The sequence below is a fragment of the Larkinella insperata genome (assembly GCF_026248825.1).
Taxonomy (GTDB): Bacteria; Bacteroidota; Bacteroidia; order Cytophagales; family Spirosomataceae; genus Larkinella; species Larkinella insperata.
On sequence record NZ_CP110973.1, the window covers coordinates 288,015 to 345,685 of the forward strand.

General features: G+C 53.4%; 45 protein-coding genes and 1 tRNA gene (2 of these 46 cut by a window edge). 25 read left to right on the plus strand and 21 right to left on the minus strand.

The window, feature by feature from the left end; translation table 11 throughout:
- The 6 genes from OQ371_RS01040 to OQ371_RS01065 form a co-directional block, all read right to left on the minus strand.
- On the minus strand, window positions 1-1,036 hold the 5' portion of the coding sequence (locus OQ371_RS01040) for an alpha/beta hydrolase family protein (protein ID WP_265991777.1). The gene continues 1,418 nt to the left of window position 1, outside the view; only the first 1,036 of its 2,454 coding nucleotides appear in the window; the start codon lies at window positions 1,034-1,036; its stop codon lies off the left edge, out of view.
- A gap of 50 nt (window positions 1,037-1,086) precedes the next feature.
- Window positions 1,087-2,526 (minus strand): alpha-L-fucosidase, encoded by a 1,440-nt coding sequence (locus OQ371_RS01045; RefSeq protein WP_265991778.1) that lies wholly within the window; start codon window positions 2,524-2,526, stop codon window positions 1,087-1,089.
- Between the two features lie 334 nt (window positions 2,527-2,860).
- Window positions 2,861-4,177 carry a vanadium-dependent haloperoxidase gene (locus OQ371_RS01050; protein WP_265991779.1) on the minus strand — a complete coding sequence of 439 codons (1,317 nt, stop codon included), beginning with the start codon at window positions 4,175-4,177 and terminating at the stop codon, window positions 2,861-2,863.
- Window position 4,178: 1 nt separating this feature from the next.
- Window positions 4,179-7,529 carry a VCBS repeat-containing protein gene (locus tag OQ371_RS01055; RefSeq protein ID WP_265991780.1) on the minus strand — a complete coding sequence of 1,117 codons (3,351 nt, stop codon included), beginning with the start codon at window positions 7,527-7,529 and terminating at the stop codon, window positions 4,179-4,181.
- A gap of 85 nt (window positions 7,530-7,614) precedes the next feature.
- Window positions 7,615-9,216: a SusD/RagB family nutrient-binding outer membrane lipoprotein gene (locus OQ371_RS01060; protein WP_265991781.1), complete on the minus strand. Its 1,602-nt coding sequence runs from the start codon at window positions 9,214-9,216 to the stop codon at window positions 7,615-7,617.
- 7 nt (window positions 9,217-9,223) lie between these two features.
- Window positions 9,224-12,325, minus strand: a complete 3,102-nt coding sequence (locus tag OQ371_RS01065) for a SusC/RagA family TonB-linked outer membrane protein (RefSeq protein WP_265991782.1) — start codon at window positions 12,323-12,325, stop codon at window positions 9,224-9,226.
- A gap of 551 nt (window positions 12,326-12,876) precedes the next feature.
- Here OQ371_RS01065 and OQ371_RS01070 point away from each other — a divergent pair.
- The gene (locus tag OQ371_RS01070) at window positions 12,877-14,445 is read left to right on the plus strand and encodes an FG-GAP repeat domain-containing protein (RefSeq protein ID WP_265991783.1); all 1,569 of its coding nucleotides are present in this window, start codon (window positions 12,877-12,879) and stop codon (window positions 14,443-14,445) included.
- A gap of 84 nt (window positions 14,446-14,529) precedes the next feature.
- Here OQ371_RS01070 and OQ371_RS01075 read toward each other — a convergent pair whose 3' ends face one another.
- From OQ371_RS01075 to OQ371_RS01090, 4 genes are all read right to left on the minus strand, one after another.
- Window positions 14,530-16,128, minus strand: a complete 1,599-nt coding sequence (locus tag OQ371_RS01075) for a SusD/RagB family nutrient-binding outer membrane lipoprotein (RefSeq protein WP_265991784.1) — start codon at window positions 16,126-16,128, stop codon at window positions 14,530-14,532.
- A gap of 20 nt (window positions 16,129-16,148) precedes the next feature.
- Complete coding sequence (locus OQ371_RS01080) at window positions 16,149-19,472, minus strand: SusC/RagA family TonB-linked outer membrane protein (protein ID WP_265991785.1); 3,324 nt, start codon at window positions 19,470-19,472, stop codon at window positions 16,149-16,151.
- A 347-nt stretch (window positions 19,473-19,819) separates the two neighbouring features.
- The gene (locus tag OQ371_RS01085; RefSeq protein WP_265991786.1) at window positions 19,820-20,593 is read right to left on the minus strand and encodes an SDR family NAD(P)-dependent oxidoreductase; all 774 of its coding nucleotides are present in this window, start codon (window positions 20,591-20,593) and stop codon (window positions 19,820-19,822) included.
- Window positions 20,594-20,703: 110 nt separating this feature from the next.
- The gene (locus tag OQ371_RS01090; protein ID WP_265991787.1) at window positions 20,704-22,371 is read right to left on the minus strand and encodes a UxaA family hydrolase; all 1,668 of its coding nucleotides are present in this window, start codon (window positions 22,369-22,371) and stop codon (window positions 20,704-20,706) included.
- A gap of 124 nt (window positions 22,372-22,495) precedes the next feature.
- On the opposite strand from OQ371_RS01090, the gene ade reads away from it, so the two are divergent.
- The 3 genes from ade to OQ371_RS01105 all read left to right on the plus strand — a co-directional run bounded on the left by ade (window position 22,496) and on the right by OQ371_RS01105 (window position 26,263).
- Window positions 22,496-24,139: an adenine deaminase gene (gene ade / locus OQ371_RS01095; RefSeq protein ID WP_265991788.1), complete on the plus strand. Its 1,644-nt coding sequence runs from the start codon at window positions 22,496-22,498 to the stop codon at window positions 24,137-24,139.
- A 159-nt stretch (window positions 24,140-24,298) separates the two neighbouring features.
- On the plus strand, window positions 24,299-24,889 hold the full coding sequence (locus tag OQ371_RS01100) for an RNA polymerase sigma factor (RefSeq protein WP_265991789.1): 591 nt from the start codon (window positions 24,299-24,301) through the stop codon (window positions 24,887-24,889).
- Between the two features lie 102 nt (window positions 24,890-24,991).
- The gene (locus OQ371_RS01105; protein WP_265991790.1) at window positions 24,992-26,263 is read left to right on the plus strand and encodes a replication-associated recombination protein A; all 1,272 of its coding nucleotides are present in this window, start codon (window positions 24,992-24,994) and stop codon (window positions 26,261-26,263) included.
- Here the strand turns inward: OQ371_RS01105 and OQ371_RS01110 are convergent.
- Complete coding sequence (locus tag OQ371_RS01110; protein WP_265991792.1) at window positions 26,257-26,652, minus strand: hypothetical protein; 396 nt, start codon at window positions 26,650-26,652, stop codon at window positions 26,257-26,259. The two genes, OQ371_RS01105 and OQ371_RS01110, sit on opposite strands and share 7 nt — an antisense overlap.
- Before the next feature lie 146 nt (window positions 26,653-26,798).
- Window positions 26,799-28,802, minus strand: coding sequence for a S9 family peptidase (locus tag OQ371_RS01115; RefSeq protein WP_265991793.1), 2,004 nt, complete (start codon window positions 28,800-28,802; stop codon window positions 26,799-26,801).
- Between the two features lie 122 nt (window positions 28,803-28,924).
- Here OQ371_RS01115 and OQ371_RS01120 point away from each other — a divergent pair, with 122 nt between their 5' ends.
- On the plus strand, window positions 28,925-29,746 hold the full coding sequence (locus OQ371_RS01120; RefSeq protein ID WP_374761432.1) for an alpha/beta hydrolase: 822 nt from the start codon (window positions 28,925-28,927) through the stop codon (window positions 29,744-29,746).
- 48 nt (window positions 29,747-29,794) lie between these two features.
- On the opposite strand, the gene OQ371_RS01125 is transcribed toward OQ371_RS01120, so the two are convergent.
- Entirely contained in the window at window positions 29,795-30,568 is a 774-nt protein-coding gene (locus tag OQ371_RS01125; protein ID WP_265991795.1) for a MerR family transcriptional regulator, read from the minus strand.
- Window positions 30,569-30,685: 117 nt separating this feature from the next.
- Here OQ371_RS01125 and OQ371_RS01130 point away from each other — a divergent pair, with 117 nt between their 5' ends.
- A complete protein-coding gene (locus OQ371_RS01130) occupies window positions 30,686-31,159 on the plus strand; it encodes a GNAT family N-acetyltransferase (RefSeq protein ID WP_265991796.1) in 474 nt (157 codons plus the stop codon).
- 6 nt (window positions 31,160-31,165) lie between these two features.
- A complete protein-coding gene (locus OQ371_RS01135; RefSeq protein WP_265991798.1) occupies window positions 31,166-31,486 on the plus strand; it encodes a hypothetical protein in 321 nt (106 codons plus the stop codon).
- 25 nt (window positions 31,487-31,511) lie between these two features.
- On the opposite strand, the gene OQ371_RS01140 is transcribed toward OQ371_RS01135, so the two are convergent.
- Entirely contained in the window at window positions 31,512-31,970 is a 459-nt protein-coding gene (locus OQ371_RS01140; RefSeq protein WP_265991800.1) for a hypothetical protein, read from the minus strand.
- Window positions 31,971-32,041: 71 nt separating this feature from the next.
- On the minus strand, window positions 32,042-33,403 hold the full coding sequence (gene hemN, locus OQ371_RS01145; RefSeq protein ID WP_265991801.1) for an oxygen-independent coproporphyrinogen III oxidase: 1,362 nt from the start codon (window positions 33,401-33,403) through the stop codon (window positions 32,042-32,044).
- Window positions 33,404-33,590: 187 nt separating this feature from the next.
- On the opposite strand from hemN, the gene OQ371_RS01150 reads away from it, so the two are divergent.
- Both OQ371_RS01150 and OQ371_RS01155 read left to right on the plus strand, forming a co-directional pair.
- Window positions 33,591-36,017 carry a heavy metal translocating P-type ATPase gene (locus tag OQ371_RS01150; RefSeq protein ID WP_265991802.1) on the plus strand — a complete coding sequence of 809 codons (2,427 nt, stop codon included), beginning with the start codon at window positions 33,591-33,593 and terminating at the stop codon, window positions 36,015-36,017.
- Window positions 36,014-36,514, plus strand: a complete 501-nt coding sequence (locus OQ371_RS01155; RefSeq protein ID WP_265991804.1) for a hypothetical protein — start codon at window positions 36,014-36,016, stop codon at window positions 36,512-36,514. Before OQ371_RS01150 ends, OQ371_RS01155 begins: the two co-directional genes overlap by 4 nt.
- On the opposite strand, the gene OQ371_RS01160 is transcribed toward OQ371_RS01155, so the two are convergent.
- Window positions 36,511-38,973, minus strand: coding sequence for an outer membrane beta-barrel protein (locus tag OQ371_RS01160; protein ID WP_265991805.1), 2,463 nt, complete (start codon window positions 38,971-38,973; stop codon window positions 36,511-36,513). The genes OQ371_RS01155 and OQ371_RS01160 overlap by 4 nt on opposite strands.
- Before the next feature lie 230 nt (window positions 38,974-39,203).
- Here OQ371_RS01160 and OQ371_RS01165 point away from each other — a divergent pair, with 230 nt between their 5' ends.
- Both OQ371_RS01165 and OQ371_RS01170 read left to right on the plus strand, forming a co-directional pair.
- Entirely contained in the window at window positions 39,204-39,461 is a 258-nt protein-coding gene (locus tag OQ371_RS01165; RefSeq protein ID WP_265991806.1) for an AbrB/MazE/SpoVT family DNA-binding domain-containing protein, read from the plus strand.
- Entirely contained in the window at window positions 39,449-39,778 is a 330-nt protein-coding gene (locus OQ371_RS01170; protein WP_265991808.1) for a type II toxin-antitoxin system PemK/MazF family toxin, read from the plus strand. The genes OQ371_RS01165 and OQ371_RS01170 overlap by 13 nt, the downstream gene beginning before the upstream one ends.
- Before the next feature lie 12 nt (window positions 39,779-39,790).
- Here OQ371_RS01170 and OQ371_RS01175 read toward each other — a convergent pair whose 3' ends face one another.
- Window positions 39,791-40,540: an acyl-CoA desaturase gene (locus OQ371_RS01175; RefSeq protein ID WP_265991810.1), complete on the minus strand. Its 750-nt coding sequence runs from the start codon at window positions 40,538-40,540 to the stop codon at window positions 39,791-39,793.
- Between the two features lie 185 nt (window positions 40,541-40,725).
- On the opposite strand from OQ371_RS01175, the gene ccoS reads away from it, so the two are divergent.
- The 9 genes from ccoS to OQ371_RS01220 all read left to right on the plus strand — a co-directional run bounded on the left by ccoS (window position 40,726) and on the right by OQ371_RS01220 (window position 48,596).
- Entirely contained in the window at window positions 40,726-40,893 is a 168-nt protein-coding gene (gene ccoS, locus OQ371_RS01180) for a cbb3-type cytochrome oxidase assembly protein CcoS (protein ID WP_265991812.1), read from the plus strand.
- 15 nt (window positions 40,894-40,908) lie between these two features.
- Complete coding sequence (gene ccoN / locus OQ371_RS01185; protein WP_265991814.1) at window positions 40,909-43,107, plus strand: cytochrome-c oxidase, cbb3-type subunit I; 2,199 nt, start codon at window positions 40,909-40,911, stop codon at window positions 43,105-43,107.
- Window positions 43,108-43,184: 77 nt separating this feature from the next.
- A complete protein-coding gene (locus OQ371_RS01190) occupies window positions 43,185-43,355 on the plus strand; it encodes a hypothetical protein (protein ID WP_265991816.1) in 171 nt (56 codons plus the stop codon).
- Between the two features lie 12 nt (window positions 43,356-43,367).
- Complete coding sequence (locus OQ371_RS01195) at window positions 43,368-44,210, plus strand: cbb3-type cytochrome c oxidase N-terminal domain-containing protein (protein ID WP_265991818.1); 843 nt, start codon at window positions 43,368-43,370, stop codon at window positions 44,208-44,210.
- A gap of 4 nt (window positions 44,211-44,214) precedes the next feature.
- Entirely contained in the window at window positions 44,215-45,717 is a 1,503-nt protein-coding gene (locus tag OQ371_RS01200) for a 4Fe-4S dicluster domain-containing protein (protein WP_265991820.1), read from the plus strand.
- Between the two features lie 96 nt (window positions 45,718-45,813).
- Window positions 45,814-46,239: a FixH family protein gene (locus OQ371_RS01205; RefSeq protein ID WP_265991822.1), complete on the plus strand. Its 426-nt coding sequence runs from the start codon at window positions 45,814-45,816 to the stop codon at window positions 46,237-46,239.
- Window positions 46,240-46,241: 2 nt separating this feature from the next.
- Window positions 46,242-46,958, plus strand: coding sequence for a sulfite exporter TauE/SafE family protein (locus OQ371_RS01210; protein WP_265991824.1), 717 nt, complete (start codon window positions 46,242-46,244; stop codon window positions 46,956-46,958).
- A 43-nt stretch (window positions 46,959-47,001) separates the two neighbouring features.
- Window positions 47,002-47,454, plus strand: a complete 453-nt coding sequence (locus OQ371_RS01215) for a GNAT family N-acetyltransferase (protein WP_265991826.1) — start codon at window positions 47,002-47,004, stop codon at window positions 47,452-47,454.
- Between the two features lie 242 nt (window positions 47,455-47,696).
- Window positions 47,697-48,596 carry a bestrophin family protein gene (locus OQ371_RS01220; RefSeq protein ID WP_265991827.1) on the plus strand — a complete coding sequence of 300 codons (900 nt, stop codon included), beginning with the start codon at window positions 47,697-47,699 and terminating at the stop codon, window positions 48,594-48,596.
- Window positions 48,597-48,602: 6 nt separating this feature from the next.
- Here OQ371_RS01220 and OQ371_RS01225 read toward each other — a convergent pair whose 3' ends face one another.
- Window positions 48,603-50,555 (minus strand): alpha amylase C-terminal domain-containing protein, encoded by a 1,953-nt coding sequence (locus tag OQ371_RS01225; RefSeq protein WP_265991829.1) that lies wholly within the window; start codon window positions 50,553-50,555, stop codon window positions 48,603-48,605.
- Window positions 50,556-50,759: 204 nt separating this feature from the next.
- Here OQ371_RS01225 and OQ371_RS01230 point away from each other — a divergent pair, with 204 nt between their 5' ends.
- Window positions 50,760-50,900, plus strand: coding sequence for a hypothetical protein (locus OQ371_RS01230; RefSeq protein ID WP_265991831.1), 141 nt, complete (start codon window positions 50,760-50,762; stop codon window positions 50,898-50,900).
- 1,120 nt (window positions 50,901-52,020) lie between these two features.
- Complete coding sequence (locus OQ371_RS01235; protein WP_265991833.1) at window positions 52,021-53,775, plus strand: NHL domain-containing protein; 1,755 nt, start codon at window positions 52,021-52,023, stop codon at window positions 53,773-53,775.
- 133 nt (window positions 53,776-53,908) lie between these two features.
- On the opposite strand, the gene OQ371_RS01240 is transcribed toward OQ371_RS01235, so the two are convergent.
- Complete coding sequence (locus OQ371_RS01240) at window positions 53,909-54,544, minus strand: SGBP N-terminal domain-containing protein (protein ID WP_265991835.1); 636 nt, start codon at window positions 54,542-54,544, stop codon at window positions 53,909-53,911.
- Between the two features lie 547 nt (window positions 54,545-55,091).
- Between OQ371_RS01240 and OQ371_RS01245 the strand changes: the two genes are divergently transcribed.
- Window positions 55,092-55,403, plus strand: a complete 312-nt coding sequence (locus tag OQ371_RS01245) for a hypothetical protein (RefSeq protein WP_265991837.1) — start codon at window positions 55,092-55,094, stop codon at window positions 55,401-55,403.
- Window positions 55,404-55,534: 131 nt separating this feature from the next.
- On the opposite strand, the gene OQ371_RS01250 is transcribed toward OQ371_RS01245, so the two are convergent.
- Both OQ371_RS01250 and OQ371_RS01255 read right to left on the minus strand, forming a co-directional pair.
- Window positions 55,535-55,606 (minus strand) — tRNA-Arg (locus OQ371_RS01250).
- Window positions 55,607-55,745: 139 nt separating this feature from the next.
- Complete coding sequence (locus tag OQ371_RS01255; protein WP_265991839.1) at window positions 55,746-56,420, minus strand: NUDIX hydrolase; 675 nt, start codon at window positions 56,418-56,420, stop codon at window positions 55,746-55,748.
- 236 nt (window positions 56,421-56,656) lie between these two features.
- On the opposite strand from OQ371_RS01255, the gene OQ371_RS01260 reads away from it, so the two are divergent.
- Together OQ371_RS01260 and OQ371_RS01265 are read left to right on the plus strand one after the other, a co-directional pair.
- Entirely contained in the window at window positions 56,657-57,382 is a 726-nt protein-coding gene (locus OQ371_RS01260; RefSeq protein WP_265991841.1) for a proteasome-type protease, read from the plus strand.
- A gap of 37 nt (window positions 57,383-57,419) precedes the next feature.
- A protein-coding gene (locus OQ371_RS01265) for a transglutaminase family protein (RefSeq protein WP_265991843.1) crosses the window boundary here: on the plus strand, window positions 57,420-57,671 show its beginning. Its footprint extends 591 nt past the window's final position; the window shows 252 of its 843 coding nt (coding positions 1-252); the start codon lies at window positions 57,420-57,422; its stop codon lies beyond the right edge, outside the window.

Here is a 57,671-nt window from a genome sequence, read left to right on the forward strand (position 1 = left end):
GGGGCCGCCGGTTGGTGGGCGTCACCACCACCCCCCACTCTTTCGGTTGGTAGGCCCGCGCCTGCCCGATGGCTTCAACCCCGGCGCCGTGTACCGACAGAAACAAGGCGGGGGCCTGCCCGTCCGGTTTGCGCTGCGGAGCCACGCCGAAATACTGCACACTGCCGTCGATGTTGCTGATGAACGTCTGGCTGTAGTGTTCGCCCGGTCCGGCTACGCTCAGGGTCAGCTCTTTTTCGTCAACGGCTTTGCTGCCCTGCAACAAACTAACCAGGACTTTCGCGTCTTTTCCCGAAACGCCCGACGCATCCATCCGAAAACCCACCTTGCGGGTGGTCATGGCCGGAACGGAGGGCAGTTCCGAAACAAGTTCCTTCCCCGCCAGACGGCTTCTCATTTTCAGGCCGGTCAGCGCCTTGTTCGTCGTGTTGACAAGAACCACCGCGCCCCAGATCGGTTCATCCTTTTTTTCCAAAACCACACTGGGCAAGGTGGGATCTTCGGTATTGAGCGCTACGGGCTTTTCCGGGAAAATCAGTTTGGCCGTCAGGCCCTGGTACCGGGAAAATTGTGAGGTTCGGAGGTAAATCTCATTAACGCCCTTTTTTAGTGAGACCGGAATGTACAGATAGCCCAGCGCGTACGGATCACCGGCATGGGGCGCTCCGTTGACGTACGCCATGTTCTGGCCGGTTGCGTGCAGCAAAGCCGTCTGATCGCGGTCGGCGGTATAAGTCAGGTACAAATAACCGTTGTTAAACGACCGGCCCCGAAATTTGCCCTGCTGATCGGGCGTAACGACCTGCCAGCGCAGTGAATCGGTGCTGGTAGTCGTGAGTCCCTGCCCGGCCGTCGGCTTTGGCAAATTGCCCCGGTATAGGTGGTAGGCCAACTGATCGGTATACAGAGCCTCGCGGCCGTACTGGTGGCACGGCCCAACGGCCAGCCCCTGAGTGAAATGATGGACACGCTGCGCCCGAACGTTTAATGCAGTAAGAATAAACGAGAACGCGGTAAGAAGAATACGGATTTTCATCGAAAGATAGATGGAATAATGAGTTGGGTAAAAACGCTTTCAGCCAGCCATTAACCCATTTTAAAAACCCAAACCGGTTGCCCGGCCAATTGCTGCCGAAGTTTTTCCGGGATGCTGATTTCAATACCGTTCCCGGCTTTCTTCCACTTCAGGGGTTGCTTTGCCCCCAAAATCGTTAGCGTAGCTTTGGCCTTGGACGGCGCAAGGGGTAGCGTAACTGTTGCGGGCAGGGCGGTTTCGGTTTCCGTGGGCAGGTAGGAAGCGTACGAAGCTTTTCCGTTGGTCGTAAAGGCCCACTGGTCCTGGCGGTAGGGAGCCAGCGGTTTGGTACCGTAGATCGATTCGCCGTTTATTTGCATCCAGGCGCCGATTTCCTTCAGCCGGGTGTACGCTTCTTCGTGCCATTCGCCGTCGGGACCGGGCGCGATGTTCAGCAGCATGTTACCGTTTTTGGCGACAATATCCACCAGCATCTGCACCAGTTTGCGCGTCGGTTTGAAGTTTTCTTTCGGAATGTATGACCAGCTGTTGCCCATTGTCAGGCAGCTTTCCCACGGAATCGGCATGTAATGATCCGGAATCTGCTGCTCGGGCGTCGCGTAGTTTTCAAATTCACCCGCCACCGTCCGGTCTACCACGAGCAAACCCGGTTGTTTCTGCCGCCCCATTCCGGCAATCCGCGCCATGTCGATGTCCTGGCTGTACGGAATGGTCCGTTGCCAGCTCACCGTCGAGTCAATCGTGCTGGCCGGGCGCACCCAGCCGCCGTCCAGCCACAGGATATCGACCTTGCCGTAGTCAGTCATCAACTCCTGAATCTGGTTGTAGGTGAAGTCCTGATATTTCTTCCAGAGTTCGGGGTATTTTTTCGGATCATAGCTTACGTTACGGTCTTTCGGCGGGAAATACGGCCACCAGTACGAGTCAACGTTCCAGTCGGGTTTTGAAAAATACGTACCGACCATAAAGCCCTGATTCCGGAACGCGCCGAGAATTTCCTTGGTCACGTTGCTGCGCGGGTTGGACGAAAACGGCGATTTACTGCTCGTAATTTTGTAATCGGTCTGCTTTGAATCGAACATACAGAACCCGTCGTGGTGCTTGGTCGTAAAGATCATGTACTTCATCCCGGCGGCTTTGGCGGCTTCGGCCCAGCGTTCGGGGTTAAAGCGCGTCGGGTTGAAGGTGGTCTGCAGGTTTTCGTAGGCTTTTTTGTAGCCGTACCAATCGCTGGCGTACGGTCCGCGACGCACCGTCCAGCCTTCATCTTCCGGGCACAGCGACCAGGATTCGACCACGCCCCACTGGCTGTAGGTACCCCAGTGCATCAACAAACCAAACTTGATATCCTGCCACTGATCGAGCTTTTGCTTCACCAGACTGTCTTTCGGCCACTCGTACTTCGAGTGATTTTGTTCCGAATGTTGCTGCGCAAAAACTGGGGTTGATAGAAGGGCAGCCAGGCCCAGACTAAGTAAGGTAGACTTCATTGTGAAACGGTTGTATCCGTTGGATTTGGATTATGGTTGTACTCAATTAAATGCGATTTTGTCCCAAATTGCCGATTTCGATCAGCGACTCCCCTATTGAATCCTTAACTTCTGGATAAAATACCGGCCAATTCGCCGGCCCTGATCCATGCCATTTTCGATGGAATCCCGGAAGTGAATACCGCCGTAAAGTTGAAGACGGTCTTTTTCCATTAGTCTCATTCAATGGTGACATTTCCTTTCCGTTGCGTCCTTTGCAGGAAGAAAAAACACATTCAGAAACAGCCTATGCTCGGATAATTGCATCCTACTAGCCTCGTCTGGTTTAGAAAAATCATTGATTTGCTTTAACGCCCGCCCGTTTTATTTTGTCAACTACAAATGTCCCGATGGCTTTGCCCTGCTGCTGGCCGCTCTCAATGGCGTCCCGGAAGTGAATGCCCCCGTAGAGCCGGGAAATGGCCGCTTCCTCAGCCGCCTGCCGGAAGGACTTGAAGTCACGAGTCGGCAACTCGAACAAGACTTCGGTATCGTCCGTAAACGCAAAATTGTCGCCAATCAGGTAGGTGAGCACTTCGGCGACGGCCGTCGAGATGACACTGTGCCCGCTGGTATATTCCGGAAAAGGGGGCGTCTGCAGCAACGGTTGCCAGCGCGCGTCGATGTAGCGGTTAATGACCGTTTCGGGCCGAATGCGGTTGCTCCGGTATTTTTCGTCCCAGCAACTGATGAACGCGTCCATCAGCGTTGCCGCGACCAGCGTATGCACCAGCACGGCTTTATCGAAGCTCGTTTTGGCTTTTTTGGTTGCAATGCTGGTGATATTCATCCAGTGGCCACCCGGACTGATCTTTTTGAAACCGATTGACATGTGGCCGGACGTGTTGATTGCGAATGGGTTGCAATCCCAGTACGACGCGATGAATCGTTTTTTTTCATCCAGGCTTTTGCCTTCCGTATAAACTTCGTACGCCAACTTGTAGAAGGCACTCGTAGAGTCTTTGCTGAACGCAACGGCAGGCTGCGGTATAAACTGGTTGCAGGTATCAATAAGCATCGGGCGGATTGTACGCCAGTGGGGCTCGATGGCTTCGATGTAACCGGGCGGGGTTGGAAACCAGTATCCATCGCCCTTCGTGGGTCGGTAGCGCAGCCGGGTACTCAGTTTGAGGTAATTATCAGAAGCCGCAAAAGCCACTACTTCTCTGGCCACTTTCTGCGCCAGAACCCTCGATTGCTCGATGACGTTGGCATCATAGCCTTCTTTTCTCAGCGTTTCGAGCAGTTTTTTTTCGTCTTCCTCCAGCATGTACCCCGACGGCAGCATGAGCCGGCCCGTTTCAAGCATGCACAATAGAGCCGCAATCTGGTGGTTGTAGGATGTCGGCGTTTCGATCCGGAGTTTGGGGAAGTGGCTTAAAAAAGACGTTGACTGCGGAATCGACGTATTTTGCGTCGCCACGATTTCGTAAGCGCCCAACAAACAATACGTATAGAACCGACTGGCGGCTGGCGGATTGGCTACGTCATGAATCATGACCATCGTCAGCGAAAAAACCGTCGGTTGCAGATGACGCCCCAGATCCGGTTTGGCTTTCTGCGCCGATGCCGTATGAAAAATAAACAAACTGATTAGTAGGCAATACCGCATTTTATTTAATTCTATATACCTGAATGGGTTCGTTGAAGGCGCCAATAACAAGATACCGGGCCTGCTGAACCTGTAGCTGGACGACGGACTGAACGTCGCCGATGACCGACAACCCGGCTTCCGGCTGGGATACATAGCTGAAATGGCCTTTACCGTCTCCCTTCATCAGACAGCCGTAATTTGCATCTATGCTTCCAATTTTGAGCCGGTTGTTGGACTTGTTACCCAGCAGGAGCAGATCCATAAATCCGTCGCGATCAAAATCATCAACCAGCGATTTGGTAACGGGGGAAAATTGGGCCTGCAACGGCAGCACCTGTTTTTCAAACTGGCCGTTTTTAGCCAGGAAGCAAACCGTGTGGCACTCCGTTACCGGTAGTTTTTTGGCTTTGCTCAGGTCTTCGGCTGTGAATATTTCGTTGATGGTAGCGGTTGAATAGTCTTTGTAATACCCGAATTTTCGGCGCATCGGGAAAATCTGGTCGTTTAACTCATCCCGGCTCACAAACGGATAGGAAGTGCCCTGAACGTAAAAACTGAAGAAGGGGTCCAGAGAACCGTTGTTGTCGAAGTCGGCATAAACTAATTCGGCGGGTTCTTTTCTGGAGAATTTAATCTGGGAATTTTCGCCGAGGTTACCCGCCACAATATCCTTTTTACCGTCCCCGTTCACGTCCGCAAGGGTCAATGAAAACCAGAAGCCGTTTTCCTCGTTCGGGAAGTACTGGCTGGTTTTATCGACAAAACCGTCTTTGGTGTTGGCATAAACTTTTAGCGGCATGAATTCGCCACAGAGCACCAGGTCTTTCCGACCATCTCCGTCCAGATCTTCCCACTGCGCATCGGTCACCATACCGCTGGCCGAAAATGGTATTTTCACCTTGCTGAATTGCCCTTTGCCGTCGTTTTCCAGCAAATAAGAAGTAGGGGGTTCCGGATAACGCCCCGGAATGACACGCCCGGCAACAAACAGGTCCAGATCCCCATCATTGTCAAAATCGGCCACCCGCACGCAGGATTTACTACTCGCATGCAGGACGGGTAAGGCGGTGGTAACGCGCTTCAAATTGCCTTTGCCGTCGTTGATGTGTAGTTCATCCTGCAGCGATGGCGTGTTGGGTTCAAACAGGGAATACCCGCCCTTGGCTACGTACAAATCATCAAACCCGTCGCCGTTGGCATCAAAGAATACAGCCGCCGAAACCGCCGAAATTTCTTCGTTTCCGATGGTTGTCTCTTCGTTCTTTTTGAACGTTCCATCTTTTTGCTGAATCCAGATTTTGCCGTTCGTGTTTTTGTCCCCGCCAATAAAGAGGTCATCCAAACCGTCTTTGTTAACATCGCCTTTGGCCAAAACCGGTCCGACCTGTGAGTACATAAACAGCATCAGGGGTTGCCGTTTGAAATCGTTTTCGTTGTAGCCCTCGTGCACAACCGACAGGAGCTTTTCGGTTTTCTGGAAAATACCGGAGTGGCTTTTCTGTGCTACCTGCGCCCTGGCTTTAGATGCCGCATCCTTCTGGTCAACCACCAGCAGTTGATTGGCGGCTACCTGCGTCAGTTTCTGCTCGGTCTGGTCCGGCCAGACTACTTTGATGGAATCAATGGTCGTTACCTGATCGAGGCCAAAATGAAGCCGGGCGGACTGGGAAGAAAGGTACCCCCGAACGGGCTGGGCCTCCTGGTACTGAAGATTGCCCTTGGCATACACCGTCACTTTAGCCCCAACGGCCTGGGTATTTTTGCCTTTGGCCACCAGTTTAAGCTGAATGTACGAGGTCTTGTGTTGTTCGCGGCTGAGGTTTTGGTAAATAAAAGCCGGTTCGTTGATGTTGTTGATGATCAATTCCAGATCGCCATCGTTGTCCAGATCGGCGTAGACGGCGCCGTTTGAAATGGTTGGCGTCTGAAACCCCCATTCCATTTGTTTATTGGTAAAAGTCAGATCACGATTATTCTTGAAAACGTAATTGGGCAACTTGGTCGACGGCATCGCCCGGATCAGATCCATTAACTGCACCGACTCCCGGTTGATCGCCTGTTTTACTTTATAATCACCCCAGTATTTCAGAAAGTCTTTGTTTGTGTAATCCCGTAAATAGCCGTTCGTGATAAACAAATCCTTGTAGCCGTCGTTGTCAAAATCGGCCAGCAGCGGGGCCCAGCTCCAGTCGGTGTTCGATACGCCCGCGACCTGCGCAATCTCGCTGAATGTTCCATCGCCGTTGTTCAGCTGCAGCATGTTGCGCATGTACTGCTTGTAAAGCTGCTGCCGCACCATCAGCTCAAAAGATTCGTAATTCTCCTGAAGCTGCAATAACTTCTGCCGACGGTTGTCTTCCGGCAGCATGTCCAGCGACATGATATCCGGCAAACCGTCGTTGTTGTAATCGGCAATGTCGATGCCCATTGAAAACTGGGCCAAATGCCGGAAACACATCTGGGTTTCGTCCTTGAAGGTGCCGTCTTTCTGGTTGATGTACAGGTAGTCGGACTCGTTATAATCGTTGGTTACGTAGATATCCTGCCAGCCGTCCTGGTTGACGTCGGCGATGGCGATGCCCAGACCAAACGTTAGCGGATACTGGTGAATACCGGCTTTTTTCGAAACATCGACGAAGCGGTTGTTTTTGTTTTCGTAGAGTTTATTACCGGCCAGCTCGTCCGTTTCGTTCCGCAGTTTAGCCAGTTCCATGTTGTCGTACTTCTTGACGTTGTGATTCAGGAGCATCATATCCAGATCTCCGTCATTGTCGTAGTCAAAAAAAGCCGACTGGGTGCTGTACCCCGGATCGTCCAGCCCGTACTGTTTGGCCTGCTCCAGAAATTGCACCGTTCCGTCCTTCGAAACGCCCTGGTTAATAAACAACTGATTCCGGCGGACCTCATCGGTCACTTTGCCCGAATAACACACGTAAATATCCAGCCGCCCGTCGCCGTTCACGTCGGCCATGTTTACCCCGGTTTTCCAGCCACCGGAACGACCGGCCAGGCCAGCCCCGGCGCTTTTAGTTATGTCTTTAAACTTCAATCCACCCAGATTCAGATAGAGCTTGTTAGGCTTCATGTTGGCGGTAAAAAACAGATCGTCGAGCCCGTCGCCGTTCAAATCCCCGACGGCAATTCCCCCACCGTTGTAAAAGTATTCGTAAGCCAGAACGTTCAGGTTTTCGTTTTCGTCGATGTCGTTGCGGAAGCTGACGTTTGTCTGACCAGGCGGAAGCAGTTGAAACAACGGTTGGGCAACAGCGCCAGTAAAGGTACAACCACCCAGGATGATCGTTCGGAGGCTGTAACTACCGATTTGAGCCAGCCGTGAAACCAACTGGTTTATAAACGCGAGGAAAGACATACCGATGCAAAAAAGTAGTCAATAAAAATACGCAAAAAGCCGAAGGTCCCGTTACGAGACCTTCGGCTTTTGCACAATCTGACGGTTATTTATCCCACCAAACACGGGATACCCAGTTATCACCAGAACCAAGTCGGCCGGCGGCTGACTGGTAATTAGCCGTATTCAGCGTTGCTTCCGTCGTTGGGTACGGTTGACGGCGCGGAATTTGACCGCCGGAGAAGTTACCGGTATAGTTTACCGGCGTAAGCGCCGGATAGCCAGAACGTTTCCAGTTGTTCCAGGCTTCGCTGTTGTTCATCAGCAAACCGTTGGTGGCCCAGTACTGCTCGTTAATCTGCTTCAGGGCGTTAGCTGCTACCAGCGGATGAGCATCGGCGTACGTGTTGGCCGTTGCCGCGTCAATGGCGGCCGCCGTACCCCATCTTCCCAATGCTACCATACCACCAACAACGCCGTTTTTATAGTGCTGAGCCGCCGTACCCGTAACGTTGAACCCGCGCGTAGCCGCTTCAGCCAGCAACAGTTCGGTTTCGGCGTAGGTAAGGACAAAAATGGGAGCGTTCCGGTTGCGGTAAACCATGGTTGGGCGCGAGTATTTACCGATGGCCGTTACCTCCGCTCCCGAGCCCGTAGGACCCGGATAACCAGCCGATCGGCTGATGTCGGTGGCTCCGCCGTTCAAGTCGTAGCCGTTCGGTAAACCAATCTGCACACTCGGATCAGTACTTCCACCGGTGGCCATATCCTGATTAGCCGTCAGACCGGCGGGCGGCACTTCGGCTACTTTGCTCAACCGGGGGTCGTTGTTGGCCTTCAGGTAATCGATCATCGTTTTGCTCCAGCGAACCTGATACACGTCAGCCAGCGTCGACAAGGCCGCAGCGTTTGCGTTTCCGTAGCTATTTGCGTTATCGGCCATGATGTAGGCATCGTCATCGACGCTGCTGAACACACCGCCCGCAGCCGCTTTTTCGGCGTACGTCTTCGCCGTTGCCGCGTCAACCTTTACCAAACGCATCGCCAGCTTCAGCATGAGCGAGTTGCCAAACTTCTTCCACTTCGCCACGTCGCCTTTGTAAGTAAACGCATCATTGGTGGGCAGGGCAGCCGCCGGGTTCAGGGCCGCCGTAGCGGTTTCCAGCCGGCTCAGCAGCGACTTATAGATACTCTCCTGCGTATCATAAACCGGCAGGCTGGTACCCGCTTTGCCCTGTAACGCCTGGGTATAAGGAATATCGCCGTAGGTATCGCTGATGGTGGCAAAACACATTGCCTGCATGATAACCGCAATGCTGTTCAGGTTGACCCGGGCGGCATTGTCTTTCGTCAGCTGCTCCATCTCGTAAGCGAAGCTAGCCGCCTTGTAGCCCTCGTTCCAGGTGCTTGCCAGGTACGAGTTGGTGTTGCTCGAGATCACATACTTATCACCGTTGGAGTAGTAGTTAGCTGCGCCAGACGTTGTAGAAGCCAACACTTGTGCCCACATGCTCTGAAACAGAATGGGGCCATTGTAGCCAGCAGTAGCATTAACGTAACTCCACTGGGCGCTGGGCAACAACAGGTTTGGATCAAACGTAGTGCCCGAGGCTTTGGTGGGGTCGGTATTGAGTTCGTCGAAATTATCTGTACACGAGAATTGCAATGCTCCGATGAGGAAGACTATTGCGATGAGTCTCTTCTTCATTGTTCTTTTATTTAAAGCGAATGTTCAGGTTAACACCGTAGTTACGTGTGGCTGGCAAATTGGCCCCTTCAATACCGGAGTAGGTCAGGTTAGAGCCAAATGAAGCCTCCGGATCGATGTTGGTGGTCTTCCTCATGAAGTAAAACAAGTTCCGGGCAACGAGCGAAACGTTTACCGTACGAATCAACGGCAACTTTTCCAGCAAACGAGCCGGCAGATTGTACCCGAAGGTTACCTGACGCATTTTAATGAAATCACCATCGACGACGCTGATCTTGGTCACGTTGTTGGCCAGTGCCGTGTAATAATCCTGCGCCGTAGCCGATTTGGTGTTGGCAGCTCCGCCTTCCACAACGCCTACTGTGACGCCACCTTCACGACCTACCAGGGTTGCCTGGTGTAGTCCCCGACGGTAGGCATAGTTTTCCGTTGCGGAAAGAATTTTGTTGCCGTAGTTGTAGTCGACCAGGAACGAGAGGTTGAAATTGCTGAACGAGAATTCGTTGTTCAGACCACCGTATAAAGTAGGCAGTACGGTTCCCATGTTAATCAGGTCGCCCCGGATCGGTAGTCCCGACGCATCAACCATAATTTGGCCATTCGGTGCATACTTATAATCGTAGGCCCGAATCTGCGGCCCGGCCTGACCAACCACAAACGCGGTAATGGCGTTACCCAGGGTTGCCCGGTTTGAACCCAGCGTGATCGGGTTATTATTCGCGTCGGTTTGTAGAACTTTGTTGCGAACCGATGTCAGGTTTAACGAGACATTCCAGTTCAGATTCGTTTTCCGAACCGGCGTACCCGTTATCTGCAATTCAACCCCCTTGTTCTGGACTGAACCGGTTCCTACCACACCACTGGCGTAACCCGTTGCCCAGCTGTAGTTGGCGGGCATGATTTCATTCTGGGTTTTCTGGGTGTAATACGCCACGTCGAAGCCCAGGCGGCTGCCGAAAAAGCGCAGTTCCAGCCCCAGCTCAACTTCCGATTTGGTGAACGGTTTCAGGAACAGGTTGGGCAGTCGGTCGCTGAAGTTACCCGTCGCTACGCCATTGAGTGCGTTACCAACGCTGTAGTAGACACTGGTTCCGTAAGCCGTAGTAGGCTCACCGCTGGTTCTGGCGTAAGCGGCCCGAATTTTACCAAAGCTCAGGTTCGGTACGCGTACCACATCCGAGAATACAAACGCACCCGTTACCGACGGCGTAAAGATACTCCGGTTGGCGCTGGGCAGCGTTGAGTACGTATCATAACGGCCCGTTGTGCTCAGCGTCAGGAACGATTTGTACGCTAAATCAACACTGTAATAAGCCGATTGAACTTCCGTGTTGGCAACCTCGTAGTTACGGTTGTAGTTCACAACGTTGTTCCAGCTGTACAGATAAGGCAGTACAAAAGGACCGCCATTCAGGCCGATTTTTTCGTAATTGTTTTTCCGAATGTTACCACCCAGCAACGCATTGAGCGAGAGGTCAGTCGTAATATTCCGGTTGACGCCAATCAAGGCATCCATGTTGAGTTCGGTGCGCTGCGCATTGGAAAGTTCCTGCAGACTTCCCCGCGTGTTTTGCGTGTAGGCCGTTCCCCAGGGTTCGGCTCTGAGGATGCGGTCGTTCGCGTTATCGTATCCTACGCGGGCTTGTGCATAAATCCAGTCGGCAAACTGATACTTGGTTGACACCATAGAGATCAGTCGTTTGCGGCTCACGTTGTGGACGAATTGATTAACCACAAAGTAAGGGTTCGTTACGTACTCGTCGTCGCTGAAAACAATCTCCCGACCGGTTGTCGTGTTGTAACCGGGTGCCAGAATCCGCTGATCAATGTTGGTTGCCAGCATCAGACCGTTATTGGCGTTCATGGGTCCATCGCTCAAAATGGGCTTGTTTTTCACCTGTTCGTCGATGTAGTTACCCAGAATGCTGAAGCTCAGCTTGGAAGTGATGTTCTGGTCGGCCGTCAGGTTGATGGTTTTCCGCGTCAGTCCCGTGTTTTCGATGATGCCCGTGTTGGCCAGATTCGACAAGGACAGCCGGAAAGAGCCGTTATCTCCTCCACGCGTTACCGAAACGGTATTCGTGAAGTTCGACCCCATTTTATAGAAATTTTTGATGTTGTTCCGCTGCGCAGAGTAGGGATACTGGTTGCCATCGAACTGAATGACATTGGTTCCGTCCAGCTTCGCCCCCCAGCTCAGCCGGCCGGTCTGCTGCGCGATTGCCTGCGTAGCGGGTTTAACCCCACCGAGGCCCTGGCCGTATTCGTACTGAAAATCCGTAAGATTAATCGGCTGATCAGTCGTCAGGTTCATGTTATAATCAACCGCGAAATCGCCTTTTTTCCCTTTCTTGGTGGTAACGAGAATAACGCCATTCGATGCCCGGGCTCCCCACAGAGCCGATGCCGACTGACCTTTCAATACCGTCATGGTTTCGATGTCATCCGGGTTCAGGTTACCGAGTCCATCGCCCCCATCAGCACCACCCCACTCCCCGGCGCTTCCCCGCTGGGTATTGTCCATCGGTACGCCGTTGATAACAACCAGTGGCGATCCACCCGAGTTCATGCTGGGCATACCGCGCATCAGAATCTTAGCCGTACCGCCCGGGCCGCTGCTCGTCCCTTTTACGTTCAGACCGGCCACCCGGCCCGCCAGTGAGTTACCGATGTTTGTTTCACGGGCCCGCGTCAGCGCGCTTCCGTCAACGGTTGTGACGGCGTAGCCCAGCGTCCGGGCTTCTTTCGATACACCCAGCGCCGTTACAACTACTTCGTTTAGGCTCATGTCACCCGGATTCAGTTTCACGTTTATAACGGATTGACTGCCCACCACTACTTCCTGGGAAGTATATCCGATGTAGGAGAATACCAGAACGGCCTGGTCATCGGGCACGGAAATCCGGAAGCGTCCGCTGCCGTCGGTGTTTGTTCCGCGAGTGGATCCCTTGATGGTAACCGTCGCGCCCGCCAGTTCGTTGCCTTTCTCGTCGGTAACGGTTCCGGTGATATCCTTATCGACAGCAAAACTGGGGGAAGCCGCACAGATTATCCAAGCTCCCAGGAAAAGCAATAACCTAGGTATGGTTTTGAGTAGCTTTTGTTTCATAAACTTCATTATTAGGACTGTTTTAGGTTTTAAATTAAGATGAATTTGGTACTAAGCGGGCGCCAACTAACCTTCTTCGAAGAACCGTGAGAGAATGGTTCCCTTAAAATTGACCACAGCTTTAATAATTTACTGCACTTCACAAAAAATAGAAAAGAAGATTCTCCTCTAGCCAAAAGAAACGCAAATATATTCTTTTATTAAAAAATTTAATATCTATGTTATTAATTTTAAATTAATGTTAAATTAAAACACTTCGAAGGCGACGTTGTGGCGATCCTTGCAGTTATCCTTATAGTAACCAACGAGCTAGTTACATAGCAAAAATTGTACTACGTAAAGACCGTTCCATTGAAGGTCTCGCTTTTTTTCGAAAAATTGGTGCGACTTTTTATTCTCCATTTTGCTAGGGCGAACACAGAGCAACTTCGAAAACTGGCAACCAAATCCGGCAAGTAGCCCAAAAAGTCAGTATATTTGAGTAGCCCCGAGTAGCCAATCCTGCTTGGAAATCCTCGGCTTTTTCATTGTATATAGTAATCAACCTTCTAATGCCATTGCTGAAAACCGGCCTGGTCATCGGCCTCTTCTTTTGGATAGCTTCCTTTTGCTTCGTTGAACCAACCCCTCCGATCCGTACAAAGGAAATTAGAAAAGACTCAGCCGATTCTGGCCGACAACTGGCCCTGCGGTACTGCGGCAACTGTCACCTTTTTCCGGAACCGGAACTGCTGGACAAAAAGACCTGGGTAACGGGGGTGCTTCCGAACATGGCCCTGCGGCTGGGACTTCGATTGCCCGGGCAGGATACCCTGCAACCGCTCCCACCGGCGGAAGAAAAGGCCATCAGCGAACTCCGCGTTTATCCCGAAACTCCCGTTCTTTCCAGGAACGAGTGGCAGAAAATCGTAGCCTATTATGAAAATAAGGCCCCCGCTGAACCGCTGGCCCAAAAACCGTATCAACCCATCACAAACGGGCTTGCCCAGTTCAAAGCGAAAGAAATAGCGATTGGCGGTAAGCAGGTCCCGCAAACGACGCTGCTGAAGTTTGACCAGAGAACCGCTCAGCTTTACGTGGGCGACGCACAAAACGCCCTCTACGTGCTCGATGGCCGGTTGGCCCCGGGTGATGACCTGATGAAGGATACCTGGTGGATCGATACGCCCCCCACGGATATTGACTTTCCTGACAATGCGGCTCCCCGATTGCTCACCATCGGCATTTTCAACCCGTCGGATCAGAAACTGGGTCGGTTGATGACGCTGGAAAGGGCCGCGAAACCCGGTTCGTCGGTAATTAACATTCGGGATCTGCCCCGTCCGGTTCAGTTTGCTTCCGGCGACCTGAATGGCGATGGAAAAGACGATGCCGTTGTTTGCGGGTTCGGCAATAATGCGGGAAAACTATTCTGGCTGGACGGTTTTGATCCCGCCAAAGAACACGTTTTAAAAGCACTTCCGGGCGCCCGGAAAGTCCAGATTGCCGACTTCAACGGTGACAAAAAGCCCGATATTATGGTGCTGATGGCCCAGGCGCGGGAGGAAGTCACTATTTTTTACAACCAGGGCAACGGGCGCTTCAGGGAGAAAACCGTGCTCCGTTTTTCGCCGGTTTTCGGCTCCAGCTATTTTGAACTGGCTGATTTCAACAAGGACGGTTTCCAGGACATTCTGCTCACCAATGGCGACAACTGGGATTACTCGTCTACCAACAAGAATTACCACGGCGTTCGCATTTACCTGAACGACCGTAAAGATAACTTTAAAGAAACGTGGTTTTATCCGCTGTACGGGGCCAGCAAGGCCGTAGCCCGGGATTTTGACAACGACGGTGATCTGGACATTGCCGCCACCTCTTTCTATTCCACGCTGGCCCAGCCGGAGCAGGGTTTTGTCTATTTGTCAAATGAAGGCAAATTCACTTTTAAACCGTTTACAACGCCGGAAGCCGCTTCCGGAAAATGGCTGACACTGGAAGCCGCCGACTTCGACCGGGATGGTGATGTGGACATTGCCCTGGGCTCGTACTTTCACACCGTTGGCGAAATGACCCAATTGCTTTTTAAAGGAATCACCTCGTTTCCTCAACTGCTCGTGCTGGAGAATCAGAAAAAGTAGAAGCCGCCCCATCATAAAAACAGGCAGCCCGGTGGGCTGCCTGTTTTTATACTAAAATGGGTGATTTCTTATCCAGAAACCGGCTTATTTGACATCCCAGAAAAGCTTGGTTTTCAGGTTGTCTGCCGCTCTTACTGCTGCGTAATTGGCGGCATTGTAAGTAATCTCGTTACCGGGAATCGTCCAGCGGACGGGCGGCAGCGTCTGGGCATTTGCATTATCTGTTTGGAAATTCAGCACTGGATAATCCAACCGGCGAATATCGGCCCAGTTTTCGTACGGCTGAACGACGTTGTAATGCAACCATTTCTGCGTTGCAATCAGCTTCAGTTTGTCGGTGCTGGTAGCCGCTTTGCTCCAGTTTACGCCATCACCCGCAATGTAGGCTGCTACAGAAGCCGGGGTAGCCTGTGCAGGCAGGGCTGATCCCGTAATACCGATCGCATTGGTAATCGATAGAATCTTGTTGTAGAAATCCACCGATTGCGTAATGGCGGTTTCGTAAGCAGTTTTAGCGGCAGCATCGTTGCCCGCCCGCAAATAGTACTCCGCCTTGATCAGATTCATTTGCGGAGCATTGATCAGGACACCCGGGAAGAACTGGTTGTGGCTAAGCGTATACCGATTGTAAATAGCCACCTGACCCGCATTGAACTGAGCCGTTTGCACCGCTTCGGTTGCCGTGGGGTCAATACCGATGAATTTACCACCTGCGTTGACTCCGGGTTCAAACAGAATCGGCAGACGTGGGTCTTTGTTGGCGTTCATGTGATCAATCATCGATTTGCTCGCCGTGTTGCCGTACCAGCCGTCCGACGCCAACCCGTCCCGGAAGCCTTTCGAGTTCAGGTCCGTGTTAATGTCGTATACATTGATCTGAATGTTCTGGGCATTGGTTTCAACGATTGGGTAGGTTGCCGCGTTGCCCAGAATTTCCGCCATTTCAGTGTTCACGCGGGATTTGAAACTCTCCACGTCCGAAACCCGGTTCAGCAGCCGCAGCCGCAGCGAGTTAGCGTACCGTTTCCAGGCCGTAACGTCGCCTTTGTTCAGGAAATCCTGCGTCTGGAATGCTTTCTGATAACCGGCATTTACGGTGATGGTGTTCAGTTCGGTGGCAATCCGCTTCAGGTCATCCAGCATGAAGGTGTAGATTTCCTCGGCGGTATCGAACTTCGCCGTAGATGCATTGTAATCACCGCCGTTGGTACTCAGCATACCGGCCTGAGTGAACGGAATAGCACCGTGCACATCCACCAGGCGTTGGGTATGATCGTACACGTAAATCGGAGCGGCCAGCATGAAGATTTTCAGACCCGCCTGCTGCTCTGCCGATTTGGAAGCATACACTTTTTGCAGCTGCCGGTACTGAGCCATCATGTCGTAATAGCTGTACCAGACGTTCTCGATCCCCGCCGATCCCGGGACATACCGGCCTGACTGACTCAGCGTACCCGTGGCCTGCGTATAGGGATTCAGAGAAGTTCTTAGCGTAACGAAATAGTGGGTATAACCCGGGAGCACATATTCCCGGTTGGAGTACAAAACGCCGGTAAACTGCTTTTCAACGGTGGTTTCCGAAATCTTGGCCGGATCGGGATACGCTTCCGCAAATTCAGACTCCTTACACGAAACCGTCCCTAACAACAGCCCCGCTAAAACTAGAATGGTTATTTTTTTCATTTTCAGGATTGAAGCTATGATTAGAAACTAGCGCGCAGCATCACACCCATCGTGCGGAATGAAGGGTTATTTCCGGCGTTGTTAATGTTGTCAGTCCAGCGCGTACTGGAGTTGGTCTGCTCAGCATCCAGATCTTTGATGGTCCGGTAGAAGAAGAACAGGTTACGTCCGAATACCGACAACGTCAGGTTCTGCGTTCCAATCCGCCGGGTAATGTTAGCCGGAATCCGGTAGCCCAGCGAGATCTCCCGCATCTTGATGTACGTATTCTCCTTCACGAACAATTCATACCGGGCGTTGCCGTACTGCGGTCCACCCCAGTTGTACGTAGCGTTGTAGTACGTTGCCTGCGAAACGACGTTCGTGTTGGGCTCTCCGTTCGCCAGAACACCTTCCATCAGCATCCCGTCGTGGTAGACTACTTCTCCGCTCGGACCGGCAGCCGCCGTCGTCTGAACACCTTTGCCGTTGGCATCTTTGTAGTAGCTCAAACCGCCGTGTTCGGCATCCATCGCCGTCAGGCTCTCCTCGGTCAAACCGCGTGAGGTCATCCAGTTGATCCCCGTCGGCATGATGTATCCACCAAACCGGAAGTCGGCGACCAGATCCAGGTTGAAACCTTTATAGCTAAAGCTGTTGATCAAACCACCGGTCAGTTTGGGCATGGCGTTTCCGGCCTTAATCCAGTTAGCACCGTCCAGTTGATACAGGCCGTTCGGGCCGACGACATTCCGACCGCTGGCATCTTTCAGGATACCATGCACGTAAATATCACCCATCGGCTGACCTACTACCGACCGCAACTGAGCAGCATTCCCGTCGTAATCCGCATGCAGCAATTCGGTCGAGTTGTTCGCCAGCTTTTCTACTTTGTTGCTGTTTTTAGCCAGGTTCAGCGTAATGTCCCAGTTCAGGTCATTCGTGTTGTTTCCGGCAATCGGTGTTGCGTTCAGGGCTAATTCCAGACCCTGATTCCGCAGGGTACCGATGTTGGCCAGTACGGTTCTGGCACCGGAGCTGGCGGCAATCGTCAGGGGCAGAATCTGATCAACGATCTGGGCGTTGTAATACGACAGGTCAAATCCTATCCGGTTTTTCAGGAATCGTCCTTCCAAACCTAACTCCAACTCACGCTTCTGCTCGGGGCGGATTTTATCGTTTCCGAAGGCGTTGCTGATTGTTGTGTACAATACCGAGCTGCCACCCGTTTGCTGAATGTTCAGGTTACCCTGGGTGTAGGCGTTGTTGGCCGTATAAATAGTCGGATAGTTCCCCACGATCCCCCAGGAAGCCCGCAGTTTTGCGTAGCTAACGGCCCGTGGCAGCGTAAACAGATCACTCAGAACCAGGCCGGAGTTGACCGAAGGATAGACAAACGCATTGTTGCCCGTAATCAAGGTTGATGTGCGGTCCCGGCGGATGGTTCCTTCAACGAAGAAGAAGTTCTTATAATCGAAATTCAACGTTCCCAGGTAAGCATCCCGCGTGTACCGTTCGCGGACGTTGGTACCGTTCGGGGTGTTTACGGAAGCCGAGATATCGAAGAAATTCTCAGTGCTGAGGCCGCCGTTGGTCGAGCGGCTCATCAGCGTGTTCAGCATTTTATTGGCCGTATAACCCACCGTTGCCGAAAGCGTTACATCTTCATTCAGCTTTTTGTTGTACGAAAGCAGCACATCACCGTACACATTGCTGTACAGGTTGTTGTTCATGATGAAATCGCCGGAATACCCGAAAGCCAACGGAATGGAGCTGGCGCGTTTGTCTTCAATCCGCTCGGAAGTAAAGTCCGTACCGATCCGTCCGCGCAGTTTCAGATCATCCAGGATCTGCCAGCTCTGGGTTACGCTGGCGATCACGCGGTTGCTGTATTCATCATACGTATTTTTCCGCGTACTCCACACATAATCCGCAATATCCGACTTGAAGCCGTTCCGGATGATGTTTTCTTCCGGCGTCAGGCTCTGGTTGGTACCCGTCACGAATTTATACCCCAGGCTTGTCTGGTACTTGTTGAAATACCAATCGGCCGACTCAAAGCGGTTCATCATCCCCGTAAAGTTGTTGATCATGCGGTCAACTTTGAAGGGCCGGTTGTGGGTATGCTGGTTGATGAAGTTAACCACCAGATCCGTCTGCAGCTTTTTGTTTACGTTAAAGCTGCTGTTCAGGCTCATGATGTTTTTGCTGTTCTTGGCGTTGTAGCTGATCATTCCGTTGTCCTGACGGGTATACGAAAACCGCAGGTTGGAATTGTCCGTTGCTTTGGAAACGGCCAGGTTGATGTTGGACGTGCTGGCGTTTTCGAACAGATCGGCGTAGCTGTTGCCGGAAGGAGAATACGGCCGGATGACACCGTCAAAGGCCATCACCGGTTGTCCATCGAATTTCGGACCGAAGTTAACCGTCGCGTTCAGCAGGCCGCGGGTATCGCCTTTTCCGTCACCGTCGGTATCGTAATAGATAAAACCGTTGGCATCCTGACCACCATTCAGGTAGTTCAGCATGTAACCCGGACCCCGGACGTTCTGGTAGCGGGGCAGGTACGCAATTTTGTCAACGCTGTAGCTGGCGTTAAAATCAACGCCCAGACCTTTCCGGCCTTTGCCGCTTTTGGTCGTTACCAGCACGACCCCGTTAACGGCTTCTGAACCGTACAGAGCAGCTGCCGAAGCGCCTTTCAAGATAGAGATGTTCTCAATGTCGGCCGGGTTCAAATCCAGCAGACCGTTTCCACGAATACGGTTGTCGCCCCAGTAATCGTTGTTGCGCACTTCACCGTTGCGGATGGGGATACCGTCCATCACGATCAGCGGCTGCGTGTTTCCGGTGATGGAGCTCAAGCCCCGGATGTTGATGCTGACGGCACTGGTAGCGCCCCCCGGCGTGGCGTTGATCACGACGCCCGGTGCTTTTCCGTAAAGTGCCGTAGCAAAGTTGGGCGAAGCCGCTTTCACCAACGCGTCATTCTTAACCGTTACGGTTGCATACCCTAAGGCGCGTTGCTCCTTCGCTACCCCCAAAGCCGTAACAACAACTTCACCGAGTATATTTTCATCTTCTACCAACGCAACATCAACCACCGACCGGCTGGCGATGGCGATTTCCTGCGTTTTATAACCGATGAACGAAAAAACCAGTGTGCCATTCTTACTGGCAGAAACATTGTACTTGCCATCCACATCCGTGGTTGTACCAGATGTGGTGCCTTTAACCACAATGGAGACACCCGGCAGAGGCTGTCCATCCTTGCCTGCCGTAACTCGCCCCGAAATCGTTTGAGCGAAAACGGGAGTGCTTATCATCAAAAGCAAGATGACAAGCCTGAGTAAATCTTTAACCATACAAAATTACAGTGAAGTTGAATTACGTGAAATTTAACACAACATTAATAAATTTTTTTAAAATATAAACTCACAAAATAAAATTAATTGTCAAATTATTTAGCTAACGTAGTAGAAATTCAGTTATCACCTCGGAGTTTTTTAAAATTATTGGCTTTAGAAGAATCCTAATGAATAAGATTATAAGGAGATTGGCCCTCCGTTAACGGAACAGGGTTATACGCACCACCGGGTATAGTAAAATAAAACAGGCGTCCCCTATCACGCAGGACGCCTGTTGCCAAAAAGTAAAGAAAACTTTCTTCTGTTAATAATCCGGTAAGATACTCTTCTCGCCGAGTGGCTTGTCAGTTATTCAGCCGCACAAAACCACCGTCGATCGGGTAATCGCAACCCGTGATAAAACCGGCTTCGTCGGAACACAGATACAGGGCCAAACCGGCTACCTCAGCCGGTTTGGCCATCCGGCCAATGGGCTGGGTAGCCGCCAGCTTCGAAAACATCTCGGCTTCCTGGCCGGGGTAATTCTTGGCCAGAAACCCGTCGACAAACGGCGTATGTACCCGGGCGGGCGAAATGCAATTGCAGCGGATGTTGTGTTTCAGGTAGTCTTTCGCCACCGACAGCGTCATTGAGACCACCGCCCCTTTGGTCATTGAGTAGGCAAACCGATCCGGAATCCCCACCGTGGCCGCAATCGACGCCATGTTCAGGACCACGCCCCCGCCGGTCGCTTTCAGATGCGGAATAGTGGCATGCAGGCAGTTATAAGCACCTTTCACGTTGACGGTAAACACCCGGTCAAAATCGGCTTCGGTGGTGGTTTCCACGGTTCCGATGTGCGAGATTCCGGCGTTGTTGATCAGAATGCTGATCGGGCCGCCCGCAGCAATCTGATTGATCACCTCCACCACCTGCGCCTGATTCGACACATCGACGGCGTGGGCGTGGGCCCGGCCTCCGCTGGCGTTGATTTCATCGGCCACCTGCTGGGCCAGCCCGGCGTTCAATTCCAGAATGTGCACCCGCGCACCGGCCTGCGCAAACGTCTGCGACATCGCCAGTCCAATTCCGCTGGCCCCACCCGTAATGATGGCAACTTTATCTTTTAAGCTGAACATATTTTTTGAATGAGCGATTGAGTGACTGAGCGGTTGAGCAAATAGCTGTATATAAAGTATGTAAGTCGTAGAGCCACTGACGCAATCGCTAGCTCACTCAATCCCGTTAGTTAGAGTGAAACGCCCCGTTTCCAGGGAATGAAATCGTCCTGGCCGAGTTGCTGGGCTTTCGTTTTGACTTCCCCGCTGGCGAGCCGAATGACGTATTCGAGCATTTTTTCGGCGTTTTGCTCGATGGTTTCTTCGCCTTCGATGATCGGCCCACAGTCGAAATCAATGACATCGGGCATCCGTTTGGCCAGGGCGGTGTTGGTCGAGATTTTAGCCACAGGACAAATCGGGTTGCCCGTCGGCGTACCCAATCCGGTGGTAAACAAAATAATGTTTGTGCCGGAGCCTGCCATCCCCGTGGTGGCTTCCACGTCGTTGCCGGGCGTGCAGAGCAGGTTCAGGCCGGTTGAGGTTGCGGGTTCTGTGTAATTCAAGACATCGGCAACGGGGGCGGTCCCCCCTTTTTTGGCGGCCCCCGCCGATTTGATGGCATCGGTAATCAACCCGTCACGGATGTTGCCTGGCGACGGGTTCATATCGAAACCGGACCCGACGGCTTCGGCTTTGGCCGAGTAATCCTGCATCAGGTGGATGAATTTCAGCGCCTTCTCGTCTGACACCGCCCGGTTGACCAGCTCCTGCTCTACGCCGTTCAATTCCGGGAATTCGGCCAGCACGGTTTTGGCGCCCAGCGTCACCAGAATATCCGATAAGTGCCCAACGGCCGGGTTCGCCGACAGCCCCGAAAAACCGTCCGATCCCCCGCATTTCAGCCCAACGGTGAGTTTGCTCAGGGGCGCAGGCTGCCGTTCAATTTTATTGGCTTCAATCAAACCCAGGAAGGTTTCGCGGATGGCATTGCTTAGCATCGTAAACTCCGTACCGTCCTGCTGCTCGAAAATCAGCATGGGTTTGTCGAATTTCGGATTGCGTTTCCGCACCTCTTCTTCCAGCATTGAAGTCTGCGTGTGCTGGCAGCCCAGGCTCAATACCGTTACCCCTACAACATTCGGGTTGTTGATAAACCCGGCAAACAGCCCGCAGAGCGCTTCTGAATCCTGACGGGTCCCTCCGCAGCCCATTTCGTGGGTCAGAAATTTAATTCCGTCAATGTTTTTAAAGGGCCTTTTAGCCGGGGCGTCATCCACCGTGCGCATGATCGACGGATCGACGAAGGGCTCCATTTTGTGGATGGTGCCGACTTCGCCCGCTTTGTAAAGTTGCAGCAATTCGTGGACCTGTTCGCGGTAAATTTCCGACTGCGCGTAGCCCAGCTCGCGCTCAAAAGCGTCTTTCAGAATCAGGATGTTGCGGTTTTCGCAGAATACCAGCGGCACCACCAGCCAGTAGTTTGCCGTACCAACCTGACCGTCGGCGCGGTGGTAGCCCATGAACGTCCGGTTGTGCCAGGCCGAAACATCGGGTGCCTGCCACTGATACGGCTGCTTTTTTTCAAGGCTGTACTGCCCGGAGTCGTGCTTGAGGTTGAACGTCGTGATGGGTTCCCCCCGTTTGATGGGTTGCGTCGCTTTCCCGACCAGCACCCCGTACATAATTACGGAGTCGCCGGTTTGCAGGTCTTCGGTTACAAATTTATGTTTGATCCCAACGCCAATCGGCAGGGTGTAGGTTTGGCCCTCAAAATCAATCTGTTCTCCGGGCTGGAAATTTTGCAGGGCAACAATGACGTTATCGGCGGGGTGTACTTTCAGAACTTTATGCTGCATAGTTGTATCGAGTAGGAATAAAGGCGGGATTCCGGTTAATCGTGATCCCGGTGTAATTCAGGCACAAAAGTCTGTGAATTATCACTAATATTGAAAGAAAAAAAGCAAGATTCTTTACCCATTCATGCAAGTTTCCGGCAATCTCCTCAACCTTTTCGACCGCACCATCCGATTCAGCCAGTTGACCATCGAACAGGGCCGAATTCACCAGATTGACGAACTGGGTCCAGAGCGTCCCGGCGAACCGTACCTGCTCCCCGGCTTCGTCGACGCCCACGTTCACGTTGAAAGTTCGTTGCTGACGCCCGCCCAGTTTGCCCGGCTGGCGGTGGTTCACGGTACGGTTGCGACGGTGTCGGACCCGCACGAGATCGGAAACGTCCTGGGCATGGACGGCGTAGAATACATGATTGCGGATGGCCAACGGACGCCCTTCAAATTTTGCTTTGGTGCTCCCTCCTGCGTCCCGGCAACTACCTTCGAAACCGCCGGGGCTACCATCGGGGTGCGGGATATCCGGCGGCTGTTGGGGTTGAAAGAAATCGGGTATCTGGCCGAAATGATGAATTTTCCGGGCGTTCTGAACCAGGATCCGGACGTGATGGCTAAAATCGCGCTGGCCAACGCCTTCAACAAACCCATCGACGGCCACGCCCCCGGTCTGCGGGGCAACGACGCCCAGCGGTACATTGATGCCGGCATGAGCACGGACCACGAATGCTTTACCTACGACGAAGGGCTCGACAAGGTGCAGCGCGGCATGAACATCCTGATTCGCGAAGGCAGCGCAGCCAAGAACTTCGAAGCCCTGATTCCGCTGCTGGCCGAGTTTCCCGAAAAAATCATGTTCTGTTCCGACGATAAACACCCCGATAGTTTGGTCGAGGGCCACATCAACCAGTTGGTCAAACGGGCGCTGGCGCAAGGACACGCTATTTTTGACGTTTTGCGGGCGGCCTGCATGAATCCGGTGCTTCATTACCGGTTGCCGGTGGGGCTGTTGCGCGAAGGCGATTCCGCCGACTTTATTCTGGTGCAGGATCTGGACGAATTTACGATTCAGAAAACCGTTATCAACGGAGCGGTTGTGGCGGAGAACGGTATTTCCTTCCTGCCTGACCTCCGCAGCGAACACGTCAACCAGTTTAACTGTCAGCCCAAAAAGCCGTCGGATTTTGAAATTTTAGCAGACAGTACGGATTCGGTCAGCCTTCAGGTCATTGAGGCTCTTGACGGCCAGCTAATCACGAACAACCTGCCGCTGCCGCCCCGCATCACCGACAACCGGCTGGTGGCCGACGTACCGCGCGATATTCTGAAAATGACCGTCGTTAACCGTTACCAGGAGGCCGCGCCCGCGCTGGCGTTCATCAAAAACTTTGGTTTGAAAAAAGGAGCCATCGCGTCTTCCGTTGGGCACGATTCGCACAACATTGTTGCCGTTGGCTGCGACGACGAAAGCCTTTGTCAGGCGATTAACCTGGTTGTCGAAGCCCGGGGCGGGTTGAGCGCCGTGGCCGGGCCGGACCAGACCCTGTTGCTGCCCCTGCCCATCGCGGGCCTGATGACCGACACCGACGGTTATGCGGTTGCAGAACGGTACACCGCCATCGACCGCTTTGTCAAAGAAGAACTGGGCAGCACACTCACCTCCCCTTTCATGACGCTCTCCTTTATGGCCCTGCTGGTTATCCCTTCGCTAAAACTCAGTGACAAAGGCCTGTTTGATGGGCAAACCTTCCGATTCACGACCCTTTTGACGCCCTAAATACCTACTCCGTATGCACGCATACTAAAATAAAAATAATCCTATTAAACCAAGTTTTTGTAAAAAAACCTCTCAACCTTTTTTATTAACAACTTTTGTTAATAAGTTTACATTCCATACTATGAGTGCTTAGTATTGACCCCATCCTAAACCATCATTATGCCTCGTTACCGCACCCCGTCCGGTATAGACGAAGAGCAACTCTGGGACCAGTTCCGGAGTGGCGATGAAGTAGCCTTTGCACGGCTTTACAAGGAATATGTGCAGGTGCTTTACCACTACTGCGCCCACTTTACTGCCGACCGTGCCCTGATCAAGGATTGTATTCACGATTTGTTCGTCGAATTGTGGAAACACCGGCAAACCATTGGCCAGACCACTTCCGTCCGGTTTTATCTGATGGCTTCCATCAAGCGCAAGCTGGTGCGCCACCTGAACGCCGAGCTGAAATTCAGCAGCCAGGACGATGTGGAAAACGACCGTGAGTGGTTGCCGGGCTGCGCTCCTTCCTACGAATCGACGCTAATTTCGTTTGAGGAAGACGACCACGTTAATTCCTGCGTGGCCAAGGCCATTGAAAAACTACCCCGCCGTCAGCGCGAAGCCGTCTACCTGCGGTATTATCAGAACCTGAGCAACGAAGAAATTTCTTCGCTCATGAAGATCAATATCCAGTCGGTTTACAACCTGATTTTCGGCGCGCTGACCAATCTGAAAAAATATATTTCGCCAGAAAAAGTGGTGTTGTAATTCCCGCGTGGGCGTTAACTATTGCCTGCCGTTTGAAGTTTACCCAGTCAGGTTGCCTACCTTTGCAGCCTGATTCGGTAACCCTCAAACGGCAAATCCTGCATGAACCCCATTACCACGCCCCTACCCGAGCGGATGCGTCCGCGTACCCTCGACGATGTCATTGGCCAGAAAAAGCTGATCGGTCCCGGAAGCGCCCTTCGCCGGGCCGTTGAATCGAACCGCATTCCGTCGATGATTCTGTGGGGGCCTCCGGGCGTCGGAAAAACCACCCTGGCCCAACTGATTGCGGAAGCGACCAAGCGCCCGTTTTTCAGCCTGAGCGCTATCAGCTCGGGCGTCAAGGAAGTGCGCGATGTGCTGAGCCGCCCGTCGGGGCTGTTTCCGCCCATTGTTTTCATTGACGAGATTCACCGCTTCAATAAAAACCAGCAGGACGCCCTGCTTGGGGCCGTCGAGAAAGGAACTATTACGCTCATTGGCGCCACCACCGAAAACCCGTCGTTTGAAGTCAACTCGGCTCTCTTGTCACGTTGTCAGGTGTACGTACTCGAGTCCCTCGGGGCCGACGAACTCCAACAACTGGTGGACAATGCGCTTCAGAAAGACAGTTACCTCAAAGAAAAAAAGATCACCGTCCAATCATACGACGCGCTTATGCGGATTTCGGGGGGCGACGGGCGTAAACTCTTGAACCTGCTGGAAATGGTGGTGACGTCTCGCCCGGATAACCAGGAAATGACGATCGACGACGAACTGGTGACGAGCGTAGCCCAACATCAGATTGCCCGCTACGACAAATCCGGTGAGCAGCACTATGACATCATTTCGGCTTTTATTAAATCCCTGCGCGGCAGCGACCCCAACGCGGCCCTCTACTGGATGGCCCGGATGCTCGTCGCCGGTGAAGATCCCGAATTTATTTCCCGCCGGATGCTGATTCTGGCGTCGGAAGACATCGGTAATGCCAACCCCACGGCGATCATCATGGCAACCAATGCGATGCAGGCCGTGAAAGCCATTGGCTACCCCGAATGCCGGATTGTGCTATCGCAGGTGGCGGTTTATCTAGCAACTTCGCCCAAAAGCAACGCAAGTTACGTGGCCATCAACGACGCCATGGCCCTGGCCGAACGAACCTCCGACCAACCCGTACCGCTCCACCTGCGTAATGCGCCGACAAAATTGATGAAGCAGATCGGCTACGGCCAGAACTACCAGTACGCCCACAATTACGAAGGCAATTTTACACCCCAGGATTTCCTGCCTGACGCGCTGAAAGGCACAAAACTGTACGAACCCGGTCAGAATGCCCGCGAGAATGAAATTCGCAAGCAGTTGCAGCGCTGGTGGGGCGACTGGTACGGCTATTGATCGATCGGTCGGCGAAAAAACAAGGGTTGGCGGCTATTTTCCAGGTTGTAGGTATGGATGGAACGGAGCAAAACGACAATGAGCACCACGTCAAACAGCTGCCAGGTTTGTAGCGTAAAAATTTCAGCAACGATCTTGGCGTTTACTTTAACGATGCCAAACAACGCCCAGAGCCATTTATAAAAATACCGGGGCGTGTCACTTTGTCCCTCCCGCACAAAAAGTAGAAAAAAGCACACGCAGAGAATAGCCCCCGATACTTGGTAGACCATCAGGGGCCTTTTGGGCATTGTAGCAAAAAGAGCCAGCGTTAAACACATGGCAAAAATAAGCCATTCGGCAACCGTCGGTTTACGCAGAAAGATTCCATAAACACGTCTACTCCTCATTCGCTTAACGGCTTGGCTATGCGCTTACTCACCAATTTGGATGTAATTACAACAATGTATTTCAGATGAAGTAACATTTCCTAGCGAATGGAACCAAGTAGTTACAAAGTTATCTAGCTATCGGCCAACCCCTTGCCTGAGAAACATCAGGATTTGGTGGTTTTTAAAGCCGCTACCGACGTTTTCAAATAATTGTCAAACCACTTCAGATACCGGTCAAAACGGTCAACCTGGTAACTCGGCACGGAAAGCCCGTGGAACTGGTTTGGATAGATAATAAGCTGCGTTGGTACCCCCAGCGACTTGAGCGCCTGGTACATCTGCTCACTCCCGGCAATCGGCACGTTGAAGTCTTTCTCCCCACCCATGAACAGCGTGGGTGTTTTGATGCGGTCAGCCTTCAGAAATGGAAACGAAACCTTCAGCCACTTTTCTGTATTTTTCCAAGGAAGGCCCAGTTCGTTCTCGTACTGGTTGACGTACTGATCAGAACCGTACATCGTGATCTGCAACGAACTTCCGGCCCCGCTGGCGGCTGCCTTAAACCGCTGGTCGGTTGTGATGGTGTAGTTGGTCAGGATACCGCCGTAGCTCCAGCCGCCGATGCCCAGTTTTGCCGGGTCAGCAATACCGTTGGCCACCAGATAATCCGTGGCGCCCAGAATGTCGGCCACTTCTTTGTTGCCCCAATCGCTGTAGATCGCTTTGCAAAACGCCAGCCCGCGACCGCTGCTGCCCCGGTAATTGACACCGGCCACAACGTAACCGCCCCCCGCCAGCAGTTGCCGCGACAGGTCAAACCCGAAGTTATCCTGCCCAACCGGTCCGCCGTGAATGAACAGGATGGTCGGCAGCTTCTGGTTGGCCGGAACGTGGGCGGGCCGGAACAGCATATTCGATACCGGCGTCCCGTCTTTGCTGCGTGAGGTAAACCCTTCGACATTCGCCAGCAGCAAAGGAGCCACAAACGCGTCCTGAATGGTGGTCAGCCGGCGCACAGCATTGTTCTCGATCACGTAGATTTCCGCCGGTAACTGCGGTTTGCTCATGAGCGCGGCCCAGCCGCCTTTGGGGTTCGATTCCAGACCCGCGTAAGCACAGTCGCCCCCCGCCAGTTGGGTTAGCTTTCCGGACGCCAGTTCGTAGGCCCCCACGTAGGTCCGGCGGTCGTCGTCCACCAGCACCGCGATTGTCTTGCCGTCGGTCGACCAGCGCGGGTTTCGCACGGGCCGATCCAGAGCCGCCGACAGCAAGTTGGGTTCGCCACCGCTGGCCGGAATAACCGTCAGAACGGGCTGATCGTACATGATAAAATTACTCGAAGCTGTCGAACGCAGGTACGCAAGCCGCGAACCGTCGGGACTCCAGACCGGGCTGCGGTCGTAACCGGCCCAGTTGGTCAGCTGCTTGGCCGTGGCTTTTGGCCGGGCATCGATCACGAACAGATCGGTGTTTTCGTTTTTGTCGGGATCAGCCGTCCGGTTGCTGACAAACGCAATCTGCCTGCTGTCGGGCGACCATACCGGCGCGGTTTCGTCGAAACTGCCGCGGGTCAATGTATCCAGCCTCCGGGTTTCAACGTCGAACAGGTACAGGTGAGCGGCCCGGCGGTCGAGATATCCTTTCCGGTCTTCCTTGAAATGATACCGGTCGATGACGTACGGCGTCCGGACTTTGGTTTTGGCCGAATCCGAATAATCTTTATCGCGAATCACGAGCGCCAGGGTCTTGCCGTTGGGCGCCCATTCGTATTCTTCCAGTTCACCTTTGAGTTCGGTCAGTTTTTTGCCTTCCCCTCCGCGCCGGTCGAGGAGCCACAACTGGCTGTCTTTGTCGCCGTTGCGGGTGGCCACAAACGACAGGTAGCGTCCGTCCGGGCTCCAGCGGGGCGACGACTCGCTTTCGGGGCCATTGGTCAGTTGTACCGACTCTTTTCCGTCCCAGCCAATCATCCAGAGATCGGTATTTCGTTTGTCTTTTTCCTTCTCTACCGACGACAACGTGTAGGCCACCCAGGCGCCATCCGGCGACACCTGCGGGTCCGCGATGTTTTGCAGTCTCAGAATATCAGCCGGTTGAATGGGGCGTTTGGCCGGAAGCTGCGCCAGAGCCGTGCCGGTCAGCAGGCAAAGAAAGAAAATCGATTTCATGCGTTTGTTTTGAAGAGGAATGCGGCCCTGAAGATACAAAAAGTTTGGAAATGGTTTTATTTTGCACCCTGTTCCCGAAACCCTATACCCAACGTCGCACTCCCCTTTTCTGAACCAATACCATGCCAGCAAACCGCATCGTACGCGTTACCATTCTTCTCCTTTCCTTTTGCCAGATGGCCTGGGCCGCCAAGATTGACACCGTTCAAACGTACAGCCCGTCGATGAAGAAAACCATCAAAGCCGTGGTGCTGACGCCGGATTCGTACACGAACGGCCAGGAATTTCCGGTGGTGTATCTGCTGCACGGTTACAGCGGCAATTACGCGGATTGGGTAAAGAAAGCCCCCGCCGTTCACAAAGCCGCCGACACCTTCCAGACGATCATTGTCTGTCCGGACGGTAATTTCTCCAGCTGGTATTTCGACAGCCCCGCCGACCCGACCTCCAACTACGAAACCTACGTGGCAACGGAACTGGTGAACTGGGTAGACAGTCATTACAAAACCGTTAAAAACCGCAAAGGACGGGCCATTACGGGCTTGAGTATGGGCGGACACGGGGCGCTGTACCTGGCCTTCAAGCACCAGGATGTGTTCGGAGCCGCCGGGAGCATGAGCGGGGGCGTTGATATCCGGCCTTTTCCCAACAACTGGGATATGGCCAAAAAACTTGGTCCGTACGCCCAGCATCCCGACCGCTGGGAGCAGAATACCGTCATCAACCTGCTCCACCTGCTTACTCCGGGTTCGCTGGCGCTGATTATTGACTGCGGCACGGAGGATTTTTTCTTCCGTGTCAACAACAACCTGCACCAGAAAATGCTGGATATGAACGTCGCCCACGACTACATTACCCGCCCCGGTGCCCACAACTGGCCCTACTGGAACAACGCCCTGCCCTACCAGTTGCAGTTCATGCGGCAGTTCTTTGATAAGCCGTAAAAAGGCAGAGGACACGACTCTACGCCGTTTTCCCCTGCCCGACTCCTGCTACGCCTTCTGCGAATCCACGAAGTAAATCATGGCTTTGTTCAGGAAATGGGCGTATTCAGGATGGGTCTGGCCGTTCTGGCTGGTGTAGCGCAGATCGTCGACGTACAGTTGGGCCAGGCCCCGGTAGGCCGCCAGCGTATCGCCGTTGCCCACCGACGGCCCCCACATTTTCCTGATAAAAGCATAATGCCGGGCCACCTGCTGCTGAACGGCCGGGTCGGCGGGGTCGTTGTGCATCAGCCCGGCCAGCGTCCGGGCAATTTCCTCGCCCTCGGCTTTTACCTGAGCAAATTCGGCTTTGCCCAGGTGGCGGAGTTTGTTCTCCGATTCTTCCACCACCTTTTCGCCGTATTTCGCAACGGCTTCCTGCCGGTAGGCTTCCGCTTGTTCTTTCGGGAATCCGGCATACATTTCTTCGTCCGTTAACATGGTTTGTTCTCCTGTTAGTTTTGAAATGGTTTTGTCAATCGTGCCCAGCAAGGTGGTGAGTCGGTCCCGGCGCTCGCGCAGCGCGGTCTTATGACTCTGAAGAGCCGTCACCAGATCAAAATGGGGGTCTTCCAGCACCCGCCGGATTTCCAGCAACGGAAAATCCAGTTCCTTGTAAAAGAGAATCTGCTGCAGTCGGATGAGCTCTTTTTCGCCGTACAGCCGGTACCGGGCCTCCGTGCGAATGGAAGGTTTAAGCAGACCCAGGCGGTCGTAGTGGTGCAGCGTGCGCACGCTTACCCCGGCCAGACTCGCCAGTTTTTTAACCGAGTACGTTCTCATAATCACCTTCTTACTAAGCTTGACGCCGTAAATGTAGGCTATGACGTAAGGGGAGAGTCAAGAAAAAAAGGGAGTTTTTTAAACTTTGCCGTATTTTAACGCCCACTATCGATTCCCTTGGAGACCAACCCACCCGCTTCCGATCTCATCCGGCCGGTTGAAACCAGCGCCGATGCCGATGCGTTACTGCGCATGATGGAAACCTTTTGCCGTCATTTCGGCTACCGGTTTGACCCGGTACTCCGGCAAAACCTGATTCGTTCTATGCTAGAAAATCCGGCACTGGGTTCGCTCTGGCTGATTACGCACGACGGGCAGCCGGTGGGCTACGTGGCCCTGACCTACGGCTTTGCGTTTGAGTTTGGGGGCCGAACCGCCCTGGTGGACGAGCTGTTTGTGGAGGAAGCGCACCGGGGAGCGGGCCGGGGCCGGCGGGTCCTGCAAGGGATTCAGCAGTTGGCAGACCACCTGGGCGTATCGACAATTTTATTGCAAACCGAAAAATACAACACCCGCGCCAAGCAGCTGTATGAATCCCTCGGCTTCGTCGATCAGGATCGCAGCACCTTGATGTGGGTTAAACCCATTTAAATACCCATGAAATTTTTTGTTCCCGCGACGAAAAATCCGGAAGAAGCCGAAAAGGTGTACGGTATTCTGCGGAAATCCATGCAAAAACACCGGTACGAAACTACCGACCAGCGCATTTATTCCATCACGTTCGACGACAACGGATTTAGCCTGACCGAAACCGTGGGCAAACCGTCGGAAACCTCGGGCGAAACCATCGTGGCCATCTTTCAAGCCGGCGATTTATACCTGATCTGCACGAACAGCCGTGGCGTGCTGCGCGGTATGCCCATGATTGCAGGCGAATGGGCGGTGACCAACGTGGAGTTGTTTGAAAGTGCTGAATAAAGCCCCAACAGCCGCTTTTCCGTCCTTATTGTTTTCTGACGTACTCCACCGTATACCCCTCCGGCACTTTGGGAATGATGACAAAATTTCCCTGTCCATCCACGGGTGAACACTTTTTGCAGTACAATTCCGTCACGGTGTAAATGATCCGTTTGGTCGCGTCGTCGCGCCGGACATTCCGCTGGTAACTGCTGCTGCATCCCCGGTTGACGGTCGAAAGGCCCAGCACGTCGCTCTCGTTAAAATTGACCGCACCCAGGTGCCCGTTGCAGCAACCCACAAAAAGCCGCTGGTAGTCTTCCGGGGTCGAAATCCGGATCCCCTCCCTACCCAGATCGCCAGCGACCGGATCATTGGCAACGCGGTTGGACAGTACGCTAATGATGATGCCCGTGGCCTCGTCGTCGGTTTTCTCGCAGGTCGGTTCGTCCTGACAGGAAAGGGAAAGGAAGGGCAAAAGAAGTAGAAGTAGCAAATTTTTCATCCCGCAAGCGTTGAGTATACCTCTAAGACTACATTACGGGATGAAAAGTTGCAGAGGGCCCGAAAAACCACTCAAACCGTCTGGGAAAACAGCCGCGTCTGGGGCTGAGCGCGGTTCAGCCGGGCATCAAACGCCATGCAGATGTTGCGCAGAAAGAGCCGTCCTTCGGGATAAACCCGCAACCCGCTGGCGTCGTATTTAAGCAGGCCATCGAGCTGGAACGTTTCCAGCCGGGCGCTCAGTTCGGCCCACTCGCTCTCCGACCAGCGCTCGACCGGCCAGCGGGTTTTACCCTGGCACATGATGTTCAGAATCTGCCGACGCAGAAACTGATCCCGATCATCGAGCACGTGGCCGCGCAGCAGCGGCAATTCCCCCGCCTGCACCCGGTTCAGGTAGGCATCCAGTTCTTTTTCGTTCTGGGCAAACGCCGACCACACATCACCAATGGACGAGGCCCCGAGACCAATCAGCACGCGCGTCTGGGTGGTGGTGTAACCCATAAAGTTCCGGTGCAGTGTACCGTTCTGCAGCGCTTTATAAAGGGTATCGTGCGGCAGCGCAAAATGGTCCATGCCAATTTCGACGTACCCCGCCCCTTCCAGCAAATTCCGTCCGGTTTCGTAAAGCAGTCGTTTCTGGTCGCCCGTCGGCAAATCCGCATCCTGAAAACCGCGCTGGCCGTTGCCTTTAATCCAGGGAACGTGGGCGTAGGAATAGAATGCAATTCGGTCGGGCCACAGCGTCAGGGTTTTATGGAAGGTGTCGGTAATCGACTCCGGCGTCTGAAACGGCAGGCCGAAGACGATATCGTGGCTGATAGAAGTGTAGCCAATTTCCTGCGCCCAGTAGGTTACCTGCTGCACATTTTCAAACGGTTGAAGCCGGTGAATGGCCCGCTGGACCGTCGGGTCGTAATCCTGCACGCCGAAACTCACCCGCCGAAAACCGTAGTCATACAGCACCTGCAGGTGCTCGCGGGTGGTGTTGTTCGGGTGGCCTTCCCAGCCGTAATCGGGCGATTCGGTGGGCGTGGCCCGCTCGAAAATACCGGCCAGCAGCCCCCGAAGCTGTTCGGGGGCAAAGAAGCTCGGTGTTCCGCCCCCCAGGTGCAGTTCAGCGATGCGGGGCCGCTCCGGCAGCACGTCACAATACAGCTTCCATTCGGCCAGCACCGCGTCAATGTACGGTATTTCGACGCCGTGATTGCGGGTAATGCGCTTGTTGCAGCCGCAAAACGTACACAAACTTTCGCAGTACGGCAGGTGGATGTAGAGACTCAAACCGGTGGTGCTGTTGGTGACGGAAACGGCCCGTTGTAAATGACTCACCCAGGCGGCTTCGTTGAAAGTCGCTTCGTCCCAGAACGGCACCGTCGGGTAACTGGTGTAGCGTGGCCCCGGAACGTTGTATTTTTGAATCAAAGACTGCATGTGATTTGAGAAGATGTTGGGTGGTAAAATCCGTAGCCGGCTGCCCGACTCCGGACGTTCCACCCTTGGCCCTCACAAAATTGGCTAACGGACGCTTTCTATACGCTGATTTCTCTCATGTAGTCCGCTGATGGTCGTCAGCATTTCTGAACGCGCCCGTGTCCAATTTGCCCCAAATTTTATGGGTATGCGTACGGCGACAATTTCATCCACAAGCTGCTACCACTGCGGCAACGACTGCACCGGGCACGAAATCCGGTACGACGAAAAACCGTTTTGCTGCGAAGGGTGCCAGACGGTCTACAGCATCCTGCAACACAACCAGCTTTGCCAGTATTATTCGCTCGAAGAAGGCGGTCGGCCGGGTGTTAATCTGCAATCAAACAAGGCGCCTAAAAACCGGCTGGAATTCCTGGATTTACCGGATGTTATTGCTCAACTGCTGGAATTTTCCAGCGCCACGGCGGCCCGGGTGACGTTTTACGTGCCGACGATTCACTGCAGCTCGTGTTTGTGGCTGCTCGAACATTTGTACCGCATCCATCCCGGTATTCAGCAGTCGCGGGTCGATTTTCTTAAAAAACAGGTTCACATCAGCTACCAACCCGACCAGCTCACGCTCCGGCAGGTGGTTGAACTGCTGGCTTCCATCGGTTATGAGCCGCTGATTAGCCTCAACGACGTGGTCAAGGAAGGGCAAAAACCGTCGTACCGGCCGCTGCTGTACCGGCTGGCGCTGGCGGGTTTTTGTTCGGGCAACATCATGCTGCTGAGTTTTCCCGAGTACCTCGGTCTCGACGACCCGGCCTACAAGAATCATTTCGGCATTCTGAATATGCTGCTCGCCATTCCGGTGGTGTTCTACTCGGCTTCGGACTATTTCGTATCGGTCTGGGCGAGTCTGAAGAAGGGAATGATTAACATCGATCTGCCCATTCTGCTGGGTATTCTGGTGGCTTTTTTCCGGGGCTCTTACGAAGTGCTGTTTCTCAACGGCGCGGGCTATTTCGACTCCCTGACCGGCCTGACGTTCTTCCTGTTGTGCGGCAAATGGTTTCAGCAACGCACCCACGAATTTCTGTCGTTCGAACGGGATTACAAATCGTATTTCCCGCTGGCCGTAACCGTGCTCAAGCCGGAGGGCGAAACCGCCGTTCCCGTAGCCCAGGTCCGGAAAGGAGACCGCATCCGGGTTCGCAACCACGAGCTGATTCCCGCCGATGGCTTGCTGTATAAAGGGCACGCCCTGATTGATTACAGTTTCGTTACGGGCGAATCGGAGCCGGAAGCGCAGAAACCGGGTTCACTGCTCTACGCGGGCGGCAAGCAAATCGGTGAAGCCATCGAACTGGAAGTGGTGCGTGATGTGTCGCAAAGCTACCTGACCCAACTCTGGAACAACGACGCTTTCCGCAAGCCGGATACTTCACGCATGCGGACATTCGCCGATGCGGTCGGCAACTACTTTACGCTGACGGTTATCGCACTGGCAACGCTGGTTGCGGTATACTGGTATCTCCATCAGGACCCGGCGCGGGCCATCAACGCGTTTACGGCGGTCTTGATCATTGCCTGCCCCTGCGCCCTTTCGCTCTCCTACCCCTTTGCGCTGGGCAACGGCCTCCGGAAACTGAGCCAGCGCAAATTGTACCTCAAAAACGCGGAGGTGATTGAGCAAATGGCGAAGTGCGACACCCTTGTTTTCGACAAAACCGGCACGCTGACGGCAATCCAGAGCGAAGTAGACCGTACGGGAGTCGTGGAAGATTTTGCACCCGTCCTAACCGGCTTCGAACGGTCGCTGGTGGCGTCGCTGGTGCGGCAATCGGCCCACCCCCTCAGCCGGAAGCTGGCGGCTTATCTGACAGCGGCACCACCGTTGACGGTCAGCAATTTTACGGAAACACCGGGCCACGGCTTACGCGGCCTTGTCGATGGCTGGGACGTTAAAATTGGCTCCCGCGCTTTTGTCAATCCGCAAGCCGGTTCCGAGCCGACTGAAACGGACGCTGATGGGGCGCGTGTCCACGTTTCGGTGGAGCAGAATTACCGGGGCTGTTTCCGCTTCCCGAACCAATACCGCACCGGCCTGGACGCCATGCTGACGGACCTTAACGCCACCCACCACCTGTATCTGCTGTCGGGGGATAACGATGCAGCCCGCCAGGAGCTAACCCGCTGGTTTACGCCCGAAAACATGACGTTTAACTGCCAGCCGCAGCAAAAACTCGACAGGGTGCAGCAGTTGCAGCGCCAGGGCCACCGCGTCCTGATGATTGGCGACGGCTTGAACGATGCCGGGGCGCTGAAACAGGCCGATGTGGGCATTGCCGTGACCGACGACACCATCCAGTTTACCCCGGCCAGCGACGCCATTCTGGAAGCAACGTCCCTGCGGTTATTACCGAATTTGCTACGCTATACCCGGTTTGGGATGCGTGTGATCCGGTTTAGCTTTGTGGTATCGCTGTTGTACAATTTCATCGGCTTGACCTACGCCCTGACGGGTGATTTGTCACCGATTGTAGCCGCCATCCTGATGCCAGTCAGTTCGGCCACGATGCTGCTGATTGCAACCATCGGAATGCGGTGGAAGAAAATTGAAAACGCATGAAAGCAAAAGCAATTGAAAGTCAGTTTCAAAATTGCTTTTTGCTGCTGATCCCGGTCATTATCTGGAATGTCCTTTTGGCGAATCAACTACCGACCGCCTTTCGGGCCGAGTGCTTCTGGAAGGACATTCCGGCCTGGCTGACCTACGGCGAAAATGGCTCGCGCATCCTGGTTTTCGCGTTAGCGGGTTTGATGCCGCTGAGCTTCTCGCGCCGGTCACAGGAAAGCGGCTATTATTTGTACCTGGCGGGGCTGGTCCTTTATTTTTTCTCCTGGCTGGCCCTCATTTACTTCCCTCATAGTCTCTGGAGTACAAGTCTGCCGGGGTTTATGGCCCCGGCTTATACGCCTTTATTCTGGCTCATCGGCATCGGGCTCATCGGCGACTCATTTTATTTCAGCCTGCCGTTTAACCGCTGGATTTTCATGCTAACGGCGTTCTTTTTTGTGATCTTCCACAGCTTCCATACCTATTCGGTTTACTGCCGTCTGCATTAATTCATCCGGCGTTGTTCTTCGTCCGAAACCGTCCGGCGGTTGCCCGCGCCTTTCAGCTTCTGGTTGCCAAAATTATAGGTAAACGTCAGCCGGGCCACGCGGGTTTCGGTGTAGGTGGCAAAGCGAAAATCCATGTTCTGGAACTGAACCGTGCCGTAAAACCGCTGGGTCTGCAACAAGTCGTTCCAGTTGAAACGGAGCACGGCTTTTTTCTGCCAGAGTGTCTTCTGAACCCCGATGCTCACCTGCCCGAACGACTTCATGCGGTTCTGGCTGTAGACGTAGGGCGAGCTGTACGAAGCGGTCAGTTCGGCCGTCAGGCCGTGCCCCATCGTAAACGTGTGGTTGCTGTTGAGGTTGGCCGATACCTGGCGGTAGTTGAGGGGCGTCCCTCCCACGTCGGCCCGGTAGGCATCGCGGAAAAGGCTCGCCGAATTGCGCGACGACCACCCGCGGGAAAACCGCAGTGGGGCGCTCAGGTTCAGGCTGATGTTGGTCTGCCGGGCCAGGTTGGTAAACGTAATCCGGGTCACCCCGGTCTGGTCGTTTTGCTCGTTGATGTCGGCCACCACGTTGCGGGTCCGGTTGTAGCTCAGGCTTATGGTCGTTTCCTCCCGGTAGCTGTACCCAATCTGAAAAGCGTCGGTGAACTGCGGTTTCAGGTACGGGTTCCCCTGCTGGTACGTATACGGGTCAAACACCCGGATAAACGGGTTGAGGTACTGGTAATTTGGCCGGTCGATCCGGCGGCTGAACGAATATTGAAACGCGTGGTTTTCCCCCACGTTCCGGGTCAGGGCAACGCTGGGAAACAGGTTGAGGTAGGAGCGCGAAACCGTGCGGCTGGCCGTCAACGAATGCGCATCGGTCTGGGTTTGTTCCAGCCGCAGACCCACCTGCAGCGTCCAGCCCGTCCAGATCCGGCGGCCCGATACATAACCCGCGTGAATGCTTTCCCGGTATTCAAACTGATTGGTCCGGCCCGTATCCAGTTGCCACGGAACGGTTTGCCCGGCTTCGGCCAGTTTGGTTTCAACCCGCAAGTCGTTGTTGAGCGTCACGTAACTGCTTTTCCAACCCGCTTCCAGCGTTGTCCGGGCATCGAACGGATGCACGTAATCAGCTTTGGCCGCCCGGATCAACGCGTCCGATACCAGGTTCAGCCGCTGAAACGACCGCGGGCCGGTTTCTGTTTGCCGGGCGTTGAGGTAACGGGTTTCAAACAGTTCGTCGGGATGAAATCGCGCGTCAGAATAATCGACATCGACGGTTAACGCACGGCCTTTGCCGCCCCGGCGGGTGGAGTCAAACTGGTGCCGGAAGTTGACGTTGGCGGCCAGTCGGCTGATGTCCCGCCGGTTGTCGTTCTGCGTCCGCTGCGATGAAGTCAGCCCATTTTCGGGATAAATGGTACTCGTAGTTCCACCCTGCGAGGTTCCGTTGACCTTCGTGCCGTTCAGCAGCAACCCCACGGTAGTCCGTTTGCTGAAGGCGTAATCGGCCCCCAGCCGGTAGGTGTGGCTTGTGTTCTGGATGGGCCGGTAATTTTCCTGCCGGATGAGGGTAGGTGGCGTGGTGGTTGGCAACCGGCGGTCGATTTTGGCCATCGACCAGTAATTCCGCTGATCAACGGCGTAATTGCCGAAGAAACTCCACTTGCCCGGCCGGGCGTTCAGCGTCAGGGCCGCGTTGTATTTGGCAAAACGACCGTAACCCGCGCCAACCGTCAGGTTCCCGTTCAGCGGCTGACCGGATTTGTTGCGCTTCAGCCGGATGTTGATAATACCCGCCGTACCGGCTGCGTCGTAGCGCGCCGACGGATTTGTGATCAATTCAATGGTTTCGACGGTATTGCTGGGCGTGTTCCGCAGGAGTTCCAGCACCTCGGCCGTTGACAGGTAGGTAGGTTTGCCGTCGAGCATCACCAGCACATTCTCGCGTCCTTTCAGGCTGATCTGCTCTGATTGCAGATTGACCACCACACCGGGTGCTTTTTCGAGGATTTCCAGCGCCGTGCCGCCACTGGCCACGATGCTGTTTTCCACGTTCAGGACCGTTTTATCGAGGTGCTGCTCAATAAACGGCTTTTGGGCTTTCACCGTCACCTTGTCCAGTTGCCGGGCTTCCTCCTGAACCACCAGGGGCAAAACCTGATGATTGCGATGCTCAGTACCAATGGTAAACGGTTCGGAATAGACTTTCTGACGGCCCATCATCGAAGCCGCCACCCGGTACGCACCCGACGGAACCGACTCGACGGTGTACTGGCCCTGATCGTCGCTAACGGCACCTTTTACCAGCGTAGAGTCGCCCGCTTTCACCAGCAGCAACGTCACAAATTCCAGGGGCTTCCCAGCAGGGTCCTTTACCATCCCGGAAACCGTCCCGACGGGCGGACTCGCGGCCATCCAATGGCAGGCAAAAAGCAGAAAAGAGAGCGGAAGTAGCCAGTTTTTCATCAGGTTGATCGGGTGAATACCTGCCGAAAATACCCACTGACCCTGCGTTCTGGCACCGTTTTTTGTCTTAACTGCTGAATTTGCGGTTTAAACTGACGGTTGTGTTCTCCGAAATGATTTACAGCGTTTTGGTAAAATATCGATAAGCCGTTTACCCGGAATCTGTTTACTAGCGAACAAATCGTCATAAAATTGTTATACCTTTGTTATAACAAGACAACATAAACAGTATGGTGCAGACGATTCGTAAATTTGGTAATTCGCAGGGTATTCTTCTTCCCCGCACCGTTCTGCAACAGGCTGGTATCGAGGGAGCCGTCGATATTGAAATAGCCGAAGGCGCGTTAATTCTACGGGCGGTTAAAAGGCACCCCCGAGATGGCTGGGAAGCCGCCTTCGACGAAGCAATCCAGTCCGGTGACCAACCCGATGGCGACTTGTTTGAGGGTACTTCCAACCAGTTCGACCAAACGGAATGGACATGGTAATTGGTCGATTTGAGGTCTGGCTGGTTTCACTTGACCCAACCCAGGGCAGCGAAATTGCCAAAACGCGGCCCTGTCTGGTCGTCTCGCCCAACACAATCAATCAACGGCTCAATACGGTTATGGTGTCCCCAATGACCAGCACGCAGAAACGGTATCCTACCCGGGTCAATTGCCATTTCGCCGGGCAGGATGGACAGGTGGCGCTGGACCAGACCCGTTCGGTAGATAAATCAAGGCTCGTCAAACGGATTGGGAATCTGGATGATGCAACCTGTCACCAAGTGTGTCAAGTGTTGGTGGCCATCTTCACCTATTGAAATTTACGCTTCTCACATATACGCTTCGTCGCGCCCGAAGCGCAGCCTGATCACGCCCACTTTATTGAGCAGCAGCAGCAGCGGATAAGCCGGGTCAAACTCGTGCCAGCGAAAACCGCCGAAGTTGGGCCGACCGCCGAATTTGTGGTGGTTGTTGTGGTAGGATTCCCCCATCATCAGAAAATCGAACGGCAGCAGGTTCTTGGCCGTATCAGCTACTTTGAAGTTCGTATAGCCATACAGGTGAGCGCACCAGTTGATGATCGCGCCGTGCACCGGCCCCATCAGGTAATGCACCGGCAACAGCAGAAACAGCCAGGGCGAGGTAGCAAACTGAATATAAAATAAGGTATAAGCCGTTCCCCAGGCCAGCCGCACCAGCCAGCGATCCCCAAACCGTTCCATCCACTGCCAGTTAGGAACGCCTTTTTTGAACTTCGCCGGAATGCTGTCGCGATTATTCAGAATGTCGTTGTAAAACTGCCGGGTCTTCCACATCATATCCATCATGTTGTCGGAATACTTCGGCGAGTGCGGGTCGGCCTCCGTATCAGCGTAGGCGTGGTGCAGCCGGTGCATGATGCCGTAGGCGCGCGGACTCAGAAACGACGAGCCCTGACCGATGAACGTCAGCACGTAAAAAACCTTTTCCCAGCCTTTGCTCATGGTAAACATCTGGTGGGCAGCATAGCGGTGGAGAAAAAGGGTCTGCATCAGCACCGACAGGTACCAATGGCCAAGAAAGAAAGCGAGAATGATCATGGAAAATTGGATTTGGCGTCAAAACTACCCCCTCTTGCTGAGCACGTTACTAACGCTTGTCAGCCCGGCGGATGAGTTTTGTCATAGCCTTCTGATTTCTGCATTCTGTCAGCTAACCGACTGACTAAGCTCATAGGTCTCCCCCCGGAATACCGGCAATTTTGGGCCAGCAAACGCTTACGGCTATGAATATTATCTTCTTTATGATTGGCATTAGTCTGCTGCTGGCTCTGGGCTTTTTCGGCGCTTTTCTGTGGGCCATGCGCAGCGGTCAGCAAGACGATTTGTATACGCCCTCGATGCGGATTCTGCTCGAAGACAGCGAACCAACGACCACCGATACACCTGCATAATCCTTTGTTACCACTATGAATGTCGCGCAAAAACCACCTACCACCACCCCGCCCCAGCGCATCTGGCCAAAGCCCGACGCCATCCCGGTCGTCGAGCATTTTGAGTACGACAACCGCATTGTCCGCAACTTCGCCATTGCCACCATCATCTGGGGCGTGGTCGGTATGCTGGTCGGTGTGCTGGTTGCCAGCCAGTTGTTCGCTCCGTCGGCCAACCTCGGCAACCAGTATACCACCTTCGGCCGGATTCGGCCCCTGCACACCAACGCCGTCATTTTCGCTTTTGTCGGCAACGCCATTTTTATGGGCGTTTATTACTCGCTGCAACGGCTTTGCAAAGCCCGAATGTTCAGCGACTGGCTGAGCAAGATCCACTTCTGGGGCTGGCAGGCCATTATTGTGGCAGCTGCCATTACGCTGCCGCTCGGCCTGACAACCTCCCACGAATACGCCGAACTCGAGTGGCCCATCGATATTGCCATTACGCTGATCTGGGTGGTATTCGGGATTAATATGTTTGGTACGATCATCAAACGCCGGGAGCGTCACCTGTACGTGGCCATCTGGTTTTACATCGCCACGTTCGTGACGGTCGCCGTGCTGCACATCGTCAACTCGTACCAGATGCCGGTCAGTCTGTTCAAAAGTTATTACGTCTACGCCGGGGTGCAGGATGCGCTCGTGCAGTGGTGGTACGGCCACAATGCCGTGGCGTTCTTCCTGACTACGCCGTTCCTGGGGCTGATGTACTACTTTTTGCCCAAGATGGCCAACCGCCCGGTGTACTCCTACCGCTTGTCGATTCTGCACTTCTGGGCCCTGATTTTCATCTACATCTGGGCCGGTCCGCACCACCTTTTGTATTCGTCGCTGCCCGACTGGGCACAGTCGCTCGGCGTGGTATTTTCCATCATGCTCATTGCCCCATCGTGGGGCGGGATGATCAACGGTCTGCTGACCCTGCGCGGGGCCTGGGATAAAGTCCGGGAAGATACCATCCTGAAGTTCATGGTGGTGGGTGTGACGGCCTACGGGATGGCGACGTTCGAGGGACCGTTGCTGTCGCTCAAAAACGTGAACGCCATCGGACACTTCACCGACTGGGTCGTGGCCCACGTCCACGTCGGCGCCCTGGGCTGGAACGGTTTTCTGACCTTTGCCGTCCTCTACTGGCTGATTCCGCGCATCTACCGCACCCCGCTGTATTCGCAGAAACTGCTGAAAACGCACTTCTGGCTCGGCACGCTGGGCATCCTGTTCTACGCCATTCCGATGTACATTTCGGGGTTCACGCAGGGCATGATGTGGAAGGAATTTACGCCCGAAGGCGTCCTGAAATACCCGAATTTCCTGGAAACCACGATACAACTGCTGCCCATGCACCAGATGCGGGCGCTGGGTGGCGCGTTCTACCTGCTCGGCGCAATTTTGATGGGCTATAACCTTTTCAAAACGATGGCTGCCGGGAAACTGGTTGCCAACGAAGCCGCCGAAGCTCCGGCCCTGGCAAAAACCTACGCGCCGACGGGCCACGATACCTACTGGCACCGCTGGTTCGAACGCAAACCCATTCCGCTGCTGCTCGGCTCGCTCGTGGTCATTCTGATTGGTTCGCTGGTGGAATTGATGCCGACGTTCATGGTAGAATCCAACGTGCCGACGATTGCCGCCGTGCAGCCGTACACACCGCTGGAAGTGCAGGGCCGCGATCTTTACATCCGCGAAGGGTGCGTGGGGTGCCACAGCCAGATGGTCCGGCCGTTCCGCAGCGAAACCGAGCGCTACGGCGACTACTCCAAAGCGGGCGAATTCGTCTACGACCACCCGTTCCTGTGGGGCAGCAAACGTACCGGTCCGGATCTGCACCGCGAAGGGGGCAAGTATCCCGACTCCTGGCACTACCACCACATGCGCGAACCCGAGTCGATGTCACCCGGTTCCATCATGCCGCCTTACCCGTGGTTGCTGGAGCAGAAACTCGACATTTCGACCACAACCGCCAAGCTGAAGGCGCTGGAAAAAGTCGGTGTCCCCTACGACGATGCCACGATCAGTTCCGCCAACGAAGACCTGCAGAAGCAGGCGCAGGAGGTCAGCGAGCGGCTGGCGAAAGACGGCATCAAGGTCAACCCCGACCGCGAAATCGTCGCCCTGATTGCCTACCTGCAGCGGCTCGGTACGGATATCAAGCACATGGAAACCGCAACCAAATGAGTTAAGAATGATGAGTTAAGAGTTGCTGACATACTGCGGCTTAACTCATCATTCTTAACTCTTAACTCTCAAAAGCTATGTTCAAGCAATTCATATCCAAAATTCCCGGCGCGGACCTCTACATGGTTGGCTCGTTTGTCACCTTCCTCGCCTTTTTCCTACTGGTTGGGCTTTATCTGGTGCTGGTTGACAAAAAATACGTCCGCCAGATGAGCCAGATGCCGCTCGATGAATCGACCACCGATTAACCGTCATTTCCCATGCATTCGATCCTCTTATTGACCAATGGGCTGCTGGCCCAGGCCCCCACCGCTACCTCCATTTGGAACATCACGTCGGGCGAAGAATTGTTTCTGCTCACGCTGGCGATGGTGTTGCTGGCGGGCCTGATTGCGGTGCTGGCGGTGGCGCTGAATCTGGCGTTCATTCTCAAAAAAGCACTGGAGCCCGAGGCAGCTGCCAAACCCGTCGACACCCGCACCACCTGGCAGCGCATCCTGGGTTTGCGCCCGCTGAGTCAGGAGAAAGACCTGGTGATGGAACACGCCTACGACGGCATTACCGAGCTGGATAACCCGACTCCGCCCTGGTTCATGGGGCTGTTTTACGGTTCCATTGGGGTAGCGGTAATCTACCTCCTCGTTTTTCACGTCATCGGCACGGGCAACATCATGGAGCAGGAATATACCCAGGAAATGACCATTGCTACCCAACAGCGCGAAGAATACATCAAGCGGGTGGCGGGGTCCATCAACGAAAATACCGTAACGCAATTAAAAGACGGCCAGGGCATCGCGGAGGGCAAGTCCATCTTTGCGCAGAACTGCGTCGCCTGCCACGGTGCCAACGCCGAGGGCAAAGTCGGCCCGAACCTGACCGACGCCTACTGGCTGCACGGCGGTGATGTTAAAGCGATTTTCCACGTCATCAACGAGGGTGTTCCCGAAAAAGGAATGCTTTCCTGGAAGAAACAACTGAATCCGCTGCAGGTCCAGCAAGTCGCCAGTTACATCCTGTCGCTGCAGGGCTCCAACCCCGCCGGGGCCAAAGAACCGCAGGGCGAGAAAGTGGCGGCCACCGAAGCCGTGGCCTTAAACGACTAGTACTATGGAATCGACCATCGCCAAAATGGAAACCTTTCGTGACCAGCTCCCCACCGCCGACGCTTCGGGCGGTCGGCGGTGGCTCTACCCGCGCAGCACCTCGGGACGGTTTACGCGCTGGCGGACCTTCGTGGCGGTGGTTTTACTGGCGGCCCTCTTTGCCGGACCGTTTGTGTGGGTCGATGGGCATCCGCTGTTTCTGTTCAACGTACTCGAACGGCGGTTTATCTTCTTCGGCGTCCTGTTCTGGCCGCAGGATTTTTACCTGGTTGCCATCGGTCTGCTCACTTTTATCGTATTCATCGCTCTGTTCACCGTCGTTTACGGGCGTGTGTGGTGCGGCTGGGCCTGTCCGCAAACCATTTTTATGGAGATGGTTTTCCGGAAAATCGAAGGCTGGATTGAAGGTGATCACAACGCCCGCAAGCGACTCGACGCTGGACCGTGGACGACCGAGAAAATAGCTAAAAAGGGCTTGAAACACGGCGTCTTTTTCCTGATTTCGTTTGCCATCAGCAACACCTTTCTGGCTTACCTGATCGGCCGCGACCAGTGGCTGACGCTCATCACCGACAATCCATCCCAACACCTGGGTGGGCTGACCGCTATGCTGGTTTTCACGGGCGTTTTCTACCTCGTTTTTGCCTGGCTACGCGAAATCGTCTGCACGACCATCTGCCCCTACGGACGGCTTCAAGGCGTATTGCTCGACAAAAACTCCCTGCTCGTCGCCTACGATTACATCCGGGGCGAACCGAGGGGAAAAAAAGTGAAGACCGGGCCGTCGGGCGGTGAAGAATTAAAAGTTAAAAGTTGGCTGACGCATTCTAGAAAAGCGGAGCCAACCGCCGAGCAGCCAATTCTTCACTCTTCACTCAAACCTCATCATTCCAAACGCGGTGATTGCGTGGATTGCAAACTCTGCGTGCAGGTTTGTCCGATGGGCATCGACATCCGCAACGGGACGCAGTTGGAGTGCATCAACTGTACGCTCTGCATCGATGCCTGCGACGATGTCATGGACAAGATTGACCGACCGCGGGGTTTGATTCGGCTGGATTCGCAGGCTGGCATTGAAGAAGGCAAGCCGTTTCGGTTCTCAGGCCGTATTATGGCCTATAGTGGGGTCCTGCTGGCGTTGCTGGGCCTGATCGGGTTTCTGCTGGTCAGTCGGCCGGTGATGGATGTAACCGTGCTGCGGGCGCCGGGTCAGTTGTTTCAGCGCGAATCGGATGGCACCGTTTCAAATCTCTATCTGGTCGAAATTATCAACAAAACGTATCGGCCGCTGCCGGTTCAGTTGCGGGTCCAGCAGCCCGGGGCCAACCTGCATTTTATTCAGCCGATCGCGTCGGTTCCGGCCGGAGAGCTGATCAAAGGAAGCTTTTTTATTCAATTGCCGGAAAAGTCCATCCATCGGAACAGCACGCCACTCCGCATTGACGTACTGGCAGGTGATGAAATCGTTGATCAGATCGAAACCACCTTTTTAGGACCAGTAAAATAATGAGTGAATGTTAGAATGAGTAAATCACACTGCTGGTTTTCGATCATTTCTTTTATTCTATCATTCAGTCATTTTAACATTCTATCATTGAATACTATGAACTGGGGCAAAGTTATTATACTCGTTTACATCGTGTTTGCCGGATTCATCGGCAGCATGGTTTACCTGATGTGCCGCCAGCGCGTCGATCTGGTACGCGACGATTATTACCAGACCGAACTGGCGTATCAGCAGCAGATCAATCGGATTGCCCGCACGGCGCAGTTGGTGCAGTCGCCCGCGGTTCGTTTTGACGCCGGGCAGCAACAACTCCACATCACCCGAGCCGATCAGACGCTAACGAATGGCAAACTGACCTTCTACCGCCCTTCCGACCGCCGGCAGGACCGGCTTGTTCAGTTGCAGTCGGGACAAAAAACCGTTTCGACCGCCAACCTCGCCAAGGGTTTCTGGCGGGTTCAACTGAACTGGTCCGAGAACGGGCAGGAATTTTACAGCGAAGACGCCCTAACCATTCCGTAACCATGTCATCGGTCTGGATCATCGCGGCCCTGACGACGGGTTTAGTCGGTAGCCTGCACTGCGTTGGCATGTGCGGACCGCTGGCGATGGCCTTGCCCGTCGGGCGGCTTCCGCGTTCGCAGCGGGTGCTGGCGGTGGGTCTGTACCACCTGAGCCGCGTGACGGCGTATGCGGGTCTGGGCACACTGGCGGGCACGCTCGGGCAGGGCTTGCTGCTGGCGGGATTTCAGCGATCCGTCTCCGTGGCCGCTGGCCTTTTTCTGGTGCTCTGGACGGTGTTCCGCCGGGGAAAATTTGCGGGTTTAACCACCGGCCGCACTGCGCAGTGGATTACCCGACCCATGAGCCGGTTTCTGCAAAGCCCCACGCTACAGGCGTTTGCCGGACTGGGGTTGCTGAACGGTTTATTGCCCTGCGGTTTTGTGTACGTGGCCCTGACCGGAGCCGTTACCACCGGCAGCGCGGTAAACGGAGCCGCCTACATGGGTTTATTCGGGCTGGGAACGGTTCCGGCGTTGATGCTGGTACGGTTTATTCCAAACCTCTTCCCGACCTCCTTCCGGCATCGGTTTACGGCTTTCATGCCGGTTCTGACGGTGGCGCTGGGGCTGTTGCTGCTCGCTCGGGGTGTTTATCCATCGACCCGGACCGACCGGGCTGGTCAGGAAGTTCCGATTTGTCACGGCGGGCGAACGGAAGTACATCCGAAAACACCCTAACGATTTATCGGGTACCTTGCGGTTGTCATCACACTCCAACAACGTGGACTACTTGATTACCCGCGCGAAGCCCGACCAGCTACCGAACCACCTCCTGTTGCTGGGCGACGAAAACCAGCAACTCATTGACATGTATCGCCCCCGTAGTCTGGCTTATCAGTTAACCCTTGCTGATCAGATTGTGGGCATTTGTTTGCTGCAGGTAAACGGGCCAGCTGGAGAAATCATGAACATTGCCGTTGAACCGGCTCACCAGGGCCAAGGATTGGGCAAAAGCCTGTTGCAGCACGTCATTGAGGACGCCCGCCAGCAGGGTTTGGTGCGGTTGGTCATCAAAACCGGAAACTCCGGCATTGGGCAAATTGCCTTGTATCAGCGGCAAGGTTTTGAGCTTACTGATGTGCACTACAATTATTTTCTACAACATTATCCGGACCCGATTTGGGAAAACGGCATTCAATGCAAACACCAGCTTATTTTCGAGCTATCCCTATAATAGGTAACTGAAAATCAGAGAATTCTTAATCAGCCGTTTATTTCCGAAAAAAATTTCTGTTTTTCATAAACATTTTGATTCCGGCGCAAGTTTTATAGTCAAGTAAATCGTTGATAACCGGGGGTACTGTGAAAGGACCTGATTGTAAAATTAACCGTTTATTAAGCGATCAAGAAAGCCAGGTGACTTGAAACGTCGTCTGGCTTTTACTTTTGGTAGAGAGTCTATCCATCCAAAACCGTATGCTGCTTGAAAAACCGATTCCGTTTACCTTTTTAATTCGCCGGATTCGCCGGGAGGTTTTACTCATCCTCTTATTTGCCAATATCGTCGTTCTGGCCAAGCACTTCTTTCACCTGCGGTACATGAACATCCCGATTGCGATTCCAACGCTGCTGGGCACCTGCATTTCGCTGCTGCTCGCGTTTCGGACCAACCAGGCGTATGAACGCTGGTGGGAAGCGCGCACCGTTTGGGGAGCCATCGTCAACGACAGCCGCAGTTTCATCCGGCTCATTCAGATGTACCTGCCCGATTTGCCCGACCGCCAGAACATTATTCATTCGTTTATGCTGCGGCAATGTGCCTGGTGTTTTGTGCTGGGCGACTCGCTGCGCGAACAGAGCGTGGAGGATCGCTTACGCGAATTTCTGCCCCCCGAAACGGTTAAGCGCATCCTGTCGTTCGATAACAAACCGAATGGCCTGCTGCTCGATCATGGCTTAGCCGTTCAGCAACTTTACCGGGACGGCCACCTGACCGATTACCAAATGGTGCATATCAGCACAACCCTCAACAATCTGACGGATTCAATGGGGCGCTGCGAACGGATCAAAAGCACGCCGTTTCCCCGCACCTATACGTTCAACATGCACGTGTTTATCTATCTTTTTGCGGCCATTCTGCCATTTTGTTTCGATGAAGATCTTTTCTACCTCGATGTGCCGCTGGTGACGCTGATTTCCAGCGGGTTTCTGCTCATTGAGAAAAGCGCGCTCCAGCTTCAGAATCCGTTCGAAACCAAAGAAACCGATACGGCCATGACGACAATTGCCCGCAACATTGAAATAAACCTCAAAACCATGACGGGTTATTCGCCAATCCCGGAAAAAATAAAGCCGTACGAATTTTACGCGCTATAATCCCGGCTAGCTTTCGGGAATCAGCACCAGAAAACCGTTGGCGGGCATGGTTATAACGGCCGAATTCAGAAAGCCGTGGGCCGGGCTTTTTTCAGCCCAGACCTGCCCTCCGTTGCCCACCGTCTGCGGATTCGGAAACCCGTTTTCGTAAGCATCGCTGTTAAAAACTTCGCGCCATTGCCCGGGCTCCGGTAAACCAATGCGGTAATTATAATAAGGTATGTTGGCCAGACTGGCCACCACCACAACGTCCTGCCCCGCGCCGGGAATCCAGCGGTGCATAACCAGCACCCGATTACCGTCGTGGCTGTGGCTGACCCGCAGTCCGTCGCTGCGTAGGCCGGGCAATTGCCGTCGTAACTGAATTAGATCCTGGCAGAAGCGGAGGTGATCGAGCATAGCCGGATCGCCCGCATCCAGCCCCGCCCAGAACAGCCGAAGTTCGGGTTTCCATTCCAGGTTGTCAGACCACTGTTTGTCTTCCAGAAACTCCTGCCCCATAAACAGCATGGGAATGCCCGGAGCTACCAGGCTCAAGCCCGTAGCCACCCGGCTCCGCCGACGGCCCGTCAGCGACCGAGGGTTGGCCGGATCGCTCAAGCGGGCAATACGTTGTTCGCGGGAGTTATCGCCGTCACGCAGGACCAGGTCGTGGTTTTCCGGTCCCTGCACAAACTGATACGAGAACTGAAAGCCGGTAGGCCAGAGACTGTCGCCCAGGGCTGTCATCGGCAGCGGACCGTTGCTGCCAGTGCTGGCCTGGCTAATCACCCGCCGGATGGCAATCCGCAGGCCGTCGGTGAGGGTGGTATCAAATCCGGCCCCGCCCTCTGCTGTAGGCTTCACGACCGACGGATTAACGCCCCAGTACTCGGCGTGATGGAGCGCTCCGGGCCGGTGAAGGTGCAACGTGTCGGTCAACTCCTGGCAAAACGGCCAGCCGTGGGGCCTGCCGTCGTGATCAATCACGCTAACCTGATCGTAGCGTAACCCGTCGATGCGGTATTCATCCAGCAGAAATTTGGCGTTCTCTACCAGAAATTCCCGGACCGGGGCTTTTCCAAAATCGAAAACCTGGCCCCCGGCGTGCCCGATTTCGGTGAAATAAAGCGAATTGCGGTATTGGGGCGGACTGTCGTCCTGCCCCGGCTGGCGGTCGAAGAAGTAAATGCTTTCGTCGCCAAAACCGCCCCCGGCATGGTTATAAACCACATCCAGCATCACGGCGATGCCGTATAAATGACTCAGGTCGACCAGGGCCTTCAACTGATTCATTTCGCCCCGCAGATCATTTTCGTGATAGATCGGCTGACCCTGATCGGTCAGAAGCTGATTAATGCTGGAAAGGTACCCGGCCAGGTGCGCGTCTTCAATGGCAAAATTCGTCTCGGGCGAAAAGTAATCCGTCCCGTTGTAGCCCAAGCTAAAGGTAGACTGAAACTCCTGAATGGGCAACAGTTGCAAAGCCGTTACGCCCAGCGCCGACAGATACGGCAACTTAAGCGCCACATCCAGAAACGTCCCTCCTTTTCGGCGGGTTTCCCAATTGGGCGTATCGAATACCCCCACGTGAAGCTGGTAGATGATCCAGTCGGAAAATGCGGGAGTTTTGAACAGGGTGGGATGCCAGGGAAAATCGGACTGGCGGATGACGCAATCGCTGGGGTACGGACTGGCGAGTTCACGCGCAAATGGGTCGCGTTTCCAGCCTTTGCTGCCCAGGCCCTCCACCCAGAATTTATACCGGTGCCCGTTGCGAACACCCGGAATAAACCCGCGCCAGTAGCCCCGTTCATCAACGGTTAGCAGGCTGTCGTCTTCGTGCTGAAAATTATTAAAATCGCCACAGGCGTGAACGGCCAGGGCACGGGGTGCCCAAACCCGAAACGTAGCCCCCGAACCAATCAGGTGGGCGCCCAGGGGTGTTTGTTCGGTGATGAATTCCAGTGAAGCAGGCATTGTAGTCGGCGTGGTCGAGCGGATGCAATGGAAAACGATTTTAGTGACAAATGACCGGCCGACAAAATACCTAAAAACGGTATTTATCCATCGGCAGGCTGCGCGACCGGACGCTAAAAACTCCTACTTAGAATCCCCGATGACCAGTAATTTACCTTTCCGCAGGCGTTGCTTTTTCTGCCTGACACCGTAACGGCCCAGCCAATGTTTGCTTTCTCTCCGTCGCTTTTGCTACACACCGAACGCCTTGCCGGCCTGGCTATGCTGCTGATCAACAAAATGGCCGTAATTTTCCAGGCTCAAACCCGTTTAGACTCCAACGACTTCCGGCCGCTCGACCGGTAGATTGTCCAGCTCATGGACAGCACCAGCGTTCCAGAGTTTTCGCTGGCCCTCAATTATGTGTAGCCAAGAATATGGCCTGACCAAAGCCGATTCGACTCAACGGGTTACGGCAAGCCGGTTTTTGCCTATGCCGTCCTGCAACTGGTGGAAGAAAATGTGCTGGATCTGAATAAGCCGTTGTACCAAACCTGCCCTATCCGGACGTGGCTGATGATGAGCGCTATAAATTTAGTACGGCCTGGATGGTTCTACGTCACCGCACCGGCATTTCAGATTGGCGTAATACCGACCCTCTCGGCAACTATCCAGGATTGTGCCCCGGGGGGGATTTGGCGACTCGGGTGCAGGGTTCGTGTAGCTGCAGAAGGTGGTGAAAAAACTACGGGCAGCCCACTGGGGCAACAACGACAGCTTCAAATGCGTGTGATGGACAGTCCAGATCAGCCGTAAGCCGGTGTTTCTTTTGCCGACAGCCGCAGCGGACTAGGTTTTATTACGGAGTTACTACATCGTCATCTTAGCGAATACCACCGGAGTTGTCGCCATTCCGGGTTATAAATTCTACTGATACATGACTAAGTATACACAAATCAACTTACCGAATACTACCCACTAAAATTATCATATATTTAATTCGTATAGTCATAAATCAGAATTCTTCGTATAGATTACCTGCTATCTAACCCGTCTATGTTTATTCGCCAAGTCCTGGCCGAAAACTGCCATTTCTATCTTGCACCATCCTACTAAAAAGACAAGCGCTGCCCATTTATCGGTTATACCAAGTGGCTTATTAGTTAGGCCTACTTTTGTAACGCTCTCTCTTAATGACATATGCCGCGGAATATTACTCTTCTTCAATTTTAGCCGCTTAATAAATCTATTTAATTATCAGACATTCATGTTTTAATTTTAACAATCCGTTACCCGGCAGGTTATACTAATAGGCCATCTGGTAAATAGAGAAATTAAAACATCCTGATGTTTGACAACAGAAATTTAAAATCCATCCAAAAAAAATTATTTTTTCTTAGTAATTAGTACTCAAATTACTAAATTGCACAAGATTTAATGAGCTATTCTCATCATATAAATCTACTTATAAAACTACACAACGATTATGACCCACTTTGTACTATCTTTCTCACGCTTTCGTCGCGTTTCGTGTGCATTAACATTAGCGGCTTATTTGACGCTGGGATTAGCTCCCCGGTTGTTTGCCCAAACTATTACTACGGTAGCAGGCAATGGCACACAAGGTTTCAGTGGCGATGGCGGATTAGCAATTAACGCCCGCTTACGGAATCCCCAGGATGTAGCGGCCGACTCTCAGGGCAACCTCTTCGTTGCTGACACCGATAATAATCGTATTCGTAAAATAGCTCCCAACGGCACCATCAGCACCATTGCCGGCACGGGCAGTGCGGGCTTCAACGGGGATGGGAAAGCGGCCACCAGTGCCAGCCTGAACCGCCCCAGCGGTGTAGCGGTGGATGCACAGGGCAATATTTTCATCACCGATCGTTTGAATCAACGGATTCGGAAGATAGATGCCAGCGGAATGATCAGTACCGTTGCCGGTAGTGGCATCCGGGGCTTTGCGGGAGACGGTGGTGCTGCCACCAGCGCCCGTCTGGCCGATCCGCAGAACATTACCCTCGATGGGCAGGGCAACTTGTTTATTGCCGATTCTGAGAACAACCGGATTCGGAAAGTGAATACCAATGGCATTATCAACACCGTTGCCGGTAATGGTTCAGCGGATTTTAGCGGAGATGGCGGTCTGGCCACCGATGCCGCCCTGTATGTTCCACAGGGTGTAGCGGTGGATGCGCAGGGCAATATTTTTATCGCCGACCTGCTGAATCTGCGCGTTCGTAAGGTAACCACAAACGGTATCATCAATACCGTCGCCGGAAACGGCTCTACGGGCTTCAACGGGGACAATCAGGCTGCCACCAGCGCCAGTCTGGATATTCCCCAAAATGTAATGGTAGATACTCAAAATAACCTGTTTATTGCCGATATTCTGAATCATCGGGTTCGTAAGGTTGCTTCCAACGGCATTATCAACACGGTTGTAGGCAGTGGACTTCAGGGTTTTAGTGGTGATGGTGGAATTGCCACCAGTGCCAACCTGTATCGGCCTGCCAGCATGGCGCTGGATGCGCAGGGTAATTTATTCATCGTCGATTCGCAGAACCACCGAATCCGCAAGGTGACCCCACAGTCGGTTGGTTTGGCCGTGGTCAGTTTCAGCCTGATCAATGCCGATACCGATCAGGAGATCAAAGTTCTGACGCCGGGCGAACAGTTGAACCTCGCTACACTGCCCACGCGTAATCTGAACATCCGGGCCAACACCAGTCCAACGACGGTAGGCTCCGTGGTGATGCAATTGAGCGGTCGGCAGAACCGTACCCAGATCGAAACAGAGGCCCCTTACGCCTTGTTTAACGATATAGACGGCGATTACAGAAACTGGACGCCCTACACCGGGACTTACAGCCTGACCGTAACGCCTTACACCGGCCCCAAAGGAACTGGTACGGCAGGTACGCCGTTCACGCTGAGCTTTAGCGTCATTGACCAGCCGTCCGGAGCCCGTTTAAATGTAAAGGAAGAATCAAAATCAGCGGAGAAAGTACTGTACTATCCGAACCCGTTTCGGGATTCATTTACCGTAAAGCTGCAAGGTCAGGAAAACGCCCCCATTATGATTTACGATCAGCAGGGTCGCCTGGTATGGCAACAGACGGAAGGAAAGCCGGAACAGCGGATAGAACTAGACAACCGGTTGCAGACGGGGATGTACCTGATGCAGGTGGGTGTTGGCCCCAAAGCTAAACGGTATAAGCTGATTAAATCCCGTTAATCCGGCAAAGGCAGCTTCGGAAAGCTTCATTGCAAATTACCCCCACCTTCCAAGAGCAGTGTGTTTTGGAGGTGGGGGTAATTCGTTTGTAGCTACGCCAAAAGCGGCTAGTTTCCGATTTGCGACCGATGTGTCACTTCTTCTCCACGCTGACCGTATATACCTGCGAACTGCCATCTTCCGCCGTTACGGTATAGCTGACCGGTTTAGTAAAATCCTGAGCCGCTCCGGAAGCTGGGGAAACCGTTGCGTTTGTAGATAGGGCGATGGTAGGAGCCAAAGCACTGAGGTTGGTACTCGCGGATACGGTTGCGGTGATGGTTCGTTTGCTTTCATCAATAGCAGCAATAATGGGCGGGTTCAGGGAGGTAAACGCAAAACGAATGATTTGCTTCTCGGAAGACTTAGGAGGGATCTGCTCCTCGGCTTTCACCGTGTAGACCTGCGTTGTTCCATCCTCCGCGGTCACTGTATAAAGTACCGGATTGGTATAATCCCGGGCGACCGTAGGATCTGGACTAATCTGAGCCTTTTCGCTGATCGTATACGCCAGTTTTAGCGATTTAACCCCCACTCCGACAGGAACCGATAATGTATACGTAAACGTGGTTGAATCATAGCTGACTTTGGCATTGATGATTCCCACCAGCGCAAGCTGCGAGAATTTTTTCTCAGCGCTTCGGGGAGGGGTATCCTCTGCCTCTTTTTTGCAATTCATTAACAGGCCCATCAAAGCCAGAAAAAATAGAAGGGAAACTGGTCTTTTCATGATTGAAATAGATAATGTTATTCAGCAGCAGTTGGTGTTGTCTTATCCCGTTTAAAGATGGCTGACTAAAACCAGATGACCAAAGCTGACCCGAAAATAGGAAGATAAAGTACGCATCACCCCAAAAATGAAAAATATAAAGTAGTATTACTAGTTATACTTATCCTACAGCTGCTCATTTAGCACTGATTCCACAAACCTTATTTCAAAAATACCCCTACGAGAGTCATTCCTCCTATACAGTGGAAGGAGTTGGGATAACCATCCTGAAGCAGGACACATGAAGTAGCGTTTTTCGGGCATAAACCACACTATTAACGAGGTATTAGCCATTTATTTTATACGTATATTTTTCACAAACGTTCCGGTATTTTAATAAAAAGTTAAGTACAAATACAGGTTTTCAGAAGAAATAGATAATGCCTACAAAATTTTTCTTTTAACCGACAGCCATATACGTAAATAAGTAAGTATTTTATCTTATATATTAGCGCTTTATCCATGCTATTTTAAAATCTAGCCAACATCCATCAATGACTCAATGCCTATGAACTTACCAATCTACCTTCGTTATTTTATTCTGTGTATTTTCTTACTTACAGCCTGGAGTTGTGAGGACATTGACCCGGAAGACCAGGAACAGGCAGCTGTCGTTACAGGACAGGATAGTGCCTTTTGTGGCTCCTGCGGGGGATGGTTTATAGAAGTGAATAACGTCCAGTACCGAGCTGATGTTCCTGCCCAATTCGCCTGTCCGGCTACCAGAGTGTGGATTCAATATGAACTGGATGAAAGTGACGGCAGCAAAAAAGGGGGCAAATGGATAAAAATTCAATCCATCAGAAGGCGCATGGGCTGAGAATAGTCCAGTGGGCTGGTCGATACGGCTTAGCCAGAAGATTCATCGGCGATTGCCGATCCCTGTTGTAAAACCGCCAAAAAGCAAAAACCGCCAAATCAGAGCGATTTGACGGTTTTTTTAACTTTTCGTGAACCCGAAGGGATTCGAACCCCTATCTTCAGAACCGGAATCTGAAATTCTATCCATTGAACTACGGGTCCATAAGCGGGTGTATACCCCGTTTCGGGTTGCAAATATAGCAATTGTTAGTTCTTTTTCACAAACCCAATTTTCCTTTTTTCATCTTTCTTTTGCCAATAGCTGCCTTTAAGCCCCTCCTGCCATACCTTACTCGCTCACTTACAGCAACTTCATAGTTTCGTAATCACCCACTGCCTGCAGATACAAAAAATGAATAAGCAGGCCGTTGATGTTCGTAATTAGCTTATGTGCTTCGGGCAATGTCACCACGGCGGTGGTGATGCGCTCAAATTCCGACGCCACACCCATGTCCTTGTGGTGGAACTCCATGATCTGCGCCCGCGGCATTTCCCGTTCAACGTAGTAGTAATGCATGGCCTCGTCGCTGGTGCCGGTGCTCGGATAGCAAAGCCCGGCAATCAGGCGGGTCAGTTGATCCGGTTTCACGTCCATACCGATTTCCTCCCCAACTTCGCGGGCGGCCACCTCCGCCGGATCGTCGGACGCATCCACCATACCCGCTGGGTGTTCGTAGGTGTGTGAGCCGTCGCAGATCCGCCGTTGCCGCACCAGCACCACGTATCTTTCTTTGGTTTCCTGATCAATCAGGCAAACCAGCACCGAAACCGCGTGGCCTTTCAGAAAAAGCGCGGGCGGAATCTTATCCCCTTCCGGCGTGTCGGCATCCACCTCCAGCATCGCAAAGAGTACTTCGCCGTTGTGGCGACGGCGGATGTAAAACTCTTCTACTTTGTTAATCTTCAGGCCATTCGACTCAGCCTGTTGTCTCCAGAAACGGTATTTGGGCGCATCGGCCAGTGCTTCTTTTTTCATAGTCGTTTAACGGGGCGTTTGGGTTTCCGGCTTCTTAACCGGACTACACGCACGCAAATAACAACCCCTTTTTGAGAATTGTAACTAAATTTCGGCGGAAGCGATTAGGACGGTCTTTTGCGATGGGCTTACGGACCACAAACGAGTTGTTTTTGCAAAAACTGGTTTAAAACAGAAGTCTCGTTTCGGAAACCTGTATATTTGCCATTCGCCATAGCTTGTAGTTTGCTGACTCAATGACGTATTGTTTAGGTATCAAAGTAGCCTCCGGCTTAGTCGCCATTGCCGACACCCGACTGACCTCTGGCTCCGAAGTTTCGAGTAATCGCAAGATTTCGGTTCACGAGCTGGAAAATCACTCCCTGTTCATCATGACCTCTGGTTTGCGTTCTGTGCGCGATAAAGCCATCACGTATTTCAAGGAAGTCATTGGCGAAAAAGACCGTTCGTTCAACAAGTTATACAAAGCCGTAAACGCATTCGGCGAACAGGTCAGGCGGGTTGCTCAGGAAGATAAAGCCGCCCTGGAAGCCTCTGCCCTTCATTTCAACCTGAATGCCATTGTCGGCGGGCAGCTCGAGGACGACGAAGAGCACAAGCTGTATTTGCTTTACCCGGAAGGCAACTGGGTGGAGGTCGATCGCGGTTCGCCGTTTAAAATTATTGGCAATTCGGGTTACGGAAAACCGTTACTGTACCGCAATCTGACCTATGAATCTTCCCTGCAGGAAGCGCTGAAAATGGGTTTTCTGGCCTTCGACGCCACGCGGGTTAGTGCCAACGATGTCGATTATCCCCTCGATGTAGTGGTTTACGCCAAAGATAGTTTTCATCTGGTCGAACACCGGTTTCAGAAAGATGATGTGGAAGCCGTTTCCAACCAGTGGAGTGCGCTACTGAACAATTCGGTCCGTAAACTTCCGAACGCCTGGATGGACCCCATTTTCGACAAGATTATTTGATTCGGATGGTCAATTGAAGTAAACCTAACCTTTATTCATGAAACTTCGGGTCAGACACGAACTCCAGTACAGCTATTCGGCAGCGGTATCCCTCGAACCCCATACGCTGTATTTATACCCTCGCATCTACCCGCACCAGCGGCTGCTCAACTACGAGCTCTCGATTGACCCGTTGCCCAGCAAACAGGTCATGAACGTTGATGGTGAGGGGAATGTCCAGCAACTCGTCTACATCAACGCCCTGACGGATTCGCTGGTGGTCCGGGCGGATATGGAGGTGGAATCCAAC

Excerpts from the sequence above, each read along its gene's own strand:
- OQ371_RS01075 (WP_265991784.1), bottom strand. The coding sequence starts at position 16,128 with ATGAAAAAAATAACCATTCTAGTTTTAGCGGGGCTGTTGTTAGGGACG.
- OQ371_RS01125 (WP_265991795.1), bottom strand. The coding sequence starts at position 30,568 with ATGAGAACGTACTCGGTTAAAAAACTGGCGAGTCTGGCCGGGGTAAGC.
- OQ371_RS01080 (WP_265991785.1), bottom strand. The coding sequence starts at position 19,472 with ATGGTTAAAGATTTACTCAGGCTTGTCATCTTGCTTTTGATGATAAGC.
- OQ371_RS01090 (WP_265991787.1), bottom strand. The coding sequence starts at position 22,371 with ATGCAGCATAAAGTTCTGAAAGTACACCCCGCCGATAACGTCATTGTT.
- OQ371_RS01210 (WP_265991824.1), top strand. The coding sequence starts at position 46,242 with ATGTCATCGGTCTGGATCATCGCGGCCCTGACGACGGGTTTAGTCGGT.
- OQ371_RS01235 (WP_265991833.1), top strand. The coding sequence starts at position 52,021 with ATGACCCACTTTGTACTATCTTTCTCACGCTTTCGTCGCGTTTCGTGT.
- OQ371_RS01190 (WP_265991816.1), top strand. The coding sequence starts at position 43,185 with ATGTTCAAGCAATTCATATCCAAAATTCCCGGCGCGGACCTCTACATG.
- OQ371_RS01170 (WP_265991808.1), top strand. The coding sequence starts at position 39,449 with ATGGACATGGTAATTGGTCGATTTGAGGTCTGGCTGGTTTCACTTGAC.
- OQ371_RS01060 (WP_265991781.1), bottom strand. The coding sequence starts at position 9,216 with ATGAAGAAGAGACTCATCGCAATAGTCTTCCTCATCGGAGCATTGCAA.
- OQ371_RS01165 (WP_265991806.1), top strand. The coding sequence starts at position 39,204 with ATGGTGCAGACGATTCGTAAATTTGGTAATTCGCAGGGTATTCTTCTT.
- OQ371_RS01120 (WP_374761432.1), top strand. The coding sequence starts at position 28,925 with ATGCCAGCAAACCGCATCGTACGCGTTACCATTCTTCTCCTTTCCTTT.
- OQ371_RS01260 (WP_265991841.1), top strand. The coding sequence starts at position 56,657 with ATGACGTATTGTTTAGGTATCAAAGTAGCCTCCGGCTTAGTCGCCATT.
- OQ371_RS01255 (WP_265991839.1), bottom strand. The coding sequence starts at position 56,420 with ATGAAAAAAGAAGCACTGGCCGATGCGCCCAAATACCGTTTCTGGAGA.
- OQ371_RS01115 (WP_265991793.1), bottom strand. The coding sequence starts at position 28,802 with ATGAAATCGATTTTCTTTCTTTGCCTGCTGACCGGCACGGCTCTGGCG.
- OQ371_RS01195 (WP_265991818.1), top strand. The coding sequence starts at position 43,368 with ATGCATTCGATCCTCTTATTGACCAATGGGCTGCTGGCCCAGGCCCCC.
- OQ371_RS01045 (WP_265991778.1), bottom strand. The coding sequence starts at position 2,526 with ATGAAGTCTACCTTACTTAGTCTGGGCCTGGCTGCCCTTCTATCAACC.
- OQ371_RS01200 (WP_265991820.1), top strand. The coding sequence starts at position 44,215 with ATGGAATCGACCATCGCCAAAATGGAAACCTTTCGTGACCAGCTCCCC.
- OQ371_RS01245 (WP_265991837.1), top strand. The coding sequence starts at position 55,092 with ATGAACTTACCAATCTACCTTCGTTATTTTATTCTGTGTATTTTCTTA.
- OQ371_RS01140 (WP_265991800.1), bottom strand. The coding sequence starts at position 31,970 with ATGAAAAATTTGCTACTTCTACTTCTTTTGCCCTTCCTTTCCCTTTCC.
- OQ371_RS01100 (WP_265991789.1), top strand. The coding sequence starts at position 24,299 with ATGCCTCGTTACCGCACCCCGTCCGGTATAGACGAAGAGCAACTCTGG.
- OQ371_RS01070 (WP_265991783.1), top strand. The coding sequence starts at position 12,877 with ATGCCATTGCTGAAAACCGGCCTGGTCATCGGCCTCTTCTTTTGGATA.
- OQ371_RS01240 (WP_265991835.1), bottom strand. The coding sequence starts at position 54,544 with ATGAAAAGACCAGTTTCCCTTCTATTTTTTCTGGCTTTGATGGGCCTG.
- ccoS (WP_265991812.1), top strand. The coding sequence starts at position 40,726 with ATGAATATTATCTTCTTTATGATTGGCATTAGTCTGCTGCTGGCTCTG.
- OQ371_RS01160 (WP_265991805.1), bottom strand. The coding sequence starts at position 38,973 with ATGAAAAACTGGCTACTTCCGCTCTCTTTTCTGCTTTTTGCCTGCCAT.
- ccoN (WP_265991814.1), top strand. The coding sequence starts at position 40,909 with ATGAATGTCGCGCAAAAACCACCTACCACCACCCCGCCCCAGCGCATC.
- OQ371_RS01230 (WP_265991831.1), top strand. The coding sequence starts at position 50,760 with ATGTTTGCTTTCTCTCCGTCGCTTTTGCTACACACCGAACGCCTTGCC.
- OQ371_RS01155 (WP_265991804.1), top strand. The coding sequence starts at position 36,014 with ATGAAAGCAAAAGCAATTGAAAGTCAGTTTCAAAATTGCTTTTTGCTG.
- hemN (WP_265991801.1), bottom strand. The coding sequence starts at position 33,403 with ATGCAGTCTTTGATTCAAAAATACAACGTTCCGGGGCCACGCTACACC.
- OQ371_RS01220 (WP_265991827.1), top strand. The coding sequence starts at position 47,697 with ATGCTGCTTGAAAAACCGATTCCGTTTACCTTTTTAATTCGCCGGATT.
- OQ371_RS01205 (WP_265991822.1), top strand. The coding sequence starts at position 45,814 with ATGAACTGGGGCAAAGTTATTATACTCGTTTACATCGTGTTTGCCGGA.
- ade (WP_265991788.1), top strand. The coding sequence starts at position 22,496 with ATGCAAGTTTCCGGCAATCTCCTCAACCTTTTCGACCGCACCATCCGA.
- OQ371_RS01065 (WP_265991782.1), bottom strand. The coding sequence starts at position 12,325 with ATGAAACAAAAGCTACTCAAAACCATACCTAGGTTATTGCTTTTCCTG.
- OQ371_RS01105 (WP_265991790.1), top strand. The coding sequence starts at position 24,992 with ATGAACCCCATTACCACGCCCCTACCCGAGCGGATGCGTCCGCGTACC.
- OQ371_RS01175 (WP_265991810.1), bottom strand. The coding sequence starts at position 40,540 with ATGATCATTCTCGCTTTCTTTCTTGGCCATTGGTACCTGTCGGTGCTG.
- OQ371_RS01135 (WP_265991798.1), top strand. The coding sequence starts at position 31,166 with ATGAAATTTTTTGTTCCCGCGACGAAAAATCCGGAAGAAGCCGAAAAG.
- OQ371_RS01110 (WP_265991792.1), bottom strand. The coding sequence starts at position 26,652 with ATGAGGAGTAGACGTGTTTATGGAATCTTTCTGCGTAAACCGACGGTT.
- OQ371_RS01150 (WP_265991802.1), top strand. The coding sequence starts at position 33,591 with ATGCGTACGGCGACAATTTCATCCACAAGCTGCTACCACTGCGGCAAC.
- OQ371_RS01055 (WP_265991780.1), bottom strand. The coding sequence starts at position 7,529 with ATGTCTTTCCTCGCGTTTATAAACCAGTTGGTTTCACGGCTGGCTCAA.
- OQ371_RS01085 (WP_265991786.1), bottom strand. The coding sequence starts at position 20,593 with ATGTTCAGCTTAAAAGATAAAGTTGCCATCATTACGGGTGGGGCCAGC.
- OQ371_RS01225 (WP_265991829.1), bottom strand. The coding sequence starts at position 50,555 with ATGCCTGCTTCACTGGAATTCATCACCGAACAAACACCCCTGGGCGCC.
- OQ371_RS01050 (WP_265991779.1), bottom strand. The coding sequence starts at position 4,177 with ATGCGGTATTGCCTACTAATCAGTTTGTTTATTTTTCATACGGCATCG.